The organism is Lysinibacillus sp. FJAT-14222, assembly GCF_001278875.1.
GTDB lineage: Bacteria > Bacillota > Bacilli > Bacillales_A > Planococcaceae > Lysinibacillus > Lysinibacillus agricola.
Genome location: NZ_LIYL01000057.1, coordinates 1 through 57671 on the forward strand (window position 1 = coordinate 1; position 57671 = coordinate 57671).

55 protein-coding genes and 2 pseudogenes (1 of these 57 running past the window's edge) are annotated in these 57671 nt (G+C 35.6%); 33 read left to right on the forward strand and 24 right to left on the reverse strand.

Annotated features, from left to right (window positions below; all coding sequences use genetic code 11):
• The 5 genes and pseudogenes from AN161_RS23220 to AN161_RS23235 all read right to left on the reverse strand — a co-directional run.
• Positions 1-434 (reverse strand): annotated as a pseudogene (locus tag AN161_RS23220) (IS4 family transposase); the annotation flags it as partial.
• Positions 435-629: 195 nt separating this feature from the next.
• Positions 630-974: a hypothetical protein gene (locus AN161_RS23225; protein WP_053596688.1), complete on the reverse strand. Its 345-nt coding sequence runs from the start codon at positions 972-974 to the stop codon at positions 630-632.
• Between the two features lie 161 nt (positions 975-1135).
• Positions 1136-1927 (reverse strand): alpha/beta hydrolase, encoded by a 792-nt coding sequence (locus AN161_RS23230; protein ID WP_347230956.1) that lies wholly within the window; start codon positions 1925-1927, stop codon positions 1136-1138.
• Positions 1928-2284: 357 nt separating this feature from the next.
• Positions 2285-2443, reverse strand: coding sequence for a YjcZ family sporulation protein (locus tag AN161_RS27880; protein WP_075807332.1), 159 nt, complete (start codon positions 2441-2443; stop codon positions 2285-2287).
• 494 nt (positions 2444-2937) lie between these two features.
• Entirely contained in the window at positions 2938-3261 is a 324-nt protein-coding gene (locus tag AN161_RS23235; protein WP_053596690.1) for a hypothetical protein, read from the reverse strand.
• 213 nt (positions 3262-3474) lie between these two features.
• Between AN161_RS23235 and AN161_RS23240 the strand changes: the two genes are divergently transcribed.
• Positions 3475-3762: a hypothetical protein gene (locus AN161_RS23240; protein WP_053596691.1), complete on the forward strand. Its 288-nt coding sequence runs from the start codon at positions 3475-3477 to the stop codon at positions 3760-3762.
• A gap of 167 nt (positions 3763-3929) precedes the next feature.
• Here the strand turns inward: AN161_RS23240 and AN161_RS23245 are convergent, their stop codons facing one another.
• Genes AN161_RS23245 through fdhF form a run of 3 tightly spaced genes read right to left on the reverse strand, consistent with a single transcriptional unit; the run spans position 3930 to position 8410 of the window.
• The gene (locus AN161_RS23245; RefSeq protein WP_053596692.1) at positions 3930-4976 is read right to left on the reverse strand and encodes an Mrp/NBP35 family ATP-binding protein; all 1047 of its coding nucleotides are present in this window, start codon (positions 4974-4976) and stop codon (positions 3930-3932) included.
• A gap of 16 nt (positions 4977-4992) precedes the next feature.
• Positions 4993-5469: a DUF1641 domain-containing protein gene (locus AN161_RS23250; RefSeq protein ID WP_053596693.1), complete on the reverse strand. Its 477-nt coding sequence runs from the start codon at positions 5467-5469 to the stop codon at positions 4993-4995.
• Positions 5470-5473: 4 nt separating this feature from the next.
• A complete protein-coding gene (gene fdhF / locus AN161_RS23255; RefSeq protein ID WP_053596694.1) occupies positions 5474-8410 on the reverse strand; it encodes a formate dehydrogenase subunit alpha in 2937 nt (978 codons plus the stop codon).
• 621 nt (positions 8411-9031) lie between these two features.
• On the opposite strand from fdhF, the gene AN161_RS23260 reads away from it, so the two are divergent.
• The 3 genes from AN161_RS23260 to moaA are packed head-to-tail and all read left to right on the forward strand — an operon-like array spanning position 9032 to position 11235.
• Positions 9032-9379, forward strand: a complete 348-nt coding sequence (locus AN161_RS23260; protein WP_053596695.1) for a DUF2294 domain-containing protein — start codon at positions 9032-9034, stop codon at positions 9377-9379.
• A gap of 12 nt (positions 9380-9391) precedes the next feature.
• Positions 9392-10195, forward strand: a complete 804-nt coding sequence (fdhD, locus tag AN161_RS23265; RefSeq protein ID WP_053596696.1) for a formate dehydrogenase accessory sulfurtransferase FdhD — start codon at positions 9392-9394, stop codon at positions 10193-10195.
• Between the two features lie 23 nt (positions 10196-10218).
• Positions 10219-11235 carry a GTP 3',8-cyclase MoaA gene (gene moaA / locus AN161_RS23270; protein ID WP_082340375.1) on the forward strand — a complete coding sequence of 339 codons (1017 nt, stop codon included), beginning with the start codon at positions 10219-10221 and terminating at the stop codon, positions 11233-11235.
• Positions 11236-11333: 98 nt separating this feature from the next.
• On the opposite strand, the gene moaC is transcribed toward moaA, so the two are convergent.
• Genes moaC through AN161_RS23285 form a run of 3 tightly spaced genes read right to left on the reverse strand, consistent with a single transcriptional unit; the run spans position 11334 to position 12893 of the window.
• Positions 11334-11816 (reverse strand): cyclic pyranopterin monophosphate synthase MoaC, encoded by a 483-nt coding sequence (gene moaC / locus AN161_RS23275; protein WP_053596698.1) that lies wholly within the window; start codon positions 11814-11816, stop codon positions 11334-11336.
• Complete coding sequence (locus AN161_RS23280) at positions 11809-12402, reverse strand: molybdenum cofactor guanylyltransferase (RefSeq protein ID WP_053596699.1); 594 nt, start codon at positions 12400-12402, stop codon at positions 11809-11811. The genes moaC and AN161_RS23280 overlap by 8 nt, the downstream gene beginning before the upstream one ends.
• Positions 12399-12893, reverse strand: coding sequence for a MogA/MoaB family molybdenum cofactor biosynthesis protein (locus tag AN161_RS23285; protein ID WP_053596700.1), 495 nt, complete (start codon positions 12891-12893; stop codon positions 12399-12401). Before AN161_RS23285 ends, AN161_RS23280 begins: the two co-directional genes overlap by 4 nt.
• 120 nt (positions 12894-13013) lie before the next feature.
• Between AN161_RS23285 and AN161_RS23290 the strand changes: the two genes are divergently transcribed.
• From AN161_RS23290 to moaD, 5 genes are read left to right on the forward strand one after another with little or no spacing between them, the layout of a single operon-like run.
• A complete protein-coding gene (locus AN161_RS23290; protein ID WP_053596701.1) occupies positions 13014-14030 on the forward strand; it encodes a thiazole biosynthesis adenylyltransferase ThiF in 1017 nt (338 codons plus the stop codon).
• Positions 14031-14043: 13 nt separating this feature from the next.
• The gene (glp, locus tag AN161_RS23295) at positions 14044-15336 is read left to right on the forward strand and encodes a gephyrin-like molybdotransferase Glp (protein WP_053596702.1); all 1293 of its coding nucleotides are present in this window, start codon (positions 14044-14046) and stop codon (positions 15334-15336) included.
• Positions 15303-15821: a molybdopterin-guanine dinucleotide biosynthesis protein B gene (gene mobB / locus AN161_RS23300; protein ID WP_053596703.1), complete on the forward strand. Its 519-nt coding sequence runs from the start codon at positions 15303-15305 to the stop codon at positions 15819-15821. The genes glp and mobB overlap by 34 nt, the downstream gene beginning before the upstream one ends.
• Positions 15818-16297, forward strand: a complete 480-nt coding sequence (locus AN161_RS23305) for a molybdenum cofactor biosynthesis protein MoaE (RefSeq protein WP_053596704.1) — start codon at positions 15818-15820, stop codon at positions 16295-16297. Before mobB ends, AN161_RS23305 begins: the two co-directional genes overlap by 4 nt.
• A complete protein-coding gene (gene moaD, locus AN161_RS23310; protein WP_053596705.1) occupies positions 16290-16523 on the forward strand; it encodes a molybdopterin converting factor subunit 1 in 234 nt (77 codons plus the stop codon). Before AN161_RS23305 ends, moaD begins: the two co-directional genes overlap by 8 nt.
• 124 nt (positions 16524-16647) lie before the next feature.
• Here the strand turns inward: moaD and modB are convergent, their stop codons facing one another.
• The gene (gene modB / locus AN161_RS23315) at positions 16648-17304 is read right to left on the reverse strand and encodes a molybdate ABC transporter permease subunit (RefSeq protein ID WP_053596706.1); all 657 of its coding nucleotides are present in this window, start codon (positions 17302-17304) and stop codon (positions 16648-16650) included.
• Positions 17305-17307: 3 nt separating this feature from the next.
• On the reverse strand, positions 17308-18096 hold the full coding sequence (gene modA, locus AN161_RS23320) for a molybdate ABC transporter substrate-binding protein (protein WP_053596707.1): 789 nt from the start codon (positions 18094-18096) through the stop codon (positions 17308-17310).
• Positions 18097-18261: 165 nt separating this feature from the next.
• On the opposite strand from modA, the gene AN161_RS23325 reads away from it, so the two are divergent.
• From AN161_RS23325 to AN161_RS23340, 4 genes are all read left to right on the forward strand, one after another.
• On the forward strand, positions 18262-19185 hold the full coding sequence (locus AN161_RS23325) for a helix-turn-helix transcriptional regulator (protein WP_053596708.1): 924 nt from the start codon (positions 18262-18264) through the stop codon (positions 19183-19185).
• A 526-nt stretch (positions 19186-19711) separates the two neighbouring features.
• On the forward strand, positions 19712-19912 hold the full coding sequence (locus AN161_RS23330) for a cold-shock protein (RefSeq protein ID WP_053596709.1): 201 nt from the start codon (positions 19712-19714) through the stop codon (positions 19910-19912).
• Positions 19913-20413: 501 nt separating this feature from the next.
• Positions 20414-20866 (forward strand): VOC family protein, encoded by a 453-nt coding sequence (locus tag AN161_RS23335; protein WP_053596710.1) that lies wholly within the window; start codon positions 20414-20416, stop codon positions 20864-20866.
• Between the two features lie 272 nt (positions 20867-21138).
• A complete protein-coding gene (locus AN161_RS23340; RefSeq protein WP_053596711.1) occupies positions 21139-21474 on the forward strand; it encodes a hypothetical protein in 336 nt (111 codons plus the stop codon).
• Positions 21475-21982: 508 nt separating this feature from the next.
• Here the strand turns inward: AN161_RS23340 and AN161_RS23345 are convergent.
• The gene (locus AN161_RS23345) at positions 21983-23359 is read right to left on the reverse strand and encodes an MATE family efflux transporter (protein WP_075807333.1); all 1377 of its coding nucleotides are present in this window, start codon (positions 23357-23359) and stop codon (positions 21983-21985) included.
• A gap of 19 nt (positions 23360-23378) precedes the next feature.
• Positions 23379-23858, reverse strand: coding sequence for a DUF6530 family protein (locus AN161_RS23350; RefSeq protein ID WP_053596713.1), 480 nt, complete (start codon positions 23856-23858; stop codon positions 23379-23381).
• A 390-nt stretch (positions 23859-24248) separates the two neighbouring features.
• Here AN161_RS23350 and AN161_RS23355 point away from each other — a divergent pair, with 390 nt between their 5' ends.
• The 3 genes from AN161_RS23355 to AN161_RS23365 all read left to right on the forward strand — a co-directional run bounded on the left by AN161_RS23355 (position 24249) and on the right by AN161_RS23365 (position 26043).
• Positions 24249-24626 carry a hypothetical protein gene (locus AN161_RS23355; RefSeq protein WP_053596714.1) on the forward strand — a complete coding sequence of 126 codons (378 nt, stop codon included), beginning with the start codon at positions 24249-24251 and terminating at the stop codon, positions 24624-24626.
• A 46-nt stretch (positions 24627-24672) separates the two neighbouring features.
• Positions 24673-25215 (forward strand): TlpA disulfide reductase family protein, encoded by a 543-nt coding sequence (locus AN161_RS23360; protein ID WP_053596715.1) that lies wholly within the window; start codon positions 24673-24675, stop codon positions 25213-25215.
• A 102-nt stretch (positions 25216-25317) separates the two neighbouring features.
• Positions 25318-26043, forward strand: coding sequence for a metallophosphoesterase family protein (locus tag AN161_RS23365; protein ID WP_053596716.1), 726 nt, complete (start codon positions 25318-25320; stop codon positions 26041-26043).
• 66 nt (positions 26044-26109) lie between these two features.
• Here AN161_RS23365 and AN161_RS23370 read toward each other — a convergent pair whose 3' ends face one another.
• Positions 26110-26412 (reverse strand): hypothetical protein, encoded by a 303-nt coding sequence (locus AN161_RS23370; protein ID WP_053596717.1) that lies wholly within the window; start codon positions 26410-26412, stop codon positions 26110-26112.
• Between the two features lie 277 nt (positions 26413-26689).
• Positions 26690-27694 (reverse strand): nucleoid-associated protein, encoded by a 1005-nt coding sequence (locus AN161_RS23375; protein WP_053596718.1) that lies wholly within the window; start codon positions 27692-27694, stop codon positions 26690-26692.
• A 371-nt stretch (positions 27695-28065) separates the two neighbouring features.
• Here AN161_RS23375 and AN161_RS23380 point away from each other — a divergent pair.
• The 6 genes and pseudogenes from AN161_RS23380 to AN161_RS23400 all read left to right on the forward strand — a co-directional run bounded on the left by AN161_RS23380 (position 28066) and on the right by AN161_RS23400 (position 31790).
• Positions 28066-28522, forward strand: a pseudogene (locus AN161_RS23380) (SAM-dependent methyltransferase).
• A 59-nt stretch (positions 28523-28581) separates the two neighbouring features.
• A complete protein-coding gene (locus tag AN161_RS23385) occupies positions 28582-29136 on the forward strand; it encodes a GNAT family N-acetyltransferase (protein ID WP_053596719.1) in 555 nt (184 codons plus the stop codon).
• 300 nt (positions 29137-29436) lie between these two features.
• Positions 29437-29829 carry a YugN family protein gene (locus AN161_RS23390; RefSeq protein WP_075807334.1) on the forward strand — a complete coding sequence of 131 codons (393 nt, stop codon included), beginning with the start codon at positions 29437-29439 and terminating at the stop codon, positions 29827-29829.
• Between the two features lie 176 nt (positions 29830-30005).
• Complete coding sequence (locus AN161_RS30250; RefSeq protein WP_198926934.1) at positions 30006-30167, forward strand: hypothetical protein; 162 nt, start codon at positions 30006-30008, stop codon at positions 30165-30167.
• 97 nt (positions 30168-30264) lie between these two features.
• A complete protein-coding gene (locus AN161_RS23395) occupies positions 30265-31326 on the forward strand; it encodes a sorbosone dehydrogenase family protein (RefSeq protein ID WP_053596720.1) in 1062 nt (353 codons plus the stop codon).
• Positions 31327-31367: 41 nt separating this feature from the next.
• The gene (locus tag AN161_RS23400) at positions 31368-31790 is read left to right on the forward strand and encodes a universal stress protein (protein ID WP_053596721.1); all 423 of its coding nucleotides are present in this window, start codon (positions 31368-31370) and stop codon (positions 31788-31790) included.
• A gap of 71 nt (positions 31791-31861) precedes the next feature.
• On the opposite strand, the gene AN161_RS23405 is transcribed toward AN161_RS23400, so the two are convergent.
• From AN161_RS23405 to AN161_RS23435, 7 genes are all read right to left on the reverse strand, one after another.
• Complete coding sequence (locus AN161_RS23405; protein ID WP_053596722.1) at positions 31862-32722, reverse strand: DUF6612 family protein; 861 nt, start codon at positions 32720-32722, stop codon at positions 31862-31864.
• Between the two features lie 845 nt (positions 32723-33567).
• Complete coding sequence (qoxD, locus tag AN161_RS23410) at positions 33568-33852, reverse strand: cytochrome aa3 quinol oxidase subunit IV (protein ID WP_053596723.1); 285 nt, start codon at positions 33850-33852, stop codon at positions 33568-33570.
• Complete coding sequence (gene qoxC / locus AN161_RS23415; protein ID WP_053596724.1) at positions 33852-34451, reverse strand: cytochrome aa3 quinol oxidase subunit III; 600 nt, start codon at positions 34449-34451, stop codon at positions 33852-33854. The genes qoxD and qoxC overlap by 1 nt, the downstream gene beginning before the upstream one ends.
• 1 nt (position 34452) lies before the next feature.
• A complete protein-coding gene (qoxB, locus tag AN161_RS23420; RefSeq protein ID WP_053596725.1) occupies positions 34453-36396 on the reverse strand; it encodes a cytochrome aa3 quinol oxidase subunit I in 1944 nt (647 codons plus the stop codon).
• Between the two features lie 27 nt (positions 36397-36423).
• Positions 36424-37347: a cytochrome aa3 quinol oxidase subunit II gene (gene qoxA / locus AN161_RS23425; protein ID WP_053596726.1), complete on the reverse strand. Its 924-nt coding sequence runs from the start codon at positions 37345-37347 to the stop codon at positions 36424-36426.
• 823 nt (positions 37348-38170) lie between these two features.
• Positions 38171-39013 carry a DUF2785 domain-containing protein gene (locus tag AN161_RS23430; protein ID WP_053596727.1) on the reverse strand — a complete coding sequence of 281 codons (843 nt, stop codon included), beginning with the start codon at positions 39011-39013 and terminating at the stop codon, positions 38171-38173.
• 325 nt (positions 39014-39338) lie between these two features.
• Positions 39339-39806 (reverse strand): hypothetical protein, encoded by a 468-nt coding sequence (locus AN161_RS23435; protein ID WP_053596728.1) that lies wholly within the window; start codon positions 39804-39806, stop codon positions 39339-39341.
• Positions 39807-40075: 269 nt separating this feature from the next.
• Here AN161_RS23435 and AN161_RS23440 point away from each other — a divergent pair, with 269 nt between their 5' ends.
• The 11 genes from AN161_RS23440 to ccsA all read left to right on the forward strand — a co-directional run.
• Positions 40076-41065: a CDC27 family protein gene (locus AN161_RS23440; protein ID WP_053596729.1), complete on the forward strand. Its 990-nt coding sequence runs from the start codon at positions 40076-40078 to the stop codon at positions 41063-41065.
• A 112-nt stretch (positions 41066-41177) separates the two neighbouring features.
• On the forward strand, positions 41178-42467 hold the full coding sequence (gene tig, locus AN161_RS23445) for a trigger factor (RefSeq protein WP_053596730.1): 1290 nt from the start codon (positions 41178-41180) through the stop codon (positions 42465-42467).
• 1133 nt (positions 42468-43600) lie between these two features.
• On the forward strand, positions 43601-44872 hold the full coding sequence (clpX, locus tag AN161_RS23455) for an ATP-dependent protease ATP-binding subunit ClpX (protein WP_053596732.1): 1272 nt from the start codon (positions 43601-43603) through the stop codon (positions 44870-44872).
• A 222-nt stretch (positions 44873-45094) separates the two neighbouring features.
• Complete coding sequence (gene lon, locus AN161_RS23460) at positions 45095-47419, forward strand: endopeptidase La (RefSeq protein ID WP_053596733.1); 2325 nt, start codon at positions 45095-45097, stop codon at positions 47417-47419.
• 4 nt (positions 47420-47423) lie between these two features.
• Entirely contained in the window at positions 47424-48005 is a 582-nt protein-coding gene (yihA, locus tag AN161_RS23465; RefSeq protein ID WP_053596734.1) for a ribosome biogenesis GTP-binding protein YihA/YsxC, read from the forward strand.
• Positions 48006-48261: 256 nt separating this feature from the next.
• Complete coding sequence (locus tag AN161_RS27885) at positions 48262-48435, forward strand: YjfB family protein (protein ID WP_075807335.1); 174 nt, start codon at positions 48262-48264, stop codon at positions 48433-48435.
• Between the two features lie 164 nt (positions 48436-48599).
• Entirely contained in the window at positions 48600-50258 is a 1659-nt protein-coding gene (locus AN161_RS23470; RefSeq protein ID WP_053596735.1) for a hypothetical protein, read from the forward strand.
• A gap of 209 nt (positions 50259-50467) precedes the next feature.
• Complete coding sequence (locus AN161_RS23475) at positions 50468-51919, forward strand: S-layer homology domain-containing protein (RefSeq protein ID WP_053596736.1); 1452 nt, start codon at positions 50468-50470, stop codon at positions 51917-51919.
• A 17-nt stretch (positions 51920-51936) separates the two neighbouring features.
• Entirely contained in the window at positions 51937-54840 is a 2904-nt protein-coding gene (locus tag AN161_RS23480) for a vWA domain-containing protein (RefSeq protein WP_053596737.1), read from the forward strand.
• Positions 54841-55840: 1000 nt separating this feature from the next.
• Positions 55841-57205, forward strand: a complete 1365-nt coding sequence (gene hemA, locus AN161_RS23485; protein ID WP_053596738.1) for a glutamyl-tRNA reductase — start codon at positions 55841-55843, stop codon at positions 57203-57205.
• A 177-nt stretch (positions 57206-57382) separates the two neighbouring features.
• Positions 57383-57671, forward strand: partial view of a cytochrome c biogenesis protein CcsA gene (gene ccsA, locus AN161_RS23490; protein ID WP_053596739.1) — the 5' end (the start) only. 539 nt of this gene lie beyond the right edge of the window; the window shows 289 of its 828 coding nt (coding positions 1-289); its start codon is at positions 57383-57385; the stop codon falls past the right edge of the window.

Consider the following 57671-nt stretch of genomic DNA (forward strand, 5'->3'; position numbering starts at 1 on the left):
AAGCGCTTCGTTAAAGAGGAATGATCCATACAACGTGCGAGAAGCTCAACCTTTTTACTACGATTCCGATCAAACATCGAATCGTCAATAATCAGTGTTTTTGGGCGCTTTTCATCTGTTAGTGCATCGACTTTTTGAACGGCGTGTGCGCTTAAAAAGGTTAAAAAACGACGCCAAGCAAATTTAGAATGATTCATAAAACGATAAACGGCATCTTTGGCTGGATAACAATCTCCCTTTTTGGATGATAAAAGGGTACACCAACTCTTATGATGAAAAATTAAACAGAATACGAGGTGAAACAAATAAGAAGTTGTAAACCCAAACTTCTTCGTAATGCCAGCTTTCCGTAAATGTTTAAAAATTTCTAATTCATTAAAAATAGATTTTAATTCTTTAGACAGTTGATTGTTTGGTCCATTATGCTCTATCATAATGAAAGCACCTCTTTCGTTTGGTAGTGTATTCTAGTCAAATTCACTATACCAAAGAATGAGGTGTTTTTTGTATTTATAAAACATTTTGTNCTGAAATTGTAAAGAACCAAACAAGCTCAATGATTAAGCCGATTTATATTGGTGCGAAGTTTGAGTTATAAATATGTAGGATGTAAAACTAAATATGCTATATCAAAGAAAGAAATAGTCGAATAAACGTTTTCCAAATTCTATAACATTTTCTTGGTCTGGTTCTATTAATAAAGCAATACCAACGATAGTACAAATAAATGCACTACCGACTGAGCGTAAATTTATATAGCTAGACATTAAGTTTACTATGCTTTCCCTCAAAGCATTTAAATAGTCACTCAAGTTGGTGCCCTGATAAATACTGGATGATATTTGGTCAAAAAGTTGTTCAAATAAATTCTGGAATAACAAATAGTTATCTCTAAATTCTATAATATTTAGCAGGGTTGAGATAACTATAAATAATAACACACAAAAAACAACAATCTTGATATTAGTACTCAATAAGGACACCTCCAATTTATATTATTATAAATACGATTGAAGGGCGAGAAAGTTTCAAAACCGCAGGGAGTATTACAAGCGCTACGATTTCTCTCTTGCTATATAGAAAGAAAATGTGCAGTAATAAAAATAGAATTATTGAACTTACTGCACAAAAAATTTTAATAAATATCTGATGAGTTGATAAGGTGCTGGTGGATATTTTCATTTACTTGATTTGGATTATCTAAATTCGTTGCGTGATGGGCGTTGTCTATTATTATCAATTGTGATTGCTTAATGTTGTTATGTAGATACTCTTGCTGTCTTTTAATCATAGTATCTTTTTCACCGTATAATATTAACGTAGAACAATTCACTTTATCTAAATCATTTCTACTTTCCATTCTGGAAACTGCATTCCATATTCGGACCCAATTCTTATAAGACATCGATGCAACTGTGGAATTGATATAATGTTTATTTTCCTTGTTAAACTTGGATAGTGTATACGCCTGAATTTTTGCAGACACTGACATTGGAATAAACAGATTAGAAAAACGATTTAAGGGAACTAGTAACTTTTCATACCAATTAAATTTATTAGTAAAAGGGGTACCTATTAATATAAGAGATTTCACGTATTCTGGATTATGAATAGCTGTTTGTAAAGAGATGTGTCCACCCATTGATAAACCACATAAATGAGCATTTTTAATTTGCAGATGATTCATCAATCCAATTAAATCTTTTCTGAAATCAACTGCATCCACCATTCCTTTTGGAAGAGAGGATGCTCCATGACCACGAACATCCCAGGTGATGGTTTGATAATATTGAGAAAAATAATCTACTTGTTTATCCCATTGATTTTTATCCCATGATGCACCGTGGGTAAAAATTATAGGTTCACCTTTCCCTTTAATTTCATAGTATAAATCTACATTATTAATTGTACATGTTGGAATGACTATTACTTCCTTTCTTTATAAATAAAATCACTCTTAGTGTTTATTTTATCATGTAAAAAAGTTAATAGGTAAATATTTTCCAATTGTTTGGTTATGAAGGTATGTGTGAAATTTAAGTTACTGCACAATATGAGTAAAGAAACTATTGAAAGGGTCACTAGGCTGGAAGCGACCCTTTGGTCATAACAGGGGTGTATAGGCTGGTAGATTAGCATTACACTACTATTATGATAACTTAAAAGAGAGGTTATAGAGATTTTTGATTGTTGCCAATGATGAAGGTGCACTAACCTTTATCTATTAATATGCAATCTGAATAGAAGCTAAAGTCTAATTTTTTTACACTTAAAAATTGGAACGTTAATACTCTCTATGCATGAAAGTAGCGCCGATAATAATTAGAAGAATGAATAGTACAACGATTAAAGCGAATGATGAACCACCACGGCCATAGCCACCGTCATAGCCCCCGTAACAACAATTGTTATTATAATTACCCATATTTCCGGAGTATCCCATAAAAATCCCCCCTTTCTACAATCTATAATATGTTAGCTGTAGAAAAAAGAGGAGGTATTTATCTAATAAATGCTACCCTTACTTTAAAAAATTGAAAAATAATTAATTAAGTTAAGTTTTTGTGAGATAAGTCAATAAAAAAAGGGTCACTTGGGATAGGAGTGACCCTTAGTAACAAAGTTCGGAGGTGTAAGGCTAAATTAGCTTTACATTACTATTAATATGACGTGATAGCTATGCTTGTATAGTTCATAGCCTGAGAAATAGAATTAAAAATAAAAGAACTATGGCGCATACAAAAATTGTTAAAAGGGTTGAGCATATGAAAGAAAATGTTTAGGGAGGACTAGGGAATGGGGATGGAAATGGAAATTTATAAATATTTCGACACTTATCAAACGATATTGGCTATTAAACAATTAGCTCAATGGTCAGAAGAAAAAATTGTTTATTACAGCAGATGAATATCATTTCTTATCTGACTACTCCCACAGCTAAAGCAGTGGGGTTCTTATATACTTAAGAGAAGCGTTACAAAACTCTCCACAGATGGTGTTGCCATGTAGAACCGCAGCATGATCAGACACACAGCTCAGAATTGGATATAAGTTTTCTTTTAGATATTCTATAAAAAGGTGTTCAATTGTTTCATTTTTTCTCGTACAAATAAATAAGCTTTGTTTAATATCTATTCCATCAATATAAAGCCGAGCGAACTTTTGATTTTCAATGCTATTTGTCACACTAAAAGAAGGAGCAAGCATAATGCCATAGCCTGCTTCAACAACCTTAATCGATTCATGTAAGCCTACTTCCACAACTTTTGGTGATGAGCCTTTCTATATATTATTAAAAATTTTTAAGATTGAATATTATTAAAAAGGACCTATTGGATAGGTATAAAGCTTATTTACTTACAAAAAATTTAACTAATCCAAATCGAAATGTCTAAGAAACGAGAGAAGCAATAACTTATAAAAAGAGTTATAATATAATAGGAAGAAACTCAAGATAGAAAGATGGATTTTAAAATGGATGAACAATTAGTAGATTGGATTACACGTTTTCAAAAGGAAAAAGATATAGAGGCTCTCGCAAACTTAAAAGACTATTGTTACTATATGATTGAACCTTTAATTGAGGAATTTACAGAGAAATACGGTGAAGATGCTGGGGAATTATTACGTTTAAAATGGGATAAGCGTTTTTATTTTATTTTTACAAAGTATCAATTAAATGTGGGGCTCCCTTTAGATACTTTCGTTAAAAATACGTACCGCTTTTATTTTATGCAGGTTTTAAAAAAGGCTGGCTATTGAATTACATAGTAGGGGAGTGTTTCGTTAGAACACAACTCCATAAAAAGACCCCCTTGTCTCGTGTGAATAACGAGTCAAGGGGGTTTGTGCTTTATCCTGCATTAACTGCCCGTAAAAGCCCGGTTGATGAAGACTAATAATCAGTTACCACTGATGAAAGTTTTACTTTATTGATACATCATATCTTCTGCAAGGTGAGTAAATACTTCACCGATAATGGAGTCTTCGTCATAAACGGAAGAACCTGTGTTTTCCTCAGGTTGCGCAAATGGAATTTGAGCAATGATACTTGTCTTAAGCTCATCTGCTAATTTTTCGGCGCCACCTTGACCGAATAGATAGTTCTTTTCACCATTTGCATTTTCAAAGTAAGCCATGTTTTCAACAACACCAAGAATCGTGTGGTTCGTTTGTTGAGCCATCAGACCTGCACGAGAAGCAACATGAGAAGCTGCAAGGTGTGGTGTTGTGACAATAATTTCCTGTGCTTGTGGAATCATTGCCGCCATATCAATGGCTACATCTCCTGTACCAGGTGGTAAATCTATGAGGAGATAATCTAATTCATCCCAATGTGTATTGACAAGGAAATTGCGAATCCATTTGTTGAGCATTGGACCACGCCACATGACAGGTTGGTTTTCGTTTGTGAAAAAGCCCATCGATATGATTTTTACACCATGACTCACAACTGGAATAGCTGTTTGGTCAATCATTGTTGGCTTTTGATGAATCTTCATCATAGCTGGAATACTAAAGCCATATATGTCTGCATCTAAAATACCTACACGTTTGCCAAGACGGGCAAGAGCTACTGCTAAGTTAATTGTCACAGTAGACTTACCGACGCCCCCTTTACCACTAGTAACTGCAATAAATTTGACACCAGAATCGGGTAGAAGCATTTTAGGCATACCTTTATCCGTAACATTTTCTGATTTTAAAGAAGCTGTTAAATTACGACGCTCTTCATCAGTCATTGAACCAAATTTAATAGAGACATTTGATGCGCCGATCGCTTTCAACGCTTCTTCAACATCTTGTTGAATCTTGGCTTTTAAAGGACAACCTTGAATAGTCAAGACAATATCAAGTGAGATATGCGTATCGTTGACTTGAATGTTGCGTACCATATTCAAGTCAACGATGCTTTTATGAAGTTCTGGGTCATCAATTTTCTGCAAAGTTTTTAAAATGTGCTCGTTCGTTAGCATATAAGAAACCATCCTCCTATTTTAGACCTTTGCCTAGCCCTTTTAAGAAGTGAGCGCCAAAATTCATAGCACGATTAACATCAGGATCGTTTAGCATTTTGAACAGCTTAAAGGCACTAACTTTTTCATCAGATTCAACGGCTTTGTTTGCTTCATCTAAGCCAATATTTAAGCCTTCAATCAGCTTTGTTGTTGTTTCTGGATTCAGTTCGGTTAATGCTCCTGCAACACCCATTAAGTTGTTGATGATATTCGTAACAGGCTTGCGCGTTAATTGACCAAGTGCAATATGGGCAACATCTTCTTTTGCTTCAAGTAGTTTCGTAGCTGCTTCTAGTGCTCCAATATCATTTAATTCTGCCATGATCGTAAAGACCTGATTAACCATTTCTTCATTCTCAGAAAGAAGTTGTTTTAAATTGTCTAATTTTTCTTCCTTTAGTTGTTCTTCTGTTATCTGCTCTTTTTGAATTGTCGTAATTGGTGCAGCCATGAACTCACTCCCTTTCGTTATTTGTTGTTAAGTGAACGTAGCCAGGACGATTCCATTTACGTTGGACCTCAACACCATTTTGTGGATGACGTTTTTTATAACGTGGGTTTGTTCTAGGAAGTGGTGATTTTCCTTTTTGTTTCAATACTTCTACGCGTACTTTTGTTTGTTTGTACGCCGGTGTCGATGTATTGATGTCTGCAGCCGGTCCTGTTAAGAAATTAATCGCTGAATCTTTGCTAACAGAGTTCATAGGTAAGAACAGTTCATTTCCTTGTACGCGATCTGTCACTAGGGCATTTAATTTTAATGCGCCTTGAGGAGACACTAAACGAAGAAGAGCTCCATCTTCAATGCCACGTTCTTTTGCTAGTTCTGGTGATACTTCAACAAAAATTTCAGGTACTTTCGATTGAATACCTTTTGATTTATTTGTCATATTACCTTCATGGAAGTGTTCAAGCATACGACCGTTGTTAATATGGCAATCATATTGCGCTTCATATTCAACCGGTCTGATCCAATCATTTAAAGCAAAACGAGCTTTTTTGTCAGGGAAGTTAAAGCCATCCTCATATAGTAAAGGTGTGTCTTTACCATCATGGCTACCCCAACAGAAGCTACCCCAATTTTCTAATACATCATAGTTCGCTTGCGAGAAGAATGGAGCAAGACTAGCCATTTCAGCAAAGATTTCACTTGGGTGACTGTAATTCCAGTCAGCACCTAAGCGACGAGCAACTGTTTGTAGGATTTCCCAATCGGCTTTTGATTCACCAAGTGTTGGTAATACTTGATATAGTCGTTGCACACGACGCTCTGTATTCGTGAAAGTACCTTCTTTTTCAAGAGAAGGTGCTGCAGGTAAAATAACATCCGCATATTGTGCTGTACGTGAAAGGAAGCAATCTTGCACAACAAAGAAGTCTAATTGTGAAAGTACTTTATCTACATGGTTAGCATCGCAATCAACAAGTGCCATATCTTCCCCAACTAAATACATTGCTTTCATTTTACCTTCCATGATAGCATCTAACATTGCCATATTCGTACGACCTGGTTCAGGTTTGATTTTCACACCATATGCTTCTTCAAATTTCTTACGTGCTTCGTCGTCTATTACTTTTTGATTACCTGGTAATAGATTTGGTAGTGTACCCATATCACAAGCACCTTGAACATTGTTGTGACCACGAAGAGGGTAGGCACCTGCACCTGGACGACGATAGTTACCAGTAGCTAGAAGTAGGTTAGAAATTGCAGCTGATGTATATGAGCCACCTGTATTTTGTGTAACACCCATCCCCCAAAGTACACATGTACCGTCAGCATCACGAATCATTTCAGCAACATTTATCAACGTTTCTTTTGAAATGCCCGTTTCTTTTTCTGCATATTCTAGTGTGTATGTTTCAAGTACATGTTTAAAATCATCAAAGAAGTGCACGTTCTCTTTAATGAAGGCTTCATCATGCCAACCTTGATCGATCATATATTTTGTAACGGCCATTAACCATACTTGGTCTGTTCCTTGTTTTGGGCGCATGAAAATATCAGAACGCTCAGCCATTTCATGTTTACGAATGTCGGAAACAATTAATTTTTGACCGTGTAACTTATGGGCACGTTTTACACGAGTAGCTAAAACAGGATGACCTTCTGCAGGGTTTGCCCCAACAATAATAACAAGACCAGCTTTTGCGATATCTTTGATCGTTCCAGCGTCGCCACCTATACCAACTGTGCGTAGTAGGCCATCTGTAGCTGGAGATTGACAATAGCGTGAACAGTTGTCGACATCGTTTGTTTCGAATAATTGACGTGCCATTTTTTGAATTAAGTAGTTTTCTTCGTTCGTAATTTTTGAAGAAGAAATAAAGCCGACAGAACCAGAACCATATTCTTTTTGAATGCCACCTAGTTTAGTAGCAATTAAGTCAAGAGCTTCGTCCCAAGATGATTCAACAAATGCATCATTTTTACGAATTAATGGTTTTGTAATTCGTTCTTCAGAGTTGACGAAGTCCCAACCGAATTTTCCTTTTACACAAGTAGAAATAGCATTTACAGGACCGTCAGAAGGTTGTACTTTTAAAATTTTGCGATCTTTTGTCCAAACTTCAAACGAACAACCTACACCACAGAAAGTACAAACTGTTTTTGTTTTCTTCGTACGTTTACTACGCATAGCAGCTTCGACTTCAGAAACAGCGAAGATACCGCTATAGCCAGGTTCAACTTCCTTAATTAAATTAATCATCGGATCTAACGTATCTTGTTTAAGCCCAGTCATAAAACCAGCTTCGCCAAGCATTGATTTTTCCATTAATGCGTTACATGGACAAACGGTAACACATTGCCCGCAGCCTACACATGAAGAATCGTTAATGGCAACGCCTTCATCCCAAACTACTTTTGGTCTTTCAGCTTCCCAGTCAAGGGATAATGTTTCATTAACTTGTAAGTTTTGACAAACCTCTACACACTGTCCACAGGCGATACATTGGTTTGGATCATAACGATAAAATGGGTGCGACATGTCTACTTCGTGTGGTTCGACTTTTGGTTGATAAGGATATTTTTGATGTTCGATTTCCATTAATTCTGCAGTGTTGTGTAATGTACAATTACCGTTGTTATTATCACAAACTGTGCAATACAGCAAATGATTTTCTAGTAGACGATCCATCGCTTCTGTTTGTGCAGCTTTCGCTTTATCAGAAGTAAGCTGGATCTCCATGCCGCCTACTGCTTTTGTTGAACAAGAACGAATTAATTGACCATTCATTTCAACGATACATGTATCACAAGTTTCGATAGGATCAACAGATGGTACATGACAAATTTGTGGATGGGCGATGCCATGTTGATTAATGGTATCAAGTATTGTAGCTCCCTCTGCTACATCATACGGTTGGCCATTAATTTTAATTGTAGTCAAGGTATTTTCCTCCTTCTGCTCTTTGAGACTTATTTGACAACAGGTTAATACTTAGGATAAATCGGGAATAGAATTACGAGTTTTTTTTATTTTGATTGTCTTGTTATTTTTAAAAAAATTGTCTTGTTATAATGTCATTTCCCAATTTGTCCAATTTCTACACCAACATAGATGAAGAAACATTTATTACGAGTTGTCAATGTTGATATTGCTCAAAAATAAAAAAATCCACCATGAAAAGGCACGTATTATACATGCTTATGATTCATGGTGGATAAAATTCTTAACAGGCCTTGCTAAAAATTCAATCTACTTTTATTTTTTATTCAATATAACTATAGAATTTAAATATCAAAACCACCATGCCTATAGTTCAAACTTAGTTGTATAAAACCATGACATAAGAATCAAAATACTTTCATTCCATTTGTAATACCACTTATTATAGCCTTTTCAGCCGAAATGGACAATAATTATAGTAAAAATTATTGATTGAGAATAATTATCATTGAATATTTTCTCTTTAATTTTTATTTAAGTTGCTATATTATTAACAAACTATAAGGGTGACCCCCATAAACATAGGAAAAAAAGATTAATTACGTTGGGAGAATCGTTAAAATGTCAAAAAAAGTGCATGAATTCAACGACATTATTCGAAAACTACGCAAAGATATATTTGGAAAAGGACCAGAGCGTATTCATACTGTTTTCGTCGAGAACATGGCTGTCTCAACTTTATATGGTAATATCACACCGACAGAAAAATTTATTGCGAGTACACCTGAAGGGTTAAAAATGGTTCATGCTGCACGTACAAGGATGATTCAAGATTTGTATACTAAATCACCTCCGGAAGGCATGGAAGAATTGATGGGCACTAAGTTACTCCATTTATTTTCAGATATCAAAATTGAAGAGGATTTTGCTATTTCTGTATTTGTTTTTGAAGATAATATTAGTGATTAAAGGGGATGCCATATGGAACGATCAGTAGCAAGAGAAATAATACGTGTTGAAGGTAATCAAGTCAAAGAAATAGAAGATACTGTTGTCACAGAATACGCTGTCACAGTGAAGATTAATGAGCAAGAATTTGTGACAATGGTTTGCACGCCAGAGTATGTAGAAGATATGGTTATTGGCTATTTGGCTTCTGAACGAATTATTCGCAATTACGAAGATATTGAAGACATTTGGCACCAAGAAAAAGAAGGTTTTGTGCATGTTAAAACAAAGCGTGTGAATCCTTACTTTCAACAAATTCAAAATAAACGTTACATTACTTCTTGTTGTGGCATGAGTCGCCAAGGTTTTGTTTTTGCTAATGATGCATTAGTAGCTAAAAAAATGGAAGGCATTCATGTGCGCATTACAACAGATGATTGTTTTCGTTTAATGCGCGATATGCAAGATTTGGCTGAAATATTCAAACAAACTGGTGGTGTTCATAATGCAGCGCTATGTGATGCGAATGGTGTTTTATTAAGTAGAATGGATATTGGGCGCCATAATGCCTTAGATAAAATTTATGGTTATTGCCTAAAAAACAAAATTAGCATTCAGGACAAAATTATCGTATTTAGCGGAAGGATTTCATCTGAAATTTTACTTAAAGTATCGAAAATTGGCTGTGAAATTGTGCTGTCCAAATCCGCTCCAACAGAATTAGCATTGCAATTGGCAGAGCAACTCGGTATTACGACGGTAGGTTTTATTCGCCAGAATACACTTAATATTTATACACACAAAGAACGTATTCACTTGCCTAATGAATCACTCTAACAAAATGAAAGGAAGAGATTAAAATTACTAATCTACAAGACCAACTACACAGACCATTAAGAGATTTAAGGATATCAGTGACAGACCGTTGTAATTTTCGTTGTCAATATTGCATGCCTGCAGAAGTATTTGGTCCAGATTATGCTTTTTTACCATCCGATAAAATATTGAGCTTTGAAGAAATCGAACGATTAGTAAAGATCTTCGTTTCATTAGGTGTGAAAAAAGTACGCATTACTGGTGGTGAGCCTTTACTACGTCGTGATCTGCCGAAATTAATTGAACGCATTCATCGCATAGCTGGAGTAGAGGATATTGCTTTAACGACCAATGGCACTTTATTGAAAAAATATGCAAATGAATTGGCGAGAGCAGGTTTATCACGAGTAGCTGTTAGCCTAGATTCTCTAAATGAAGAACGTTTTTTCGAGATGAATGGCCATCGAGGAAAAGTGAAAACGGTATTAGAAGGTATAGAAAAAGCGGCAGAAGCAGGCTTACAAGTAAAGATCAATATGGTTGTTCAAAAAGGAAAAAATGAGCAAGATATCGTTTCGATGGCAGAATTTTTTAAAGAGAAACAGCATATTCTTCGTTTTATTGAATATATGGATGTCGGTAATTCGAATGGGTGGCGGCTAGATGACGTTGTGTCGAAGAAAGAAATCATTGACCAAGTTCATCAATTTTCCCCATTACATCCAGTTGACCCTAATTATAAAGGGGAAGTGGCTACGCGTTATCAATATGAGGATGCTCAGGGCGAAATCGGCGTGATATCATCTGTAACAGATTCATTTTGCTCAACTTGTTCGCGTGCTCGTATTTCGGCAGAAGGAACATTATATACGTGTTTATTTGCAACAGAGGGAATGAATCTACGAGAATTGTTAAGGTCTGGGAAAGATGATGAAACCATCACTCAAAGCATTTCGAATGTTTGGGAAAATAGAAAAGACCGCTATTCCGATGAACGGAATGAACAGACAATGAAAAAAAGGAAAAACTCAAAAATTGAAATGTCACACATCGGTGGATAGACGAAATAAAGGGGTATTAGTTGGTACTAGCTTAGTTATTGGTGACTTATGTTAAAAGACAGAAAAAAATCGGCAAAATAATGCCGGATTTTTTCTGTTTATTTATGCACAAAAGTGCCACTTTTTCCGCCTGTTTTTTGAACAAGGTATGTTTCTTTAATCACCATAGATTTGTCGACGGCTTTACACATATCATAAAAAGTCAGTGCGGCAATGGATACAGCAGTTAGTGCTTCCATTTCGACACCTGTTTTACCACTACATTTTACCGTAGCTTGAATGTGTAGTTCGTAACCGACTTCTGCTTTTATATAGTCAAATTGAAGATCTGTTCCTTGTAACATAATCGGATGACACATTGGGATAATATCAGCTGTTTTTTTAGCACCTATAATCCCAGCAATTTGTGCCACTTGCGTAGGGTCGCCTTTTTTTATGCCTCCCTGTTGAATCGCTTGATAGACCTCATCGGATAACGTGATTGTACTACGAGCGATGGCTGTACGATTTGTGCTTGTTTTTTCTGAAATGTCGACCATTTTAGGACGACCTTCTTCGTTCCAGTGTGTAAAATTACTCATTATTATTAGATTTCCTTTCAAATGTTTGTAGCCAATCTTGTTGTGAATTGATATTGATAAATGTGGAGCTGTCCTCTTCAAAGGGAACATAACATACTTGAAGTTGCTCTAACAAGACTTTCATACTTCTCTTGTTTTGTTGGACTAATTGCTGTGCTTTTGGTAAAGCACTACGTCGATATAAAGCAGCAAGAGGTTGTAATCTTGAAGCTTGTTTAGGAACAATAGCCTCATAACGATCATCGATAAATGTTAGCATAGTTTGGACAAATTCTGCATTAATAAAAGGCATATCACTTGCTATTACGAAAAACCACTCTACATCTGGAAAATTCGTCATTATATTATGCAGGGCAAACAGAGGTCCTTGGTGAGGTTGTTTTTCAATGATCCATTGGACTTTTTCTTCTACAAACTTAGATTGCAAGCTAGCATTAGTAGCAATAATTAAAGGCTGTAGTTGATTTTTTTGTAAGGCTATGAGACTGTGCTTATATAACGGCAGACCAGCAAATAATTCAAACATTTTCGGTTGACCATACCGAGAAGATTGACCGCCAGCTAAGACAACACCAGCCATTTTCATACGCGATTCAACTCACCAACAAAATGTTGAACAGTAGGAAGAATCAGTTTTGTCATGGCAAGTGTCACGGCATTGGTGGAACCTGGCAACACATAGATAGCCGTTTTATCGCGACTACCTGCTGTGGCACGACTAAACATGGCTTTTGGGCCGATTTCTTCATAGCTTAGTGTTCGAAATAATTCACCAAATCCCATCATTTCTTTTTCGAAAAGAGGAAGAATGGCGTCGTAGGTTTGGTCTCTTGGTGTAAAGCCTGTTCCACCTGTTACGATAATCGTATTGATGGTATGATCAACGCACCATTTTTTTACATGCTTTGAGATTTCAAGTGGTTCATCTTTTGACATTTGATAATCTACTAGTTCAAATGAAGCTTCTTGAAGTAACGATTGAATACGCTGACCACCCCGATCATCCGCCTTTGTGCGTGTGTCACTCACTGTTAAAATGGCAGCTCGTATGGGAAGTTGAGTATGTGTTGGGTGCAAGGTAAAAGACCTCCCTTTTATAGAGTTGGTTTTGTTTTTGCTGAAAAACATTGCTTTTATTATAAAGCTATAAATTAAAAGGTCAAACTAAAATTCTTAGAAAGAAAGGCAAAAACGTTTATGCATAATAGATATTCTAGACAACAATTATTCAGCCCAATCGGAGAAAAAGGGCAGCAACTACTAAAACAAAAACATGTCCTGATAATAGGTGTTGGTGCTTTAGGCAGTGCTAGCGCAGAGGCTCTTGTGAGGGCAGGCGTAGGAAAGTTGACGATTATTGATCGTGATTATGTGGAGTGGAGTAATTTACAAAGACAGCAACTATATACCGAACAAGATGCGCTAGAAAAAATCCCTAAAGTAATCGCTGCAAAAAAGCGATTACAAAGTATTAACTCAGAGGTAGACATCCAAGAATATATTATTGATGCAAGTACAGAGCAATTAATACCATTGCTTGCAGATGTAGATATTATGGTGGATGCAACGGACAACTTTGATATTCGCTTTATGATGAACGATCTTGCACAAAAATATCAAATTCCTTGGGTTTATGGTTCTTGTGTTGGTAGTTATGGTGCTACATATACGATTGTGCCAGGTAAAACACCTTGTTTACATTGTTTGTTAGCAGCGATACCCAATACAGGGATGACATGCGATACAGTAGGAATTATAAGTCCAACTGTTCAAATCGTAGCAGCTTATCAAGTAGCTGAAGTATTAAAATTTTTAGTAGGCAATGCAGAGGCATTACGTAAAAGTTATTTAACTTTCGATGTTTGGCAAAATCAACACTATGAAATAAACGTTGAAAAAATTCGTAATCATGATTGCCCATCCTGTGGCAAAAATCCGACCTATCCATACTTGTCATATGAAAATCAAACAAAATTAAATGTATTATGTGGTCGCGATGCTATTCAAATACGTCCACCTAAACCGATTCACTATAATTTTGATCAGCTCGCTACCCAGCTTCGTCCGTATGGTGATATTCAACAAAATCCCTATTTATTATCTTGCCAAGCAGAAGATTATCGACTAGTGGTTTTCCAAGATGGACGAGTTGTCATTCACGGTGTACAAGATATACAAAAAGCTAAAACCATTTATTATCGTTTATTCGGATAAAGGAGTGTTCCAAATGTTAGAAAAAAGAAAACCAATTGCTGTTGCGGAAGCGGTTCAACGGGTCATGGAGTTTGCATTCCAAGAAAAAATAGAGATCGTTTCATTACAGCAAGCACATGGGCGTTTTTTAGCAGAAGATGTTGCTGCAGACCAAGATGTACCAGCTTTTGATCGTTCGCCTTATGATGGTTATGCTATTCGCTCAGTCGATAGTCAAGAGGCATGTTCAGTAAATCCAGTAACCTTTAAAGTAGTGGGGGAAATTGGCGCAGGCTTTGTATTTGAAAGAGAAGTCAGTTATCGAGAAGCGGTGCGCATTATGACAGGAGCTCCTATCCCAAAAGGATGTGATGCAGTCGTTATGCTAGAATTAACGCACACATTTGAAGAAGACAATCAACCATATATGTCGATTAAACGCTCTTATGAAACAGGAACAAATATTTCCTATAAGGGAGAGGACGTTCAAAAAGGCGCAATTCTTATTGAAAAAGGACAATATATCAATCCAGGTGTTGTCGCCTTACTAGCTACTTTTGGTTATGATCAAGTACCAGTTTTTCGAAAACCAATCGTTGGTGTTATTGCAACAGGAAGTGAATTACTAGAACCAAGTGATGCTTTGCAGCCAGGAAAAATTCGTAATAGTAATGCCTATATGATAATGGCTCAAATTGAACGTGCTGGGGCAACCGTCCAATATTTTGGTAAATTTAGCGATGATCTAAATTTATGTATTCAGGCTGTAGAAAAAGCTCTTGAGGAAGTAGATATATTGATTACTACAGGAGGAGTATCAGTAGGTGATTACGATTACTTACCTGCCATTTATGAAGCCATTGACGCACAAGTACTGTTTAATAAAGTGGCAATGAGACCAGGTAGTGTAACAACTGTTGCGGCTCGAAATGGTCAATTATTATTTGGACTTTCAGGTAATCCATCAGCTTGCTATGTTGGTTTTGAACTATTTACACGACCAATTATTCGAACGGCATTTGGTAATAAGCAACCACATCTACGTAGAGAGCAGGCTGTTTTAAATGCGGACTTTAAAAAACCGAATCCGTTTACCCGTTTTGTGCGTGCTAATGCTTCTTACGAAAACGGTCAATTAGTGGCAGTTCCTTCTGGTTTTGATAAATCTAGTGCGGTTTCTTCCTTAGCAGAAGCCAATGCTTTTATTGTATTACCAGGTGGATCACGTGGATACGAAAAAGGAATGCAAGTAGTTGTCTTATTGCTAGAAGATTTGCAAGGAAGTGAGTGGCCATGGGGCAACATCGAAAAATCTTACAAATCGTAGGCTATCAAAATAGTGGGAAGACGACGTTAATGGAACAGCTCATTACACAAGCAACTATTGAAGGTTTTCGTGTAGGAACGATCAAGCATCATGGACACGGTGGTATCCCTATGCTAGAAAGTTCAAAAGATAGTGTTCGTCATGAGAAGGCTGGCGCAAGTGTGACAGCAGTTGAAGGGGAAGGTACTTTGCGTATGAGTATTCATCAAAGTAACTGGCAGCTTGCTGATATACTAGCTATTTATGCATCTATTAATATGGATATCATTTTAATTGAAGGCTATAAAAATGAACACTATCCGAAGGTTGTTCTTTTGCGACAAGCGGAAGATCAATCTTTGCTTCAAAAAGTAACCAATATCGTCTGTGTTCTTTATTGGCCGACATATCCACTAGATCAACCGTTAGATTATCCAGCTTTTTCAATTCATGAAAAAGCACAATATATGGACTTCATAATGAAAGAAATGAGGAGAAAATCATGACTACATCGTTGTTTGAAATCATTGATAAACCAATTGATGTTGAAGAAGTTAGACAAAAAGTAACAGATCGAAATGCTGGTGCAATTACTATTTTCATCGGAACAGTACGTGAAATGACGAAAGGAAAGAAAACACTACATTTGGAATATCAAGCCTATCCAGCTATGGCCATTAAAATGTTTGAACAAATTTCTAAAGAAATACAAGCACAATGGCCAGAAGCGAAAGTAGCCATTACGCATCGTGTTGGTCATTTAGAAATTTCGGATATTGCCGTAGTCATTGCGGTTTCATCACCACATCGTAAAATAGCCTATGAAGCCAATGAATTTGCTATTGACCGTATTAAACAAATTGTGCCTATTTGGAAAAAAGAGTATTGGGAAGATGGCACTGAATGGATTGGTGATCAATTAGAAAATGTCCCTTATCCAAAAGGCAATCCATCAATCAGTGAGGAGGGGTCTTGTGATTAACATATTACTATTTGCTCACTTACAAGAAAGTATCGGTGAGTCAAAATTATGTGTAGACCTGTCAGATCGTACTGTTGGACAAATTAAGGAATGGATGGAAATTCAATATCCACAAATTAATTTACAACATGTCATGACAGCAGTAAATGAGGAATTTGCAAAAGATGCAACGGTTGTAAAAAAAGGGGATACAATCGCCTTTATTCCACCAATTAGTGGAGGGTAAAAAGAAAAGATGTAGTTGATACAGTTTAGTTTGTATCGACTACATCTTTTACTTTATTTATCCCGCATTTACGGGCAGTTAAACTAATAATCAATGGGGAATGAAGAAAACCCTACTGATTATTTTATACTTTCATTAAATGAATGCACAGAAGCATAAGGAAGGAAATACCTATCATACAAATCACCCATGACCAAGCGAGTGACATGTTACCTGAACCAATCGCCATATAAATAGCAAGTGGCGTAGTTTGCGTTTTGCCCGGAAGGTTTCCGGCAAACATTAAGGTCGCACCAAATTCACCTAATGCTCGTGTGAAACTTAAAATTCCACCTGACACAATGGCCTTCAATGCAAGTGGAATAGAAATAAAGAAAAAGACTTGCCATTCGTTTGCACCATCAACACGTGCAGCGTTCTCGATGTCCTCATCAACAGATTCAAAGCCAGTTTTTGCCGATTGATACATTAAAGGAAATGCAACAACAGTAGAGGCAATAACTGCTGCCCACCATGTGAACATAACAGGTTGGTTAAAAAGCCATGAAATCAAGTTACCTAACACACTGTTTTTGCCAAAAATAATAATTAGAAGGAAGCCTACTACAGTAGGAGGCAATACCAATGGTAAAAGTAGTACTGTTTCAAGAAATAATTTTCCTTTGAAATTGCGTTTCGCCATCCATTTACCGAATAGAATACCTGCTACTATCACAATTATTCCTGCCACAAGTGCAATTTCAATCGAAAGTTTAAGAGGTGACCAGAAATCAGTACTCATCTATTAATGAGCTCCTTGAAAACCATAATTTTTAAATACTTTCATCGCTTTATCACTTTGTAAATAGTTATAAAAATCTTCTGCTTCTTTTGCATGCTTACTATCTTTAATAACACCTACAGGATAAATAATGGGTGTATGTGTATCACCTTTTGCTGTAGCAACGACATTGACTTTTTCTGATACAAGGGCATCTGTTTTATAAACCAAACCTGCATCAACATTTTCAGTTTCTGTATAAGTAAGAACTTGTCGTACGTCTTTTGTATACACTACTTTTGATTCTACATTTTCCCAAAGGTTCATGTTTTTCAATGTTTCTATACCGTACTTCCCAGCAGGAACCGTTTCAGGTGTACCAACGGCAATCTTATCAGCTTTCGTTAAGTCTTCAAATGATTGCATATGTTTTTCATTTTTCTTAGGAACGATTAATACTAATTCGTTAGCTAAAAGGTCCGTTCCTTGTTTTTTGTCGATTACCCCTTTTTGTATAAGCTCGTCAAACTTATCTTCTGCTGCTGAAAAGAAAAGATCAACAGGAGCACCTTCTAAAATTTGTTGTTGTAAAGCACCAGAGCCACCAAAGTTAAATGTAATTTTAATATTATCGTGTTCATTTTCATACGCTTTTTGAAGCTCTTCTAATGAATCTTGTAAACTAGCTGCTGCAGAAATCGTTAATTCAACTGGTTCATTTGTTGTTTTGTTGTTGCTTCCTTGGCTACCACAACCTGCTAAAATGCCGACTAGTAGTAACAATGAAGCTAATAAACTATAATACTTTTTCACTTTGATTATACTCCTCTTTATAACTCGTTATAACAAGACATAACTAATTATAATGAGTTATGTCTAAAAAAGAAATACCAATTTGCTAGAAACGTTCAAGATGTTAAAAATATCATAATTACGTTACTATAGTAATCAAGTGAAGCATAGGGGGAGATTTTTTACATGTCACATGAACATTCCTATACGATTGAAGAGGTTGCTCAATTATTAAAAGTTTCGAAATTAACGATTTATGATTTGGTGAAAAAGGGAGATTTACCTGTTTTTCGTGTAGGTCGACAAATGCGTGTGGATAGAACCGATTTACAATTATATATACAAAAGAGCAAGACTGGAGCAACTCCTACTTCGTCTACTGCATCGACTACTCTTACGACAAAAAACAAAAAAATTATTATAAGTGGGCAAGATTTAGTATTGGACTTATTAGGAAAATATATAGAGAAAAAACATTCAAAGAAAGTATTACGCTCACATGAAGGTAGCTTTAATGGTGTTATGGCGATGTATAATGGAGAATGTGATATTGCTAGTTTACATTTGTACGACGGTGATACAGGGGACTATAATACGCCGTATTTGAAAAAGATTTTTGTGAGTCACTCTTATATTCTCATCAATCTGATTTCTCGCCGAGCAGGCTTTTATGTTCAAAAAGGAAATCCATTGCAAATTCAATCATTTGATGATTTTAAGAGCAAACCACTAAAATTGATGAACCGTGAAAAAGGTTCAGGTGCTCGTACTTTATTAGATGAACAATTACGCATTTACCACATATCTCCATCCTCTATCGAAGGGTATAACGAAGAAGAAATGAGCCATTTAGATGTAGCTTCTGCTGTGGCAAATGGGCATGCAGATATTGGAATAGGCATTGAAAAAATATCTAAACTCATAGAGGTTGATTTTATACCACTTATTAGAGAACGTTATGATCTTGTCCTATTAAAAACACCTGAAAACCAACAACTGATTGAATCGGTGAAAGAGATTTTAAATTCACCAGATTTCCAATCAGAGGTAGTCGCACTAGGAGATTATGACGTTACTCAAATTGGACAAATTATATATGAAACACTTTAACTTCTTGCAGCAGTTATTTTCTGTAGCGAAAGTGAAACGGCCATTCACGACAATACAGGTTGTAGAGGATTTATAGGCAACTGCAATGTACCTTGCAGAAAAGTATTTTAGTACCAAAAGCTTATCAAGACGGCTACTTTACTACGTATTTTAAGACAAACTTGAAAAAAAGTTTATGATTTGATCACTAAATCGGCGGATTAAGAAAAGTGTAAATGGACATAAGGTAAACATGAAAGAAAGCTGGTTTTGCTGTACTAACTGGGCGATTATTCAATTAGAGTAATCGCCTCTTATGCTAATGGAGCAGGTTAGTGAAAGACTGAATTTTTTTAATTTTACTTTTGCACTAGACAAATACGATTTTTTATCATATAGTAAGTATAATAAAATCGTTTGCAAGGGAACAATAAATTCACATATTACAAAGAGTAATCGTGTTTTGTTTGATGCTTTTTGTAATATGTGAATTTTTTTCTTTGAAGAACTATGATTTTATTTAATACAATTAATGGAGGTCATTTAAATGACACAAGGTACAGTAAAATGGTTTAACGCAGAAAAAGGTTTCGGTTTCATCGAAGTAGAAGGCGGAAATGACGTATTCGCTCACTTCTCAGCTATTCAAGGTGAAGGTTTCAAATCACTTGAAGAAGGTCAAAAAGTTGAATTCTCAGTAGAAGAAGGCCAACGCGGACCTCAAGCTACAAACATCGTAAAACTTTAATTTTAATGATGTAACCATAAAAAAAAGGCATCCTTTCATTAGGATGCCTTTTTTTATGTGAAAAAGGAAGTGTGTGGTATGGAAAAATAGAGAGCTGCAATCAGCGGATTAATTGGCACAACTATTAACGATCACCTATCTGGATGAGAATAATGGTAAAAAACATTATCAAAAACAAATTACGAAATATGAGTATGAGCGTTCGTATACAAAGATAAAATAAATTTAAAAGATAGCGAAATGTTTTATAAAGACCAAGATTTCATGATGTATGAAACTCTGATTGATGATTTCGATATATTATTTTATTGAAACAGTAAGTAAATGAAACGATGACAGATGAAGGGATGATAAAATAATTCATTCATTCATATAAAGAATAAGCCTAGTTACTCAATGTATTTTGAAATTTATTATTAATAGTTCAGACGTATGATTGATGTAAATGTGTGTGTTTTTTTATATTATTTCATAAATACATATGAAAAGGAGAATGTTTAAATGATTAAAGGATTATATGAAGCCCATTTACCTGTCAGTAATTTAGAAAACTCTGTTGAATTTTATAAAAAGCTAGGGTTAAAACTTGCATCTAAAAAAGGAAAAGTGGCTTTCTTCTGGATCGTTAAAGGAGAAAGTTGGTTAGGTTTATGGGAAAACGATACTGTTCAATTAAAGTACCATCCTTCTATCCGACATTTAGCTTTTAAAATTGATGAAGAAGATTTTGAACATGCGAAAGAATGGTTGAACTCCATTGGAATCGAAATTCGAACAGAATTTGGCCTTACTGCCGAACATCAACCTCTAGTACTATCAAACCATCCTCATGCGCATGCTGCACTCTATTTTTCAGACCCAGATGGTAATTCATTAGAATTAATTACACCATTGAGATTAGATGATGTTGAGGATTTTAATGAGATGTCCCTTGAAGAGTGGAGAAAACGTTAATTGATTACAGCAATCCTCCCAACACCTGAGAGGACGAAGTATTAAGGATGCCAACACTTAAAAAACACAAGTAGAGGAATTACTTTTAAACCATATAAACAATTGACAGGTACTCATTAAATAGTGCCTGTTTTTTTATGCGATTAACATAGCCACTCAAATGGAAAATTAAATCCAAAAATAAAATGGTTAATATCATTAAAATTGGAACTTAAATTTAATTTAAACGTATACAGAGTAAGGAACATAAAATTTAAAGGGGAGGGGTTTATATGAGTAGTAAAAATATAATTATTATGATAGTAGCACTTATTGTAGAAGTTGTTATTACGTATTTTATTGCTTCATTTTTCTCGGTAAGATTTATCGAAGTAATGTTTTTCACTGGTATAGCTTTTGCTGGGGGAACGTTTTACTTTTCAAGTAGTGGTGGAGCAATGACTAGGCTCTTTGCTTCTCAAGCTAGTGGGCGAACAGGCATTATTCAGAAAAGAGAACAGTTTACTTATAAAATAGGTCCGATATTTACTGCTTCCGTTATATTCTTTTTAATTGGATTAGTATTCTTTCTCCTACTTATTTCGGGAATAATTCCGCCGCAAAACTAATTTATTGTTAAATCAGGTGTATTTATTAACCATTTTTATCCATCGTAATTAATTAGAAGGCTCTGATTTCCGCTACGGGCTACTCGCCTTCCTGCGGGCGAGCGTCGAGCCGCTTCCTCCGCTACGTTGCCGCTGACACTGCGTTTTCGCGCAGATAAAACAGTAGCCCTACGCTACAATCAGTTAAAATGGACATACATTAGCAAAATAGCAACAAAAAAATCTTTTTATCACTCAATAATAAACCTATATTTTCCTAATCAACACGCTTGTTGTTAAATAGTTCTTAATCAAAAAACAGGATTGTTAGTTGAATAAACCATAAAAGTACCACTCTATGTGATGGCTAGTCTTAATTGTTTCGAAAAAACGTATATTCGGATATAAGGCATACAAAGGGGGTCATCCTAAGAGTGGGGGTATTGTGCGGAGATAAAAAAACCACCTAAATAAAAATGGCTGTAGACAAAGTTGCATTTGACTTTGTCTACAGGCTCTATAATAATGATTAATCGCTTAGCATTGCTTTTAATGTTCGTTTTTGCCAGCCTAGCTTGAAGTATGCGTACTGTAACACAAAATGTACGCAGAAGGTAATAGGATAAGCTATCCAAACACCATTTAACTCGAATGTAGTGTAGTGCGATAAAATAAACGCCAATGGCACCTCGACTACCCAAATTGCAATGACTAGGAAAATCGTAGGCCATAAGACAACACCTGTAGCTCGCATTGTAGCCGAAACGGTTTGTGTATGGCCAAAAATTAAATAGCTCCAAAATGCGATATATAAATAATTCTTTGCGATAAGTACCGTATCCTGTTTATCAATAAAGAAAGATAAAATAGGCTCCGCAAATAAATACATAATTAAAATAATAGCGCCGCCTAAAATATAGTTAATAAGCACACCTAATTGACGTATTTTTTTAATCATTTCCGTAGAGTTAGCCCCTAAAGCCTGCGCAACAAATACAGATGTTGCAATAGCAATACTCATTGCTGGCACCTGTGCATAGCTAGCCACCTGATTGACAACACCGTAAGCGGCAGTAGCATATGAGCCGTAGACGTTAACGAAGCCAATTACAGCAATTTCCGCTACAGAGATCGCAACCATACTAATGCTCGATGGAATGGCTAACTTTAATAATGAAGCTAAAATATCCTTCTTTAATTTAAAATGCTGCAAAATCGATTTGTCTAAGCGCAGAATATGCTTTGTTTTATGCAGGTAAGCAAGTAATAGTAACATCGTCACCAGATTGGATAAAACAGAGGCGTAGGCAGCGCCGTTTAAGCCAAACTCAGGCAGACCAAACCAGCCAAAAACTAATGGTGGTAGGAATGCGATATTTAAAATAACGCTTATGACTAAAAATAAAAATGGCGTTTTAGAATCACCGACACCACGCATAAAGGTTGTGTACACCATATACCAAAACATAATCGGTAGCGTGAAAAATAAAATTTGTGCATAGCTAATACTCATATCTAAAATATTTGCGGGTGTTTGCATAAAGCGTAAAATCCACTCAATGAAAAAGCCACCAAAAATCGCGACAATAATCGATAAAATCGTCGTGAAGGCTAGGGTTACCCCTACAACCTCCTTCATCTTCTCATGATTACCAGCCCCATAGGTTTGCCCTACTAAAATCGAGCTACCTGAGCCAATCCCAATAGCAAATGCCATTAAAAAGAAGAAGAACGGAAAGAATGCTGAAATTGCCGCTAGCGCATCGACTCCTAAATTGCGCCCAACTATAAACATGCCAAAGACTTGCCCAAGTGATTGCAGCACATTCGCTAGCATAACAGGGATTAAAAAGTTAAAAAAAGCTTTTTGCAGTTTTTTATCATCATGTAAAATTTGTTGGTCCATTTTTATGCCCTCTTGGGTTTTAATAACCCATCTCTTTTAAAATATGTGATAACGTGCGTAGGCGTTCGCCAATTAGTTCACCATCCGCGCTTAATGCTTGATTAAAGAGCTTAATGTCCTCTTTAATTTGTTCATTTTCCGTACATACTTCCACTGTCATTGCATCTCCCTGCAAGCCAACACGTTTAATAACAGGGTTTTTTTCATCATATAAATGATCGTAGCGATAAGCTTCCTTAAAATAAAGCTGAGACTCACATACTAAAATAGCGAGGTCAAGTACGCGATGAAGCGGTAGTTCCTCCGATTGACGTGACCATTTACCACCTGTGTGACGCCACACCTTAGCAGAAATATCAACCTTGCCTCTGTCATTCCATTGAGCTAAGCCAAGTGAAAGCCCCTGTGCATCTGTATGATAAGCAGTACGCCCATCAATATTGGCATAGTTTTCAGCAACAATAACAGGCTTATGCTTTAAATGTGTAGGTATTTTCATCAATTAAAACTCCTTGTTAATTTAAATTTAGTAATTTAGTAAATTACTGCATTAGTAAATATAACATTGGACAAATTCAGAAGTCAATTTTTGTGTGGGAATTTTTTTATCATGGATCACATAAATAAACCGGTTATAAAGGGAAAACATCAAGATAATCTTCGCAACATAAATAGGAGAATCACTACTGATTTGTTCGAAAGAATTTTTTTGCAGGCCAAAAACGTTATCTTGCAAGACTGCAATGATAAAAGGGGATAGCTACTACGATTTATAGAGAGTAGACCGAATTAATTAAATTGGCTAAAATGGTAATTGATTTATATAATGGAAAGTTAATTAAGTAGTATTCTTTGAATGCCGAAAAAACGAATGAAAGAGGGCAATAGAATGAGGATCCAATCTACAAATAATAATTACATAAATACGATTAAAAAAGATGAATTAAATAGACTATCTCCAGATTTATTTTTAGACAAAAATAAACAGGAAAAAGCGAAATATGAAATTATAAGAGAAGATGGTTATATTCGTCATTATGTAACAAAATTAAATGGTGAAAGAGTAATGATTAAAGAAACCAAATTACCAAAGGGACAAGGTACAGATCAAAGCACAGGCGAGATGTCCGACGTGTTGATAGATAACTTATTAAACCAATTTACAAAAACTTTAGATCATCAAACATCTGATGAATTATCGAAAACAGGATTAGCTGGACAGAAAGCTAAAGAAAAATTAATGTTAGCTTATCAAAATTCGATATAGTTACGTTTTAAGGAAAATTAAAAAGGGGTAATTTAGGTGATTATTTATGCAGTTTAAAAAGCGTTTAGGTTTATATATATCAGCTTTGTTAGTCGTATTACTTGTAGGAATTGTTTTCAAAAATGTATTTATAAAAGAAGCAACAGTTAATCCGATAGTAGAAAATGAAGATGGAACAAAACAGCTTGTTTTTGATGCAAAATTAACACGATTAGACGAATCATCAACAACATTTAAAGAATACAATGGAAAAGTCCTAATCGTTAACTTTTGGGCGTCTTGGTGTGGACCTTGTCAAGAAGAGGCTCCTGAATTAAAGGATTTTTATAATAATAAATCTGAAAATGTTGAGCTGTTAGCAATCAATGCAACTTCTAAAGATAGTAGTGAAAATGCCATGAAATTTCAAGAGTCATACAATTTGAATTTCCCTATATTTCTTGATTTAGATGGTACACTTCAAAAATCATTTGAAATATTGGCTTATCCAACAACTTTTATATTTGATTCTAAAGGTATATTAAAGTACACGATAAAAGGATCGATTAATCAAAAAGAATTAAATAAATATATTGAAAAACTCTACTAAAATCTGTATCTATCTCAGGCATTTATGGTCCAGCTAAAGAGGAGTGGGCAATTTTCGGTGTAGAAGCTCCAGAAATATAAAACTAATTAGGGTGAGGATATAGTGAAAATAGCAATTATATCAGATATTCATGGAAATAAAGATGCATTAAAAGCAGTGCTACAGGATATAAAATATAGAAATATCGATAAGGTTTATAATTTAGGTGACACTCTATATGGACCGCTATTCCCGTTAGAAACATTTGAAATGATAAAGAGTATAGATATTAAAAGTGTAAGTGGAAATTGTGATCGGATATTATTACAGTCTTCATCGGAAAATCCAACCGTTCAATATGTATTAGACATGCTCACGGAAGAACATAAAAACTGGTTACTAAACCTGCCATTTTCAATTCAGACAGATGATTTTTACTTTTGCCATGCTTCACCGGAAAATGATGAGCTGTATATGTTGAATGAAATTACTCCAAATGGTGTTACTTTAAAACAGACAGAAGAAATAATGAATTTAGTAAAAGATATTCCTCAACATATTATTTTTTGTGGTCACTCCCATTTACCAACGATTGTTTATTTACCTAATAACAAAATCATTATTAACCCGGGCAGTGTCGGTTTGCCGGCTTATGAAGAAGTCGAACCGTTTTATTATAAGATTGAATCAGGCACACCATTTGCGAACTATACAGTTGTAGAAAAACGGAATGGTGAATGGATTATTGAGCAGTTGAGCATCCCTTATGATACTACGGAAGTTATTAAACGAAGCGAAGATCAAAATAGATCTGATTGGGCCAGAGCATTAACATGTGGAAGAGTTTAAAGTGGAATTTTTTAAGTTAAAGGACTTGTTGATAAATCATAAAAACAAGTCCTTTATTTTATCATCTTAAATACTGTCGTGAGCTTTGTCTTTCACTGTAATTACCTTTAGTAGGTTCTTCTTTTGGATTAATAAAATAACGGAGGCTTGAACCGTCATTGCTACAACAAGCAAAATGAAATGTGAATTGTGGTAGAAATTTAATGAAAGAAAATAAAATATTGGTGCAGACGATAAGTACGAAATATATTGGTTTTTAGTTACTAAATAAATAATAGTTGAAATACAAGTTGTCACCAATAGAAGTTCAAATAAAATCCCGATTGAAGCACTATCAATATAATACTGTAAATCGTTTACATAGGACATATTAAAAAGTTCCCCCTATTTAGATGAAATATTTAACTAAATTGTAACACATTAACAAATTTGATGTATAGGTAATAATAGGGGATATTCGGGTGATAGAAGAGCTAATGAGCTATTTGAAGCTCTGGATATAATAGAATAAATACGTATATTATGATTGCCTACGAAGCGACAGCGACAAAAGCGCCCAGTCGGAACGGAAATCAACCACACGTTATGGTGAGGGGCTAAAAAAAGAGACTTCCACTGATAACTAGGAAAGTCTCTTGAAATTTAATTATAGTTCTTCCTGGAAATAAATCTTATAGAATTTTCGATTTGTAGATTCATCGTATCCTACTTCAATTAGTTCATCCACTTGGTCGATATCCTGTACATTCACCTGGATCTCAATATTAGAATCGAGTTTAATTTTACGTTTATATTTTTTTTCAGCTTTTTCAAGTGCACTCTCAGAAATTACGGTTTCATATGGTTTTACCGAATTTATAATAATATCTTTTTGTGTTGGTTCAGCATTATCAAATACTGTTTCAATATAATTATTTACTTGAAATTCATCTTCATTTCTAAAGTAATCAAGCGTTTTATTTAAAAGACCTAGTTTTTCAGTATTTGTAAAGCTCTCTTCTTTTAAAATATATTTTTTGCATTCAGTTAATGCTAAATTCGTTTTGTAATAATGTTCATCAGCTGCTTTAATCTTTAAAAATCGTTCTTGCCAGTAGACAATATCTTCTTTCCTTTTCGTTTTCATAAAGACAGCAGGTGCCTCATCTGTTCCCATATCTACGATAATGGCCATATTATTAATTTTCTTCACGTTAATTCCATCAATGCCATTGACGACCATTTTGTTGTGGTCATTTTTTACATCTAAAAACATTTCTTTTTCATCAATTTTAACGATGGCGATTATTTTTTTAGCTTCTGTAGCTAGAAAACAATTGTCAAATAATCCAATAAACAATTCGCCACTTTTAATGTTAGGATGTTGAGATACACTATGTAAGTGTTTAGCAATGTTGATTGATTGTTCAAGGAAACTAGTCTCCTGATCAAATATTGCCCTCACATATGTGTACACCTCGTTTAACCCGATGTCTGTTTCATGAAAAAATTCGAATTGCTGCTCCAAATCGATTTTGCTAAACGCTAGCTGTGTAAAAGCTGCCTCTAGCATGACCTCTGGCTGTGATAATGATTCCTCACCTAACACGAGTGTATCGTCAATAAAATGTAAAATATATTGTGATAACTTACTTTCACTTACTTCTAGCATGTTTTCCACCTTCTAAAATTTCATTGTAGATAATATACCATATCATAACCCTCGCAACATTTTCATATATTTTATTTTTACGAATAATAAAATAAAAAAGAACAGTGAATAAATGCATTTAAGAGATTCTTTGGGTCGCTTGCTATAGGAGAGGTAATTATATTGGATTTTCAATTAATTGGTGGATTCCTTTGAAATTGGCTCATCATCAAAAGCTGTGGATGACATTTGTTAAATCAACCACACGTTGTGGTGATGAGCTTTGAAATTGTAGGGTCATTACCGTAAATTGACATTGACGATAGCTGAAGTATACTGGGATTAAACGGAAATGGTGCATGAAGAAATCAACGAAGAGAAGAGGTCTTGAAATGCTCTATAATATTAAACCAACAGCTGTAGTAAGCAATAGTCGAAAAATGATTGAAGACGACAATTGGGGTGGCATCATTTCTACTATTGAATTGACAAAAGATATTCATGAATCGTCTTTAAAGGGGATTCATGATTTTTCCCATTTAGAAATAATTTTTTAATTTGATAAAGTTGCAGATGAAAAGATCCAATAGGAAGCGAGGCATCCAAGAAATAATAAGGACTATCCAGAAGTCGGTATTTTTGCACAAAGAGGTAAAAATAGACCTAATAAAATAGGTGTAACGGTTGTACCTAGAATTAAAGGATAGAACATTAATCGTTAAAGGCCTTGATGCTATTGATGGAACACCAATCATTGATATAAAACCTGTAATGAAAGAGTTGTTACCAAAAGGTGAAATAAAACAGCCGCATTGGGCAACTGATTTAATGAAGAATTATTGGGAGTAGTATATGTACATGAAAGACTGGACAATCTATTAAAATTTAATTGTTAAGGAGTAATCATTATGTTTTTAAATCTACATATTGAAACTGAGAGACTAGTAATTCGTCCATATGCTTTAACTGATTTGGATGAGTTATATGCAGTCGTTTCTGAGCCTAATTTTTATCAATTTATCCCAGAGGATGTGCCAAGCCGTGATGATGTTCAGCGAGTAATAGAGTGGTCCATTCGGTGTAACCAAAAAAATACGCCAACCCAGATATATAAGCTTAATCTAGCCATTTTGGATAAGGAAAGCCAAACGTTAATAGGCTATTGTGGCCTTGGTCCAGATGATGTTAAAGAAACTGAGATTGAAGTATATTATGGTATCTCTGAAGCTTATAGAGGGCAAGGAATAACATCTGAAGCAACAAAAGCCTTAATGAATTATGCATTTTATGAGATTGGTTTACCTAAAATTATCGCTGTTGTTCATCCTGAAAACGTGGCATCTTTACGAATAGTAGATAAACTGGGAATGAACTATGAATATACGTATAACAATCTTAATCCGACACTGAAGGATTTTGAAGGCTTACTTCATTATTCTATAGAAGCTAAAGCATTTCAATGAGGTAAATAAATGTATAGAGCGAACAGATTCTAACTTATTTATTAGTCCCTTTATATTGGTTATGTCTAATTTAATATGGCTCATTACAAAAAGTTAGAGATTACATTTATTAAAGCGTATGCCATGTATATTTTTTACCTAACATCCTAAATTAATGGTCCTCGTTTGTTAATAATTATCGTGTAAGTGCATTGTTGCCATAAGTACACATTGTTTGTATATCTATATTTACATTGTAGGTTTTCAGCTATATTTTTGAAGTTTGTAATTTTAGCGAGTATAAAGAGGACGATAGAAAAAATGGTTGGAAAAGAAATAGGATTTGGTTATCTACGTGATAAGATTGAAAGTCGTGGTTTTACAATCGGAGGAAACTGGGAATATCAAAAAAGGAAGTTTCGATTCGGTGTTATGGAAAGAAGGCAGAGAAACGATTTATTTACGAGTACCCTTATTGTGACAGAAGGGGAATTAGATTTCTATGATGCACAAATACGCGTCCAAAAGCCATTTGTAATCAAGGATGTTACGAATGTTGGATTAGATTATGATGAAGGTTCATTACTTGATGCAACTGGAGCTAGTCAATTTCAGGCACCGCTTGATAAGGATGGTTATATTCATGACAAAAGCAAGTGGGTGAGTTTTGGTGAGCAGGTAGTCCGAAAAAAAGTACTTCCATTTTTTTATTAGTATACATGAGGAATTTGAAGTAGTTTAGATAAATATTTATGTTAAGCCAAAATAATTTATATCTTTTATCCTTAATACAATTGGTACGTTATAATCAAAAACTAAAAATGTAATTGTCAGAAAAAAATACCAAGATTATAATAGTGACAATTAATCCTACTTTAAGAGGTGAGTTAATGGAAAAAGCAGCTAGTGATGATTTTCTTAATTCCTACCAAAAATTGCAGCAGGAACGACTCATCGATCGAAAAGAAGAGTATTTAGAGGTGCTGAAAAAAACAAAGGCAAAAGGTGAAATATTAGGGTTTGAAAGTATAGTGGAAGAGGCGTCTAAATGACGTCTTTTTCTTTTGGAGTTCACAGTTGATGTTTATGTTCGTAACTAATGTGTCTCTGGTGAAATAGTGTTTTTAGTAAAAAGAAAGGGTGAGAAAGTTGAAGAAAGCCATCATTCCAATATTGCTAACAATGCTCCTGTTCGGATGCTCTGCAACTAAGCATAAGCAATCCGAGGATCATGAAAATGCTACAAATTTACCTAGTCCTAAACTTGAAGTCATTGCAGACAATCTACAAACACCATGGTCTATTCAAAAAAGTGGAGATGCCTTTTATTTAACTGAGAGGCCAGGGAACATTGTAAAGATTACAGATAGGGAGGTGGAAAGACAACATGTGGAACTTAGTAAAGAACTTTCTACTGCTTCAGAGGCTGGGTTATTAGGATTTGTTCTTGCTCCAGATTTTCTTGAATCTAAAAGAGCATATGCGTATTATACGTATGTTGACGATACTAATCAATTTAATCGTATCATCACTTTAACGCTACAGGATAACAAATGGAAGGAAGAGCGTTTGCTAATTGATCGTATAAATAGTAGTTCTTATCATCATGGAGGTAGGCTGAAAATAGGTCCAGATGGCAAACTTTATGCAACAATAGGCGATGCGACGCAACCAACTTTAGCACAGGACTTGTCTGTACTAGAAGGGAAAATATTACGCTTAAATTTAGATGGAACTATTCCAAGTGACAACCCCTTTCCAAATTCATATGTGTATAGCTTTGGACATCGTAACCCACAAGGATTGGCGTGGGCGTTAGATGGCAAAATGTACGCGAGTGAGCACGGCAATTCTGCAAATGATGAAATTAATGAAATAGAAAAAGGTCAAAACTACGGTTGGCCAATTATTGAAGGTACCGAGGAACAACAAGGGATGGTCGCTCCACTATTTACATCTGGAAATAATAATACTTGGGCTCCGTCCGGAATAGATTATGACAAAGGAAAATTGTATGTTGCAGCATTAAGAGGAGCGGCAGTTTTAGAATTTAATGTTGAAACGAATGAACAAAGGGAATTAGTATCAGATCTTGGCAGAATTCGAGATATATTCGTAGATGATAAGTTTCTTTATTTTATAAGTAATAATACAGATGGACGGGGAAACCCTCGGACAAATGACGATAAATTGTATCGAATTCCATTGTGATATAATGAAAAAAACGTTGAATCGAAAGGGAGAGGACTATTTTGACTTCAAATTATAAAGAAATTGCAGTAGCAATTGACTTTTCTGAACAGTCATTGAAAGCATTTGAACAAGCAATTGAATTAGCACTACAGCACGATGCAGCTTTAAAGTTAGTTAACGTCATCGATACAAAATCCTTTGGGGCAATTTCAGCCTATGATTTAAAATACGCTGAGGAATTGAAAAAAGAGAACATAATTAAAATAGAAAAGCTAAAAAAGACAGGATTAGAAGCAGGGGTAATTGAAGTTGAAGCTGTAATAGAAACGGGTTCTCCGAAAGGGATTTTAACTCAATTACCTGGTGTTAGCTTAATCGTATGTGGAGCTACAGGTTTGAATCGGATGGAAAAAATGGTACTAGGTTCAGTTGCGGAGAGAATCGTCCGACATGCTAAATGTGACGTTCTAATTGTTCGTTAAAAGGGTCATAAAAAAGGTAAAGAATCTGCGTGCGTGAAAGCAAGCAGATTCTTTTTCATAGTATTATACGATTACTGTTCAATAGTAGTTGCGTTATCGATAATCTCTTGTGGGATATCGATTGTTTTTAGGTTATTGAATTCAGTATATGTTACAACTGTCTTCGTTTTTGATGAAAATTCCTCATCTTCCACTTTTATTTTCAAATCCATGTTCACATCTATTTTATTTGTATCAAAAGTTTCTTTATCAATGTATAGTACGTAGTCCATTTTATTAATCGTTAAATTATCAAGAGGATTTTCTTGAAGGTTAAGATCTTTCATCGATTTTTCCATTTCAGAATCGATTAGCTCTTTAAATTTATCGCCCTTTGCGTCTAAAGTTAAGACATATGCATCATCTGTTTGTTCGAATTTAAAATCACCGACAAACTTTTTAAGTTGTTCTAATTGTTCCTTAGCGTTTGCTGCTGATGAAGTCTCCTTTAAAATCGAATCGAAATCATCGCTTGGTAACTTTAACCATTGGTTGGAAGTTTCGTCTTTTACGAAAATACCTTGATCTTTATTCATGTACATTTCAACTGACGCTTCATTATTTTTATCGCCTTCGTCAAGCATATCTGGCGCTGTTGTTGTCATTGAGAAGTGCATACCCAGTGGGTCGGTAACTACATCCACGTCCATTTTTGTATCGCTGGTAAATGACTCTGCTTTGTCACCTGACCCCATTTTTGCCTCTTGAGTCACTTCCGCTTTTGCACTCGCACTTTTAATGTCTTCCTGGCGTTTCACGGCTTTGTCATACACTTGCTCTAAAGAGAGGTCACTTGTTTTAGTTGTACCTTTCGTTGGGCTAGCGCTACTGTTACAAGCTGCTAGAGTTAGTGCTAGTGCTCCAACACTTAAAACTTTAAAAAATTTGTTCATTACTTTCATCTCCTATTCTTGGTAAAAAAACAATATCTATTAGTATACATTACTATAAAAGGAAAAGTTTCATTATTTATTAAAAAATACTAATTCAATTTTAAAATAATAATAAATGCCCAATTTATACCTTTATTTATAAGCCTTCCCTCACGCTAAGTAACAAGAAAAAGTAGTCCATGAATAATATATGACGATCAATAAATTCGTTGTTAGCTATTGTAAAACATAGCAATGGCGCTGCTATAAAAGGCAATAAGCCATCGCTAGTAGATCAGTTTTTTTGCTATAGTGTTCAAATGGTTTTGTAATGTAGCAAAGAAGTAGCTCAGCTAATAGCTAATCCTTTGCAGCAGCAAACAAAGCTTATGTACTGATTATGAAAAGCGTTTTGTAAATACTTTCTGACAAGACTGGGGTTTTCAAAATAATAGATTGCCAATACAAACTATTAAAGATCAGAGCAGAGATTGTTATGCTTTTATAAGTAGAGAAGGGGATAGAGTTGACGCATTGTACGAGGCGTTAGAAAGACTGGCATTTGTAGAGCTGAGTCTGCTTTGTATTTAATATCGAACTATTCAAGTTGATAATCATTTAATTGAAGAAAAAGTTCAGGCGTGTTGATTAGGAAAAAATAGGTTTATTATTGAGCGATAAAAGGAGTTTTTCTTGTTGCTATTTTGTTAATATATTCCCATTTTAATTGATTGTAGCCAGTAGCTGAAATCAGAGCCTTCTAATTAATTGGGATAGATAAAAATGGTAATAAACACACTTGGAAAAAGTTATTTTACAAAAAGAAAAAGGCCGAGAAAATGATATCGTTTTCTCGGCCTTTTTTATCAGTTATAGCCCCAGATCATTGCGAATAATGTTCCTAGGATTGTAACAACACCTACGAATACTGAATATAAAATCGTTGTATATAACGTTTTCTTGTCTTCAGATTCACCGATGTGCATGAATAATACTAATTGTACAGTTGCTTGTGCAAGAGCAGTCACTAGTAAAATACCAAACGCCATATTATATGACATGTCAAATTTAACAACAGCTAAGGCAATGATTGTTAGTAACAGTGAGAAGCCGAAGCCCATCACATGTTGTTTTGGGAATAATTCCTTCATCAGCTAATCAGTCCTTTCAAGTAGACGAAGCTGAAGATGAAAATCCAAACAACGTCTAGGAAGTGCCAGTACAGTGAGAAGATAAACGCTTTGTTAGCCGTTTGTGGGTTTAAACCACGACTTGCTACTTGGATTAAAATTGCAACGCCCCAGAAGAAACCGAATGTTACGTGGGCACCATGCGTACCAAGTAAAGTCATTAATGCCGATAAGAATGCACTTGTTGTAATTGTTGCACCTTCATCTACATAAGTGACGAATTCATCGATCTCTATACCTAAGAAGCCAAGACCAAATATAAGTGTAATGATGAAGAATGTCATCATCGCCTTTTTATTGCCCAAACGCATAGCATGTATACCAAGACCGATTGTAAAACTACTTGCTAAAAGTAAAAATGTTTCTAATAAAACTGGTGTTAATTCGAAAATCTCAGCGCCAGTTGGACCACTACCAGTACGTGTCTGAAGTGTGAAATACACTGTAAATAATGTAGCAAATAATACAATCTCGGCGCCAAGGAAAATCCAGAAACCGAAAATTTTCAGGCGATTTTCCTCTGTACTATATTCTAATGGAAGTGAAGAATCGATTTTCATATTATTTATCACCTCTCAAACTTTTCTCAGTTGCCATAACTTCTTCAACTGAAATGTATCGACCATGATCTTTTTCAAATGAACGATGAATCATAAAGCCGAATACACCAATCATACTAATGATGGCTGGAACCCATAGATTAAATACAGCGAAAAATGCTGCAAGGAAGAAGAATCCGCTCATCCAGAATGGTGTGCCAGTGTTGTTAGGCATGTGAATCTTTTCAATTTTACCGGCTGTAATATCGCGACCTTCTTTTTTCGCGAACCAGTATTCATCTAAACGTGTAACAGTTGGAACTACTGCAAAGTTATACTCTGGTACTGGAGAATGAGTAGCCCATTCTAGCGTACGACCATCCCAAACATCTGCTTTTTCATTACGTGGCATATGTTTCCAGCTGTAGTAAATGTTATATACGATTAACGCAAAGCCGACAGCAAGACCAAGTCCACCGATGAACGATAGCATGTTCAATGGACCGTAGCCAGTTGACTCAGAGTAAGTGTACATACGACGAGCGTAACCATCCAAACCTAAAATGAATAGTGGGAAGAATGTTACGTTAAAGCATACTGCGATAAACCAGAAAGCAGTTTTACCTAGTTTTTCATTTAAACGGAAACCGAACATTTTTGGCCACCAGTAGTGGTAACCTGCAAGTACACCGAATACTGTACCTGGAATTAATACATAGTGGAAGTGGGCAACTAAGAACATCGTATTATGATATTGATAGTCAGCACTTGCCATTGCAAGCATTACCCCTGTAACCCCACCAATTGTGAAGATAGGAATAAAGCCAAGAGCATAAAGCATAGGAGTTGTAAATTGAATTTTACCGTGTCTCATTGTGAGCAACCAGTTAAATATTTTAACCCCTGTCGGAACAGCGATTGCCATTGTTGTAATAGAGAATACGCTGTTTACCATTACACCGTGACCCATTGTATAGAAGTGGTGGGCCCATACTAAGAATGATAGTAACGAAATAACGACCATACTCATAACCATTGATTTATAGCCGTATAAGTTTTTACGTGCAAATGTCGCAATGATTTCAGAGAAGATACCGAAAGCAGGTAGGATAACGATATAAACCTCAGGATGTCCCCAAACCCAGAATAGGTTGGCCCAAAGCATATCCATACCACCATTTTGCATTGCAAAGAATTGTGTACCGAATTGACGGTCAAGCATCATTAATGCAAGTGCTACAGTTAACACTGGGAATGCAAATACGATAATAACGTTCGTAATTAAAATTGACCAAGTGAACATTGGCATTTTCATTAATGTCATACCAGGTGCACGCATTTTAATGATTGTTGCGATAAAGTTAACACCAGTCATTAACGTACCAATCCCTGATAATTGTAAAGCTAAAGAATAGTAGTTGTTCCCAACAGATGGACTAAATTCTATCCCAGATAGTGGGAAGTATGCTGTCCAACCAGCATCAGGTGAACCACCAATGATAAATGATAGGTTTAGTAACCCGCAACCAGCTGCAAATAACCAGAAGCTGACTGCATTTAGACGTGGGAAGGCAACGTCACGTGCACCAATTTGCAGTGGGATAACAATGTTCATTAAACCAATTACGAATGGCATAGCCATGAATAAAATCATTAATAAACCGTGTGTTGTGAAAATCTCATTATAGTGTTGTGCATCAAGAAGTCCATTATCAGGAACTGCCGTTTGTGCACGCATTAACAATGCATCGATACCGCCGCGGAATAGCATCAAAAGTGCTGTAGCGATATACATAATACCGATTTTTTTATGGTCAACAGTTGATAGCCAGTTTTTGTAGAAATAGCCCCATTTTTTGAAATATGTAAGGCCAGCTACAATAACCACTGCTCCAACTACGATACTAATAGCTGCCGCTAAAATCATCGGTTCTTGCATAGGATGGAATAATTCTTCCATACTCATTGGATGCGCTCCTTTCAGGTTTGAAAATTAATGTGAATGTGTTTCTTCAGATTTTTCTTGTGAATCAGAATGATCTCCATGGTCCATATCACTATGATCCATGTCTTCCATTTTCATGTGTTCACTGTGTTCCATTGGAGCAGGTCTGAATTCTAAATGTGTTGATGAATAACTTGAACGACCTACGTGCTCAGCAGCTAGTAGTTCATCAAATTTTTCTTCAGTTAATGGTTTTTCGTTTGCTTTTACATCAGAAGCCCATTTGTCGAAGTCTTCTTGTGTCATAGATTGCGCTTCAAATTCCATTTCAGCAAATCCACGACCACTAAAGTTAGAGTTACGGCCCATGAATGAACCAACTTCATCTGCTGCAAGGTGAATAGTTGTTAACATGTCACTCATCGCATATTTTTGACCAGCTAATTGTGGGATCCAAAAACTTGTAATTGGTCCGAATGAATAAAGTTTGAACTCAATTGGACGGTCAATTGGTAGATTTACATAGTTCACAGTCTCAATACCTTGCTCTGGATAGCTAAAGTGCCATTTCCAGTTAGAGGATGATGCATAAATAATAAGTGGCTCTTTATTGTCATAACCTTCTGGTTGAGCCTCAACTGTACTTGTTGTTCTTACAGTAACAATAGCTAAGAATGCTACGATGATAATCGGAATAACTGTCCATGTAATTTCAAGTAGATGACTACCTTCTTCGTGAGGAGGCTCATAATCGGCAGATGCTTTTGAAGCACGGTATTTAGTTAGCATAAATGCTAAAAGCACGTACACGACTAGTAATATAAAGGCCATTGTAATAATGGATAAAATAATTGTGTCTGATAATGTTTTGGCATTTGGCCCTTTTGGATCAAAGATTGTTAAGGGTTCACAGCCAGCAAGAATTGCTAACGCACCAAATACTACAAACATTAAGCTTAACTTTTTCTTCATGTTTGACTCCTTTCTATAAAACGGCTATTCATAAATTTCATGTTATTGGGTATAGATTCGAAATTATAAATAGTGGGTAATAAGGTCACCTCTTTTAATTGTTGTATCAATCAAATAATCAGAAATACTTACAATGGCATGGTTCAATATGAAACATTGAATCTAGTATTTGATTGATCTAGTGCAAGCGGTTGCAAAGTCATTGATCTGTGCAATCGATTTTTAGACAATGTGTCATCTTTGATCGACACAAATGACGTTGTTTGCACATAGGATTATACGCTCCGTTTTAAAGAAAAAAAATTATTTTGTTATTGAATTAATAGCAAACAGGGGTTGAATATGAACATTTTTTGAACGAAAAAAGTTATTTTAATATTGGTATTTTTGCGTTTTCTAAAATAAACACTGTTAAAACGTTGAAAATACTGAGTTTATCATCTTTAACTAAGTAAATAGAAGTAAATAGTTTTTTTTATGAAAAATATCATTTCACATTTTAGACGTCATTTTGTAATAAAGTCGCCGTTAGGCTGAGGAGTTGAATGCATTTTTGTTGCGTTTTTTTTAAAAAAGGAGTATACGAAAAGTAGTAAAAAGGATATATCAGGATAAATTCTCAATGTAAGGGATGGCCGTAAAGGGGATTTTTGGAATGTGATATTAATTATGTTAATATAATTACGTGTTGCCATATATTGGGGTATCTATGTTTTACCTGAAAAGTAAAAATAGCAAACTAAGGATATTCCTAGTTTGCTAAATTTTGTTATAGAGACGAAAATAGAAGTTCTAAGCAGACAGAAAGTGGATTTTACTAATTTTAAGCACCAAGCTTTAGCCATTTTGCTACTTGTCCATAGATGGTATTTTGAAGTTTTGAGGCGAGGTTATTCATTTTTAAGGCAAAATACAATGTTTTCATTAAATTTAGTGTGCATGTACGTCCGCTAAAAAATGCCTCGTTATAGCCTTGCGTCATTAAATGCATTTCAAATTTATCGAATACCTGCTCTGTATACTCTATTAATGCTTCCTCAGAGTAGTCACAAGCTAATAGCGCTTCAATTATATTGACTAAGCGTTCCTCCTCGTCGTTGACAAAGACAGTATCTTTCCAAGAAACAAGTTTCAACGCATGCAAGATCGAAGGGGCATGCTGTAAATCAAATTTAGGGTGTTTAATCGTCATTGCTGCTAAATCGGCACCATGAGCAATGCTATGCGCCCAACCCTTGTCATGAACGTGACCTCTTGTATCCTTTTCCAATAATAAATAACGGCCAATCTTTTGGAAGAAAATTTGTAGACGATCGTCATTTAAAATCAGTAGCTCAGCATCTTTTGCAAGCAGACTTGCTACGAGTAAAGCAGAAAACGAACGAGTAAAGACACTATCTGTCATCTCTTCACCTATGTTTAAGTATAAAAAATCGTCGCCTGTTGCTGTATCAAATAAATATTGTAGCTGTTGGGCGTTCAATAAATTATCGCTAAGTAAATCGATAAAAGTACGATAAATTAATTGGTCTCGCAACTCTGCATCTGGTGAGCCAATGTGCGTTAACATTTCTTGTAACAGCCAATCGCCCTCTTGTAACATAAATTCTTGGCGTACTGAATGTGTCATAGTTGAAAATGATTGTAATGCATTTTTGATATTCATATGTAATTCCCCCGAAGTTAAGTTAATTTTCTAAAAGAGCCATTTTCTCCTATATGTTCTTTGAAGATACGCCCGCCTTTGCAATTACATATACAAAGGCATAGTGAAAATATTATATGGAGCTAAGTCTTATCATTATAGCGCTTTTTCAAAGACCTGTTTGATGATTTATGAAGTTTTCTAGTGATATAGAAGTATATTTACTATAGGAATTCCAGAATCTACAGAAAGTTGATATGATAGAAAAGCAATAAAAAGGGATAGACTTATTAAAGGATTGCATAATAAAAAGAAGACATATCTATTTAAATATGTTTCATTTTAGTTACAATATAACGGCTGACTTTATACCGAACGGCCATTCAGTAAAAGTATCTTGATTGGTTTTTAATTCTACAAGAATATTTGCATTTTTAATGGCGTCGATTAGCCACTCACTATAATAAAGATTCGGTTGAGCGTGTTGTAAGATTCGTTGCATATCTTTTTTGTCGATACTTAGAAGTTTATAGTTGCATTCAATGTGTACACTTTGGGGAATAATAAAAAGTGACTCATGTTGGTGTCCGATTGAAATGGAGCCAGGAATGTAACCTTGGATACTTATAATATGTGTAATCGCTTCTTGTGTGTATAAATCAATCTTTGTGCGTGTGAGTATTTCAAATTCAATCGGATAATCCTTCTTATGGGGGCCGTCCGCTGTAGAATATGAAATAACTTTAATTGATAGTGCCTCAAACGTAGGAGAGATACGACTATCAAATTCAGTAACTGTATCCATTAATTGCATGTATTCCACTCCTTGTGAAGAATTTGTTTCTTAAATGACAGACGAGATGCCTGTAAATAGTAATAAATGATAGCTATTATTAATTATAATACAATTTATTACAAAATATGAAATGCGAAAGCAGTGATTTTTTGTTAAAGATGCCCCAAGTGGCTCATCGGACGCCCCCCAAAAAAAGAAAGTCCTAGTCGGAACGGAAATCAATCCCATGTTATGGTGATAATTCATATAGGATCAATAAGTAAAATAGTGGTAAAGAGGTGAGAAAAATGACAAAGCGAAAACAGCATGTTATAAAACATGACAATATAGTTGTTTTTCCTGGTGCTGTTCAGACATTAATACGTGAAGGACATATGTATGCGGAAAATTATCAATATGAAGAAGCTGTGGCAAGCTTTGAAAAAGCATTTTTATATGAAACTGGAGATGAATTAGCATTAAGTGCCTACGCATACGCCTTATATGAATTAAAGGCATACGACAAAGTCAAAAATGTTTGTGAGCAATTGTTTACTATGGGAACTACATTGTATGTGGAAGTAATGGAACTGTATGTTACTGTATGTATGCAGCTAAAGGAATACCATCAAGTAGAGTCATTAATTACGACATTGATTGAAGAAAATGCACTTCCGGTAGATCAGGTAGAGAAATTTGAACGTTTGAGAAGCTTGAATCAAGAAGTGGCTAGGAATCTCCAGAAAAAAGAGGATGCGCAACGATTGTTAGAAGAGCAAGAATATGAACTTTCGGAATTTAGCGCATTATCACCAGATGAACAATCTATTCGATTACATCGCTTAATGGATACGAATGTACGACAATTAAAAACAGCATTGAAAGCTATTATTGAATGTCCAACGATCCATCCATTTGTCCAGAGTTTAGCACTAATACTATTAGTGGAACAAGAAGTATCAATTGAGATTACTGTTTCAAAATTTAACGAAACAATGATTGTTAATCCTATCAATTTAGTACTACCAAATCAGTTGCCTCAGTATGGGGAAGTAAAAAAAATAATAGAAAATAAATTAGAACAAGACCCATCGACGTTAGAAATGGTACAATATCTAATGGCAAAGCATGCCATTGTGACGTATCCGTTTGAATGGCACCCATACGAAGCCGATGATATTGCCTATAGTTATATTGACTTTGTACAATCCATGCTCGGAAAAGTGCAGGAAATGAACTATGAAATCATTGACTTTTTACAAATGTTAGAAAAACTAACAGAACTACATGAGGTATGAAATAAGTTGAAACTATACGCATCTATGTTATACTAAAATGGTTGTCAAAATCGTAGTTACGAATGAATTGTCTAACAATTAAACTTGATTATTTATTTGGAGGTATTTATACATGTCAGCAAAATGGGAAAAACAAGAAGGTAATATCGGTACTCTTACAATTGAGGTACCTGCTGTAGAAGTAGACGCAGCAATGGATCAAGCATTTAAAAAAGTAGTAAAACAAATTAACGTACCAGGTTTCCGTAAAGGTAAAATGCCTCGTAAAATGTTTGAACAACGCTTTGGTATCGAATCTTTATACCAAGATGCATTAGAAGTCATCGTACCTGATTCTTATGCGAAAGCTATCGATGAAGCTGGAATTATGCCAGTAGATTACCCAGAAATTTCTGGTACAGAAAACTTCGTACACGGTAAAGATTTCACATTTACTGCTCAAGTAACAGTGAAACCAGAGCCAAAACTTGGTGAGTACAAAGGTTTAGAAGTTACGAAACTTCCAGTAGAAGTTACTGATGAAGAAGTAGAAACACAAATTCAAGACCAATTAGCTCGTAAAGCTGAACTTGAAATTAAAGAAGACGAAGCAATCGTAGAAGGCGATACAGCTGTTATCGACTTTGAAGGTTTCGTAGGGGAAGAAGCATTTGAAGGTGGTAAAGGTGAAGACTATCCACTAGAAATTGGTTCAGGTTCATTCATCCCTGGCTTTGAAGAGCAAATTGTAGGTATTAAAACTGGTGAATCTAAAGACGTAGTTGTTACTTTCCCAGAAGAATACCATGCAGCTGAATTAGCTGGTAAAGAAGCTACTTTCAAAGTAACTGTAAAAGAAGTTAAAACGAAAGTTCTTCCAGAATTAAACGATGAATTCGCTAAAGAATTAGACCCAGAAGTTGAGGGCGTTGAAGCTTTACGCGCTAAAATCAAAGAGCAAACTGCTGAACAAAAACAAGCAGAATCAGATGCAGCACTTCGTGACGAATTAGTAGAAAAAGCTGCTGAGAATGCAGAATTTGAAGTACCTGCTGGTATGATTAACTCTGAAACTGATCGTATGTTACAAGAATTTGGTCAACGTTTACAAACGCAAGGTATGAACTTAGACCTTTACTATCAATTCTCAGGTCAATCAGAAGAAGATTTACGTGGACAAATGAAAGAAGAAGCAGAAAGCCGTGTACGTGTATCTTTAACACTTGAAGCAATTGCTGAAGCTGAAAAAATTGAAGCTACTGAAGCTGATATTGAAGCTGAATTAGAAAAAATGGCTGCTCAATTCAATATGACAAAAGAGCAAATTACAGGTGCTTTAGGTGGCACATCAGTTCTTGAAAATGATATTAAAATTCAAAAAACAGTTGAATTTTTAGTAGAAAACGCTAAAATTACTGAATAGGATTTTTTTGTAACTTGATAGTCCAATTAAAACAAGGTACGGCGTTAAACCGTGCCTTGTTTTATCACATATATTTTGTTTAGGTTTAGCTTATTCCCCTTAGGTTTAGTTCGACATAGTTAATGATGTTGATGATGTTACAACTACTTTCACCGAAAAATACATCCTCCAAAAGGAAGCGCTGTTTTTGAAGATGGGATAGGCAGAGCCTTTACACTTCTAATACATAGTATTGTTTGACTTTTCACACGATGCTAAATTGTAACTTCATTCAGCAGAGTCAGAGCTTAGTGTATTTTTATCAATTTCTCAACAAATGAGGAATAATGCTTTAATTAAACTATATAGCAAATACATCCTCTTCTGAATGAAGTTAAGCCTCTGGCGAATGTAATAGATTTTAAGGAAATGCAAGTTACTCATTTGAGTATCTGTAATTTGACTTATGGGTGTAACAGTGAAATCACAAGCTAAATACAGTGACGAGAGTAGGGAGCTTGACGAAACGAAAGGTCTCTGGTCGCTAGAGGTTTCTGAAGAATCAGTCAGTTACATGTGCGTGGAAATAAAAGGTATAATCAGTGAAATTCAGGTTCATCACCAAAAGTTGTGGATGACATTTGTTAAAACGTATGCCATTTATCTTCATTCAGTAGAAGACTTCTACCTCTGAAGTGAGATGAATGCGGATGTGCTTCCTTTTTCAAAATTTGATCTTCGTTACGACTGGGCGACTCCTTGGGGATTAGTGATAGAGGAACGAAGGCTAAAACCATCACATCCTGTGATAACGCCTTCGTGACCAACATCGGTGCCGCTGCCGCTTCGCTTTCGCGCAAAAAACATCTGTTGGCCCGAGACCATGGAGCGCAGCGAAGCGGCTCATCGGACGCCCCCGGGAAAGCGCCCAGTCGGAACGGAAATCAACCACACGTCATGGTGATGAGCTGGAATTCATCAAGTTAATGAATTGGCAGCTTTGTGGTAAATTCTAATGTTTTTTGTACAATGAATGTCGAAATTTTTTTAAAATCTCGAACCATAATCGCCGAGGTGTAAATGGATGCAGACAATTTATTTGATAAAGGTTCAATAATCTTGTAAGATTGTTGCTTGAATAGGGGTGAAACATATTGTTCAAATTTAATGATGAAAAAGGCAATTTAAAATGCTCATTCTGTGGAAAGCCACAAGAACAGGTGCGTAAATTAGTTGCAGGTCCTGGTGTTTATATTTGTGATGAATGTATCGAGCTTTGTTCAGAAATCGTTGTAGAGGAACTGGGCGGTGAAGAGGAAATTGAATTCCAGGATATTCCGAAACCGAAAGAAATCTTAGCGATTTTAGATGAGTATGTAATTGGACAAGAACGTGCTAAAAAAGCTTTAGCAGTTGCGGTTTACAATCACTACAAACGCATTAATACGAATAGTAAAATTGATGATGTAGAATTAGCAAAATCGAACATTGTGTTAATCGGCCCAACTGGTAGCGGTAAAACTTTATTAGCTCAAACATTGGCGCGTATATTAAACGTTCCTTTTGCTATTGCGGATGCTACTTCTCTAACAGAAGCAGGCTATGTTGGTGAGGACGTTGAAAATATCTTATTAAAATTAATTCAATCAGCAGATTATGATATTGAGCGTGCTGAAAAAGGGATCATCTATATTGATGAAATCGATAAAGTTGCACGTAAATCTGAAAATCCATCCATTACACGTGATGTATCTGGTGAAGGTGTACAACAAGCCCTTCTTAAAATTTTAGAAGGAACAGTTGCGAGTGTTCCACCACAAGGTGGTCGTAAGCATCCTCACCAAGAATTTTTACAAATCGATACGACAAACATCTTATTCATTGTGGGTGGAGCGTTTGATGGAATAGAATCCATTATTAAACGCCGTCAGGGTGAAAAAGTAATTGGCTTCGGTTCAGATCCTAACAAAATAGATATGGATGAAGGCTCAATTATGGCAAAGCTGATTCCAGAGGATTTATTGAAATTTGGTCTAATACCAGAATTCATCGGTCGATTACCAGTACTTGCAAGTCTAGAGCAATTAAACGAGGCTGCGCTTGTACAAATTTTAACGGAGCCTAAAAATGCACTGGCTAAGCAATATCAAAAAATGCTTAATCTAGATGGTGTTGAGCTTGAGTTTGATGAAGGTGCCCTCACTGCAATTGCAAAAGAAGCAATTGAGCGCAAAACAGGTGCACGCGGTCTTCGTTCAATTATTGAGTCAACGATGCTTGATGTAATGTACGAACTACCTTCACGTGAAGACGTGAAAAAATGTATCATTACGGCAAAAACAATTACGGATAAAGAAAAACCGAAATTGCTTCTTGAAGATGGCACTGAACTCGATGAAGGTAGCGACACAAAAACTTCAGCATAACGAACAGACGTGGCTGTCTATTGTTATGAGATAAAGAGTAATTTAGCTGACTTCGATTGTGCAATATTCGCACATATCGACAGTCAGCTTTTTATTCATTCATACATAAAGCCAACTGTAATTAGATGAAATTTTTGGCTCGCTTGATTAACTAGTGTGAATCGGCTTTTTAGACACATACTAGTAGTGAACAAGAAAATTTTGACGGAGGTGAATACCCGCATGGTGACAATACAAAAAACAACAAATGTACCATTATTGCCTTTACGTGGACTTTTAGTATACCCGTCGATGGTGTTACATATTGATGTGGGTAGAAATCGTTCTGTAGCAGCGCTAGAACAAGCAATGTTAGAGGACCAATTGATATTATTGGTAACACAAAAAGAAATGCATGATGAACAGCCTGAGGAGCAAGATTTATATCCAATTGGTACGATTGCATATGTCAAGCAAATGCTAAAATTACCAAATGGGACACTACGAATTTTAGTGGAAGGCGTAGCTCGTGCTTCATGGACTAACTATCAAGCGTTAGAAAAATATACGGTTGTTGACATCGATGTTAAGGAGGAAGCACTCGATAAGGATATTGAAACACAGGCTTTAATGCGTACGTTGTTAACGTATTTCGAAAAATACGCGAAAGCCTCCAATAAGATTACGTCTGAAACCATTAGTACTGTGGCAGACATTGAAGAGCCTGGTCGTTTAGCAGACATCATTGCATCGCATTTACCATTTAAGATTGCTGATAAACAAGAAGTATTGGAGATGCTCAATGTAAAAAAGCGTTTAGATCATTTAATTATTCGTTTGCATGACGAGCAAGAAGTACTTGATCTTGAGAAGAAAATTAATACAAAAGTTAAGCAATCCATGGAGCGTACGCAAAAAGAATATTATTTACGTGAACAAATGAAGGCTATTCAAACAGAGCTAGGGGATCGTGAAGGAAAAACTGGCGAAGTAGCTGAATTACGGAAGCGTATTGATGAAACAGGAATGCCTGAATCCACGAAAGAATTAGTGCTTAAAGAATTGGATCGCTATGAGAAGATACCAACAGCTAGTGCAGAGAGTGGCGTAATTCGAAACTATATTGATTGGATTGTATCAGTACCATGGACTAATGCGACTGAGGACCGCATGAATATCGAACATGCAGAGAACATTTTAAATCGTGATCATGACGGATTAGAAAAAGTAAAAGAACGCATATTAGAATATTTAGCTGTACGTCAGTTGAAAAACTCGTTACGTGGACCAATACTATGTTTAGCTGGCCCTCCTGGTGTCGGTAAGACGTCATTAGCTCGATCTATTGCAGAAAGCTTAGATCGCAAATTTATCCGTATTTCATTAGGTGGGGTACGTGACGAATCAGAAATTCGAGGTCATCGTCGTACGTATGTTGGGGCAATGCCCGGTCGTATTATCCAAGGTATGAAAAAGGCAGGAACGATTAATCCTGTGTTCCTACTAGATGAAATTGATAAAATGTCTAATGACTTTAGAGGAGATCCTGCAGCAGCAATGCTTGAAGTTTTGGATCCAGCCCAAAATAATACATTTAGCGACCATTACATTGAAGAACCTTATGATTTATCAAATGTATTATTTATTGCTACTGCTAATGATTTAAGTGCAATCCCAGGGCCGTTACTAGATCGTATGGAAGTAATCTCAATTGCTGGCTATACAGAAATTGAAAAGGCGCAAATTACCAAAAATCATTTAATACCAAGACAGTTAAAAGAGCATGGCTTGAAAAAAACACAAGTTATTATTAAAGATGAAGCAGTAGTAGATGTTATCCGTTATTATACACGTGAAGCAGGTGTTCGAGGGCTAGAGCGTCAAATCGCAACTCTATGCCGTAAAATCGCTAAGATCATCGTTTCTGGTGAGAAGAAACGAGTAACAGTTAGCTCAAAGTCTTTAGAAGAGTTACTTGGCAAGCATCGCTTCCGTTATGGACAAGCAGAGAAGGAAAATCAAGTCGGAGTAGCTACTGGGCTTGCTTATACAACTGTGGGTGGTGATACATTACAAATTGAGGTATCATTAACACCGGGTAAAGGGAAATTGCAGCTAACTGGGAAGCTTGGCGATGTCATGAAGGAATCTGCTCAAACAGCTTTATCGTATGTCCGTACAAAAATAGAAGACCTTCAGGTGGATGCAGAATATTTTGAAACACATGATATTCATATTCACGTTCCTGAAGGAGCTGTTCCAAAAGATGGACCTTCTGCAGGTATTACAATGGCAACCGCAATTGTTTCCGCAATTTTACACCGCCCAATACGCCGTGAAGTTGGCATGACAGGTGAAATAACATTACGTGGACGTGTACTGCCAATTGGTGGTTTAAAGGAAAAAACACTCAGTGCGCATCGAGCAGGCTTAACGACAATTATTTGTCCGAAAGATAATGAGCGAGATATTGAGGATATTCCTGAAAGTGTACGCGAACAACTAACATTTAAACTAGTGTCATCGGCTGATGAAGTATTGGCCTATGCACTGGACGGAGGTTTATAAGAAAATGAAAGTCCATAACGTCGAAATGGTCATAAGTGCTGTAAGACCAGACCAATATCCAGAAGATGGACTGCCAGAATTTGCACTAGCCGGTCGTTCAAATGTGGGGAAATCCTCCTTCATTAACCGAATGATCGGTCGTAAAGCTTTAGCACGTATTTCTTCTAAGCCCGGAAAAACACAAACGCTTAATTTTTACAAAATCGAAGAGCAATTGTTTTTTGTAGATGTTCCGGGATATGGTTATGCAAAGGTTTCAAAGACTGAGCGTGAAGCGTGGGGGAAAATGATTGAGCGCTACCTTACAGGACGCCAGGAATTAAAGGCAGTCGTACAAATTGTTGATTTACGTCATCCTCCTACAGATGATGATTGCATGATGTATGATTTTTTAAAGCATTACAATATTCCTTGTATTGTCATTGCAACAAAGGCGGATAAAATTCCAAAAGGTAAATGGGATAAACATAAAAAGGTCGTGAAAGAAACGCTGGATATGGACAAAAATGATCCACTTATTGTTTTTTCTTCAGAAAAAGGACTTGGCTTTGAAGAAGCATGGCGTACTATCGAAAATAAAATGTAATCAATTTCGTTGGCGTAATTGTAGCTGACGCTTCGCTTTCGCTAAAAAACATCTGTAACTGACGCTTCGCTTTCGTTACAAAGAACATCTGTAGCTGACGCTTTGCTTTTGCTACTAAAACATTTTGCTGAATGAAGATAAGAAAACATCTATTGAGTCTAATATTTAGGACAGTAGATGTTTTTTGTTTGAAAATGGGAGAAATCGCTTGATGAATGGAACATTTGACCGATAAATTAGATAGGAGGTGGACTAAATGGATATCGCAGCTTTATCAATGGCAATGAATCAAGCAACGCTAATGCAAAATGTATCTCTAGCTGTAACGAAGCAGGCAATGGAGATGCAACAGCAAAATACAGAACAGTTAGTTGAAATGTTAGATGCTCCACATCCGTCAGCCGGACATACAATTGACATTCAAGTATGATGAAGACAAGGTAGCTTGAAGTTGGAAGCTACCTCTATCTTTGTATCTAATGATAGCTTTAATAAAGAAAGTAAACGCACTAAAATGTAACTTTTTGAATAGGAAAAACTACCAATAATACGATATACTATTTGTAAATAAAATTTTTAAGGAGGCGGGATTTGTTGAAGAAGATTCCATACATACTAATGATTTTGTTACTAACGATTCTCGGATTTTCATCAAGTCAAACAGCCCATGCTGCCCAAATGGTGACTGGAACCTTTGTAGATGTAACATTTTCAGAATATGCCAATTCAAACGGAGTAATAGAAAAAAAGCTGAGCAAGATTACTTTACAAAATAATAGCGGTCGTCAAATTACATACAATATAAATAATAATGCCCGCCTGTATATTAATAATACAGAAACAACAATCGAAGGCTTTAAGATGGGGATGAAGGTAGAAGCGGATATTTCTCTTCGAAGTGTTGTTGAACTTCGAGGTACTTCTAGTTCTACAAAAGAAACAGAATCTCCGACAGTTGCACAAAATACAAAAACACTTGCTGGAGTAGTGACAAGTATTGATCCAAATGGATTATTCATTATGCTGAAGCCTGATATTGGGAAGGAAACTGCCTACTATATAAATAAAGATACAAGCTATCAAAAGAACTCCTCTGCTGTCGATATAAGTGCACTCTACGTAGGGGATCGTGTAAAGCTTAATCTTAAAAATCGAAACACATCCATTGTCACGAAAATAGAAATTAGTGAGACAGGTACATTAGTTGAAAACCTATATAAAGGTGAAATACAAGCTGTTAATGCCAATGCAAATAAGTTAACTGTCAAAAATCAACATGCATTTGTAAATTGGCAATTTGGCTCAGACTCAACAAAAGCTCTATCAACGATGATTTTTTCATCAAAGGTACCGATTTATGTTGGAAATACAAAGATTGAAAAAGGTCAATTGAAAAATTACATTGGCAGTGAAGCATACTATGCGACCGTTAAACAATTCGGCAAAGAAGTCATTGAGAAAATTGTTGTCTTGAAAAATAACGAGCGAACTTACTATGAGCCAATGCTTTCTGTAGATACTGAATATCGATTATTAAAACTTAAATCGGCAGGTTCAATGTACTTCCACGATGGAACGATTTTAATTCGAAATGGTCGTTTAATTGAGCCTACTGGATTGATGGCTTATGGTACAGCCTTTGTTATTTCAGACGGTGCTGCACGGGATCATTATGCACAAGTTGTACAAGTGACAAGTGATAGCTTTATGTCACCGAACTTAGCAGGTCATGATTTATATTATGGACGTTTGTCACAAGCGGACGGCTATTTAATTGAAATTGATGACGCAATGAAGATTGAGTCGAATGTTTTCAAGAAAACAGATCGTACTGTACTGTCAGTTAGTAATTCAACAAAGGCAATGGTCGATGATGGAAACAAAACATATAGCGTAATACCAGATATTGAGCTTTATTTATCTGAAGGTGATTATGGATACTTCTATGTAAAAGATGGACATGTTCAAGCTCTCCATATCCTTGATAATGCTAAGCCAGTTGCACCGTTAATGCTAGCAGGTAAACTACAGTCAGTAAAATCGACATATCCAGCTGTGATTAATGTGAAGAGCGTTAGTCAATGGCAAAATGGCCGTTGGTATGAAGCTGGGGAAATGGTTGATATGAATATTGACCAAGCTACGCTTATTAAAGCTGGTAAAGTTATTCAACCATCTGATTTAAAACCATCTGATCGTTTAGTAGTATTATCTAATCGTTTTGTTAAAGCTCATTTTATATTAGTTGATTAATAAAATATGAATCTGCGAGTCTCCTGCTAGTAGTCTTTTCGACGAAGGCCATCAGCTGCATGAAGTGTGCGAAGTTAGAGGATACTTATGATGAAAACCTTTGTCGCACTACTGGTAGAAGACGAGCAAATTTTAACCTATTATTTTTACCTATTTGACAGCTCCATATTGCGGATATGCATGGAATGAAAGAGAGGGACAAAAAAAGAATGCAAAAACATTTATCTAAAATAATGTTAGTGGTTCTTGCTGTATTTGTTATTGGTGCTACTATCCCAGTAAATGCATCAGCTGCTTCATTAGAAACAACAGGTGCTGTTAAAAATGAATATACATATGAGGAAGCTGTTTTCATTACAGGAACACCTATTATATTTAAAGGCACTAGTAAAGACATCAAAATCACACAAAAAGAATCTAAAGGAAGGTTAACTGAAACATATAGTTTAAAGCTGACAGCAAGTAACGGTGCTACATTGACACGAAATATTGCCTATGAATCTGATGTTGTGGATTATGCTACGATTGGTCAAAAAACATCGAATGGTGTAGTGAAAAAGTATACAGAGAAAATTGTTGCTGGAAAAATAACATATACATTGGTAGATTACCAATTTTCACAAGGTACTGTAACGGACAATCGTGCAGCCTCTGATTATTATTCAGGTAATGTGATTTCTAGAAAAACATATTCCTATCAAACTGGGACTGGAAAAAATGCAACTCAAAATTCTGTAACAATTGATACTGATAGTCGTCATGCTGGCTATGAAAACTTCTGGGGAGCAACAGAAACACAAATTACAGAAGCTGTTTATAATTATAGCGATGGTAAGACAAGCCATATGAAAAATCGTTTATCTACAAGTAAATCACGTGTACTAAACTATGAAGAAAACCTAGGGAGTTTGGGGAGCTTTGATGGTGGATATGCGGTAGTAAGTGAAAAGGATGTTATTTCTGAATATACGTATGATTTAGCCTCTGGACAAAAAGGTTCTATTGACTTAGATACCGAATACATGCCGACAATTGAACGTTTAATCATTCCTAAGTTCCGTGATTTATCAAATCATTATGCGAAAGAGGCTATCGAAAAATTATACTCTTTAGGTATTTACTCTGATGCAAGTAACTTCTTCTCACCGAATACCCCTATGAAGCGTATTGACTTTTCAACGGCGATTGGTAAGGCAGTTGACTTACGTGTTATGGAAGAACCGAAAACGAAAAAACCGACAACTACGGCAAGTATTTTTAAAGATATCAAGCGTACAGTAAAAGATTATGCCTATATTGAGACTGCGGTTCATAAAGGAATTATTAAAGGTGTATCACCAGAGTATTTCAAGCCTGATCATCCAATTACTCGAGCACAAGCCGCTACGATTTATGTGCGTGCCTTAGGGCTTGAGAATAAGGCGCCAGATCCAGGCTATATAACAAAGTTTAAGGATGATGCGCAAATTCCAGCCTATGCAAGAGACGGTATTTACATTGTAAATGAGTTAGGCTTAATGACTGGTGACCCTGTAGGTCGATTTAATCCAAATCAACCATTAACGCGAGCAGAAGCATCAGTAGTGTTAGAACGTTTCTTGAATTATTTGGAAAATGACTTAAAACAAAATTATCGAGATGACATATTGTTCTTTAATTAAAGAAAGGACTGAAATGAATGACGTATGCTAAAAAAGCATTTCTATCCCTGCTTTGTTTCGTGCTTGTCCTTATGACAGCAACTCCAGCTGTTACTCATGCAGCTACGACAATTCAGGATGTACCAACAAATAATAGTAAATACAAAGCTATTTCATGGGCAGTCGATAATGATTTACTCTCATTGAATAGCGCTAATAAATTTTTACCTAATGAACAGATAACTGAGCGAGAGCTTGTTGTCATGTTTGCAAAGCTTGATCGCAATTATGCATTAACGTATAACGACAGTGTTGCCTATAATTTCTATAGTGATTTTTATTTACCGTTTAATGGTACTTATACAGCAGCCAATCGTTCAAAAGCCGTTACACGTGGACAATTTGCGCGACTATATGCGGCCTTTAAAGGTTTAGATTTAGATGAGCCTCAGGCAGTTCAATATTTATACACAAATGATATTTCAACAGGAAACACTGGTAAAAAGACATTTGCCGACTTCAATCCTTCTACAAAGCTAACTCGTGGAGATAGTGCTGAATTTTTATACCGCGGTGTACAAAACGACAACTTTGCTGTACTAGGATTAAAACGTACTGCAGCAGGCCGTGATAACGATAAAATTACATTACCTCCGAGTTTCATGGGCTCAAGCAACACAGAATTTGAAGAGCCAAAGGATAATAACAACGATTTTACTGGACCAGAGTATGTAAATAATGCTCTACAAAGTATTGATGTTGAAAAACCAGATTTAATCGCAAATGACCAAGATTCAACGCTCATTACTGTATCTTTAAAAGCTTGTAATGGTGATCCAATACCTGATGATAAATCTTATACATTCCGTGTAACTTCATCATATGGTGCAAAAATCGTTGACACATCTGGTGAAGCTGTTCGAAATGTGCAATCAGATGGCTCTACTGTCTCTGCGATTGTTATAGCACCAAAATTAACAAAATCTGTACGTGATACAATTTCATTTGAGCTTATTAACAATACAGATCCTGGTATGAAATGTCTTGTAGGTGAAAAACTTAATGCACAAGTCCGTTACTCACCTCAACCAGAAATGCGCATTGATTATCAAGTGTATGATCCAGCAAATACTGATGACGAAAATGGAAATGTAACACCTCCATATGTACCGTATGAAAAATTACCAGAGTTCTTTACAGAAAATATTGTGAACGTCCATTGGATTGATAGAGAAGAAAAACTATTTAGTATTGGGCAGCAAACAAATGTAACCAATGCTTTAGGAAATGTTGAAAATATATATTTACAATATGGTGGCAGTGATAAAAAATACCCTGCATTAGGCTATGAAAATGCCATTTTACAGTTTGAAAACTATAATATTTCAGTTTGGCTGTTCGAAGAGATTGTTGAAAAACGTTTAGAGGATTCGGTTAATGATACGATTGAAATTATGTATATGATTTCAGATGATGGGCGTCCAATTTATCGTATTCAAGGAATTGATGATGCGATTGCCTCACAGGTTGAGAACATTAACCCAGTTGGTGCTATTATTCAACTTATGAGCTATATGCCAGATGAAAAAAAACTAACACTCGAGCATTATGACAGTGTCATGAAAATTTATGCTATTTTCACAAGCTTAAGTAACTATGATCGAACTGTATTATTAAAATACCAAGGTGGTAAATTACTTGGTCAAGTAGAAGCCTATAAAAAACGAGTGGAAGCATTAAAGGAAAGTGCGGAAGCAGCATCAAGACCATCTGGTAAAGATCGTTACACGAAAGTAATGGTTACATTAGTGAGACCAGGTGGAGAAATTATTACTGATTACCAAGGAACAGTAAAAATTAAATTTGACGGTGTTGAGAAAACAGCTTCATTCGTAACAAATACTTCGGATTATTTAAATAATACTGGAAGCCCAGGTACAGCTGTAGCGTACTTTGACTCAGTTATTTATGGGAAATCTAAAGCTGAAGCAACATTGGTAAATAAAATAGATCCTCGTTATGCCACAATATTGAAGGATTTAAAAGATAAAACAATAACGAAGGATATTTTCACAAATCCTTACTTTAGTAAAAATTCTTGTTCTTTAGCAACAGAAGTCGCATACGTAGTTGATTACTCTGCTTCCATGAAAGCTACTGACCAAACAAATTACCGTGGTAAAAAAATGATGGAAGTAATCAATCAAATTAAGGCTAAAAATAATATTGTTATTGAAACAAATACAAAAGCTACTGTTCTTGGAGAAGGCAGTACAGACAATGTATTGAAAAAAGATCTTTATAAAGCATCGAAAGAGAAGGGTGCCACAGATATTTTTGCAGGTATAGAAATCGCACTGTCTAAATTCTCAAATGACTCGAAAACCTCAAAAGCTATTATTGTCGTATCAGATGGTAAAACAAGTAAATCGAAAATGACAAAAGTGCTGAACGATGCGAAAAAGCAAGGCGTTAAGGTTTACACTGTAAGTATGGGTAAAAAATCACAAGTCAATGATGCAATGTTAACGCAATTGGCTGCAGATACTGGTGGTATTTATTACCACGCAATCGATAACTTACAATTACATCAAGTTTTCCAAAAAATTATTGATGCGATTTTATGCAAAACTGCGCCTTCAAGTTGCGTGAATCCTGAAGATTTATTTGAAGAAGCTACAGTAACTCTACGCAAAGGCAATATTACAATGAATGCAAGAATCGATGGTAATTGCTCAAATGTTGCAAAGATTAATGTACGTTTCCCTTCTTTAAGTGGAGATGCGCAATTTGAATTGAAAAAGCGTAGTGATAATGTCTACATGTTAACAAAACCAGTGCAAACAATGCAGGACTTCAAAGTTAATAATGAGATTGAATTTGTAGCGTATGATAAAGACGGTAAAATTATAGCTACAAAAACCACGACAATTACAAATTAATAGTTTAATACTCAAAATTAAGCTGAACTAATAGACAAAATTAGTTCAGCTTTTTTGATTTTATACAATAATTACCATAAAGTGTTGTTGATTTCCGTCCGCCTCCAATCCAATCAATTTATCTTCATCATATATATCAAAAAAATTTTTATCCTAACCTTCGAAATGAACCGTTTATTTAATAAATTTATTAAATTTGGCAATATTACGCCTAAAGAAACTTTGAGGTGATGACTAATGTACAGAAATGTTTATCTTAATTTCGACTTAGGGAACAATAGTATAAGAAAGTAAATTTAGCCTTGTTAAAAATAATAATTCAACAAAGGCATTTTTTTATACCTCAATAATAATTAAAAGAACAATAGAGTTGTAAGATTTGATTTAACTCTATTGTTTATTTCGAAAGACATATTTACCTAAATAAAATAATTGATTATCCTTATTCCAACGTGAAAGTAATAGTTTGTACGTATGAATAATTAGGAATTGCCTTTAGGAATCTTCAATATCAATCATCTTTTATTTGTTCATCATCGGAAGATAGGAATGTCTTTAATAAAACGTATATCATGTGAATAAGTTGATCTTCGTTACGACTGGGCGACTCCTTGGGGATCAGCGATATAGAGGAACGAAGGCTAAAACCATCACATCCTGTGATAACGCCTTCGTGACCAACATCGTGTTGGCCCGAGACCCTGCAGCGCAGCGAAGCGTCAGCGGCAAATGTTTTATCTGTGCGAAAGCGTAGCGGCAGCAACAAAGTGCCCAGTCGGAACGGAAATCAACCACACTTTTTGGTAGAGCCATTAAAGAAAATGTTCTGGAAAACATTAAATTTGAAACAGAACGTATAATTTGTTACACTTAGTTTATAATAATTCTAATGTAGATGACGAATTACAGTTCTTCATGACATGTTCACAAATTATAGATGAACTCTTGTCGAACTGTGCTATAATGAGATTTGTGAATTAGAACGTGTGAGGTGTTATTCATGCATACCATCGTAGTAGGCTTGAATTATAAGACAGCGCCAGTTGAAATTCGTGAAAAGTTATCATTCATAGAGAGTGAACTACCACAAGCAATGGAAGCGCTACAAAAACAAAAAAGTATATTAGAAAATGTTATTGTTTCGACATGTAACCGCACAGAAATATATGCAGTAGTTGATCAGGTGCATACTGGACGTCATTTTGTTAAACAATTTTTAGCAAATTGGTTCGACCTGCCAGCGGAGACATTTTCTTCGTATTTAACAATACGTGAAGAAGATGAGGCAATCGAGCATTTATTCAAAGTGACAGCTGGCATTGATTCGATGGTGCTTGGCGAAACTCAAATTTTAGGACAAGTTAAGAAAAGCTTCTTAAGTGGACAAGAGATTGGAACAACAGGAACGGTATACAATCAGCTATTTAAACAAGCGGTGACATTTGCGAAGCGTGCACATAATGAAACGGCTATCGGTGAGAACGCGGTATCAGTCTCTTATGCAGCAGTTGAATTAGCAAAAAAAATATTCGGATCTTTACAACGTAAACATGTGGCAATTTTAGGTGCAGGAAAAATGGGGGAACTTGCTATTGAGAACCTTTACGGTAGCGGTGTAGGAAAAGTAACCGTTATTAACCGTACGTTCGAAAAAGCAGAAAGTCTAGCAGCTAAATTCGACGGTGAAGCAAAATCTATGAAGGAGCTGCAATGTTCGTTACTGGAAGCAGATATTTTAATTACGTCTACAGGTGCAACAGATTATGTTATTGACTATGAACTAATGCAATTTGTAGAACGTTTGCGTAAAGGTAAACCATTATTTATGGTAGATATTGCAGTTCCGCGTGATATTGATCCACTTGTTGGAGATTTACCAAATGTTTTCTTATATGATATAGATGATTTACAAGGCATCGTAGAAGCAAACTTAGCTGAGCGTGAACGCGCTGCGGCTGATATTACTACAATGATTGGCAAAGAGGTTGTACAATTTAAAGATTGGGTTGCGACTCTTGGCGTTGTTCCTGTCATCTCGGCTTTACGTAAAAAAGCGAGTCATATTCAAGAAGAGACAATGATTAGTATCGAAAATAAAATGCCAGATTTAACAGATCGTGAACGTAAAATTTTAAGTAAGCATACAAAGTCAATTATTAATCAATTGTTAAAAGAGCCAATTTTACAAGCTAAAGAAATGGCAAATTCACCAAAAGCAAATGAACAGTTACGTTTATTCCAACAAATTTTCGGTATTGAGGATGCTGTGGAAGCTGAAGTTACTGCGATGACAAAGCAAGAGCTTGAACGCAAAGAACGCTTACAGTCATCAGAATCTTCCACTGAACCAAAGTACTCTTTCTAAAGATGTCTATGTGTTCGCGGTGCAACTTTAGAAAAGTTGCCCGCGAACGAGATTTTCTAATGATATTAAATGAGGCGTTTTCGTATCTGTATGGTAAACTAAGGATACGAAAACGTTTTTCTATTCTAGGCTAAAGTACATCACTTTAGCACATTCGATATAAAGAAGGGATGTCTATTGGCTGATTTGACAATGACAAGGCTATATGAAGTAATGATCGTCTTGTATGCGATCAGTCTAGTATTTTACTTTACTGATTACTTTTATAAGCAAGTACGAGCAAGGCGAATTGCTTTTTGGCTTGTTTCATTTGTATGGGTAATTCAAAGTGCCATTATTATATTAACTTTTGTGGAAACAAAGCGTTTTCCGATATTATCCTTGTCTGAAGGTATTCTCTTTTATTCCTGGCTACTCGTGACATTATCTATTATTCTGCACTGTATTGCACGAGTTGATCTCCCGG

What these genes read in the sequence shown, in the direction of transcription:
- AN161_RS23375 (WP_053596718.1), bottom strand. Translation starts at nt 27,694, where the DNA reads ATGCTAGAAGTAAGTGAAAGTAAGTTATCACAATATATTTTACATTTT.
- AN161_RS23325 (WP_053596708.1), top strand. Translation starts at nt 18,262, where the DNA reads ATGTCACATGAACATTCCTATACGATTGAAGAGGTTGCTCAATTATTA.
- AN161_RS30250 (WP_198926934.1), top strand. Translation starts at nt 30,006, where the DNA reads ATGGAAAAAGCAGCTAGTGATGATTTTCTTAATTCCTACCAAAAATTG.
- AN161_RS23350 (WP_053596713.1), bottom strand. Translation starts at nt 23,858, where the DNA reads ATGAAAATACCTACACATTTAAAGCATAAGCCTGTTATTGTTGCTGAA.
- mobB (WP_053596703.1), top strand. Translation starts at nt 15,303, where the DNA reads ATGGGGCAACATCGAAAAATCTTACAAATCGTAGGCTATCAAAATAGT.
- fdhD (WP_053596696.1), top strand. Translation starts at nt 9,392, where the DNA reads ATGGAACGATCAGTAGCAAGAGAAATAATACGTGTTGAAGGTAATCAA.
- modB (WP_053596706.1), bottom strand. Translation starts at nt 17,304, where the DNA reads ATGAGTACTGATTTCTGGTCACCTCTTAAACTTTCGATTGAAATTGCA.
- AN161_RS23370 (WP_053596717.1), bottom strand. Translation starts at nt 26,412, where the DNA reads ATGTCCTATGTAAACGATTTACAGTATTATATTGATAGTGCTTCAATC.
- AN161_RS23250 (WP_053596693.1), bottom strand. Translation starts at nt 5,469, where the DNA reads ATGGCTGCACCAATTACGACAATTCAAAAAGAGCAGATAACAGAAGAA.
- AN161_RS23435 (WP_053596728.1), bottom strand. Translation starts at nt 39,806, where the DNA reads ATGCAATTAATGGATACAGTTACTGAATTTGATAGTCGTATCTCTCCT.
- AN161_RS23360 (WP_053596715.1), top strand. Translation starts at nt 24,673, where the DNA reads ATGCAGTTTAAAAAGCGTTTAGGTTTATATATATCAGCTTTGTTAGTC.
- AN161_RS27880 (WP_075807332.1), bottom strand. Translation starts at nt 2,443, where the DNA reads ATGGGATACTCCGGAAATATGGGTAATTATAATAACAATTGTTGTTAC.
- AN161_RS23390 (WP_075807334.1), top strand. Translation starts at nt 29,437, where the DNA reads ATGGTTGGAAAAGAAATAGGATTTGGTTATCTACGTGATAAGATTGAA.
- moaC (WP_053596698.1), bottom strand. Translation starts at nt 11,816, where the DNA reads ATGAGTAATTTTACACACTGGAACGAAGAAGGTCGTCCTAAAATGGTC.
- qoxD (WP_053596723.1), bottom strand. Translation starts at nt 33,852, where the DNA reads ATGAAGGAATTATTCCCAAAACAACATGTGATGGGCTTCGGCTTCTCA.
- lon (WP_053596733.1), top strand. Translation starts at nt 45,095, where the DNA reads ATGGTGACAATACAAAAAACAACAAATGTACCATTATTGCCTTTACGT.
- hemA (WP_053596738.1), top strand. Translation starts at nt 55,841, where the DNA reads ATGCATACCATCGTAGTAGGCTTGAATTATAAGACAGCGCCAGTTGAA.
- AN161_RS23430 (WP_053596727.1), bottom strand. Translation starts at nt 39,013, where the DNA reads ATGAATATCAAAAATGCATTACAATCATTTTCAACTATGACACATTCA.
- AN161_RS23480 (WP_053596737.1), top strand. Translation starts at nt 51,937, where the DNA reads ATGACGTATGCTAAAAAAGCATTTCTATCCCTGCTTTGTTTCGTGCTT.
- AN161_RS23405 (WP_053596722.1), bottom strand. Translation starts at nt 32,722, where the DNA reads ATGAACAAATTTTTTAAAGTTTTAAGTGTTGGAGCACTAGCACTAACT.
- AN161_RS23475 (WP_053596736.1), top strand. Translation starts at nt 50,468, where the DNA reads ATGCAAAAACATTTATCTAAAATAATGTTAGTGGTTCTTGCTGTATTT.
- AN161_RS23340 (WP_053596711.1), top strand. Translation starts at nt 21,139, where the DNA reads ATGAGTAGTAAAAATATAATTATTATGATAGTAGCACTTATTGTAGAA.
- AN161_RS27885 (WP_075807335.1), top strand. Translation starts at nt 48,262, where the DNA reads ATGGATATCGCAGCTTTATCAATGGCAATGAATCAAGCAACGCTAATG.
- tig (WP_053596730.1), top strand. Translation starts at nt 41,178, where the DNA reads ATGTCAGCAAAATGGGAAAAACAAGAAGGTAATATCGGTACTCTTACA.
- AN161_RS23280 (WP_053596699.1), bottom strand. Translation starts at nt 12,402, where the DNA reads ATGAAAATGGCTGGTGTTGTCTTAGCTGGCGGTCAATCTTCTCGGTAT.
- AN161_RS23335 (WP_053596710.1), top strand. Translation starts at nt 20,414, where the DNA reads ATGATTAAAGGATTATATGAAGCCCATTTACCTGTCAGTAATTTAGAA.
- AN161_RS23385 (WP_053596719.1), top strand. Translation starts at nt 28,582, where the DNA reads ATGTTTTTAAATCTACATATTGAAACTGAGAGACTAGTAATTCGTCCA.
- AN161_RS23355 (WP_053596714.1), top strand. Translation starts at nt 24,249, where the DNA reads ATGAGGATCCAATCTACAAATAATAATTACATAAATACGATTAAAAAA.
- glp (WP_053596702.1), top strand. Translation starts at nt 14,044, where the DNA reads ATGTTAGAAAAAAGAAAACCAATTGCTGTTGCGGAAGCGGTTCAACGG.
- AN161_RS23260 (WP_053596695.1), top strand. Translation starts at nt 9,032, where the DNA reads ATGTCAAAAAAAGTGCATGAATTCAACGACATTATTCGAAAACTACGC.
- AN161_RS23245 (WP_053596692.1), bottom strand. Translation starts at nt 4,976, where the DNA reads ATGCTAACGAACGAGCACATTTTAAAAACTTTGCAGAAAATTGATGAC.
- AN161_RS23290 (WP_053596701.1), top strand. Translation starts at nt 13,014, where the DNA reads ATGCATAATAGATATTCTAGACAACAATTATTCAGCCCAATCGGAGAA.
- qoxC (WP_053596724.1), bottom strand. Translation starts at nt 34,451, where the DNA reads ATGAAAATCGATTCTTCACTTCCATTAGAATATAGTACAGAGGAAAAT.
- qoxB (WP_053596725.1), bottom strand. Translation starts at nt 36,396, where the DNA reads ATGAGTATGGAAGAATTATTCCATCCTATGCAAGAACCGATGATTTTA.
- AN161_RS23440 (WP_053596729.1), top strand. Translation starts at nt 40,076, where the DNA reads ATGACAAAGCGAAAACAGCATGTTATAAAACATGACAATATAGTTGTT.
- AN161_RS23345 (WP_075807333.1), bottom strand. Translation starts at nt 23,359, where the DNA reads ATGGACCAACAAATTTTACATGATGATAAAAAACTGCAAAAAGCTTTT.
- qoxA (WP_053596726.1), bottom strand. Translation starts at nt 37,347, where the DNA reads ATGAAGAAAAAGTTAAGCTTAATGTTTGTAGTATTTGGTGCGTTAGCA.
- AN161_RS23240 (WP_053596691.1), top strand. Translation starts at nt 3,475, where the DNA reads ATGGATGAACAATTAGTAGATTGGATTACACGTTTTCAAAAGGAAAAA.
- yihA (WP_053596734.1), top strand. Translation starts at nt 47,424, where the DNA reads ATGAAAGTCCATAACGTCGAAATGGTCATAAGTGCTGTAAGACCAGAC.
- AN161_RS23305 (WP_053596704.1), top strand. Translation starts at nt 15,818, where the DNA reads ATGACTACATCGTTGTTTGAAATCATTGATAAACCAATTGATGTTGAA.
- AN161_RS23330 (WP_053596709.1), top strand. Translation starts at nt 19,712, where the DNA reads ATGACACAAGGTACAGTAAAATGGTTTAACGCAGAAAAAGGTTTCGGT.